We start from the raw sequence: 56733 nt of genomic DNA on the forward strand, positions 1-56733 counted from the left end.
GAAGACGACGCCCGGGGCGTCGAGGTTCTTCTCGGCCCACTCGGCCGAAACGAGTGCGGTGTCGCGACTCATCGAATCACTCCCTGGTGAGGATGGATGGTGAGCCAACGCGCGAGATCGATGGATGCAACTGTCGCACCACGCGCGGGACCCAACGGAAGGACGGGATCACGGGTTCGTGCGACGGCGCCGCTGCCGGGCTTTCGGTGGGATCACCGGAGGGTACGAGGACCCTGCGTGCCGGTGGCCGCCGTCAGGCGGCCGGAAACAGCCCCGCCGTCAGATGACGGGGCGACACAGGCAGGTGGCCACGCGGCACAGGTCGACCGCGCGCCGTTTGGTGAGGTGGGTCCCCATGGCCAGGGAGCCTACCAGCCGGTGACCGGGCTGCCACCAGGTCGACCAGCATCCGGGAATCGCCCGAGCGGCCGGCAGGGCCGGCATCCGACCGCTGCTCAGCCCGCGGAGTTGATCGGCACGTTCTTCGCGTCGGCGGTGACCGCCAGCCCCTCCGGCAGCGGCCGGACCTCCCGGACGGCAAGCTGGAACGGCAGGTCGGGCAGGGGCACGTCGACGGAGATGCCCTTGGCGTAGTTGTTTAGCAGGGCGCGGGCCAGCGGCAGGTTCGGCAGGCCCGCGGCGTCCAGATCGTTGAAACGCAGGGCGACGGCGCCGCTCTCGGCGACGGTGACGTCGGCGGTGCCGCTGACGGTGAGCTTCTGGCCGAGGATGTCGACCGGGGCGGTGACGGCGAGCTTGCCGCCCTGCTCGCCGAGGGTGAGCCCGGGCCGGTCCAGCAACGCGGCGAGACTCTCGTAGCTGATCGTGCCGGTGCCGTTGACGGTGTCCGCCACAACGTCGCCCTGGCCGCTGCGCAGGGTGTCCAGCGACGCCCGCACGTTACGGGCGTCCACATCCAACACCGGCAGCCGCACGGCGTCGCCCTCCACCGAGGCCTGCACGTCCCGCAGCTTGATGGAGATCCGCTGGTAGCGGCCGTCGAGCACCTGGGTGAGGAACGGAATCCCGCCGACCTGGACGTCGGGCTCGGCGGACTGCGCGCCCTGCTTGGTGACCTCCTGGCGGACCCGGTCCGCGATGGCCCGCTCGGCCACCCCGACCGCCACCCGGTCGGCGACCACCAGCAGCCCTGCCACCAGAAGGAGCAGAACGACCAGGCCGATGAGCAGCTTGCGACCGCGCCGTCGGGGACGGGGCTCGCCCGCCGGATACTCCTGGGCCACGCCGCCTCCTGTCTCCGCCCACCGCGGTGCGGCGGGTCGTCCATACCGGTTGCCGCAGGGCGGCGCACCCGTAGGTACCCGACCGGCTCCTGACTCAACCGTGGCTCAGAGGAAGAGCATGCACATGGCGTACGCGGCCGGGGCGGCCAGGGCGAAGCCGCCGAGCGGACCCTGCATGTGCCGGGCGACCCACATGGTGGGTGGTTCGCCGGCCATCAGCCGGCCCGCCTCGGCGTACCCGACGGCGAGGTCCGAGAGCACGGCGGTGACCGCCGCGACCAGGCCGATCACCGCGGCCCGCGTGGGCGTGAAGGGCGCCACCAGGTAGCTGCCGAGGACCGCGCTGATCAGCGTGCCGACCATCGCGCCGACGACCACGCCGGCGGCGCCCCGGGGCACCTGCGGGGCCAGCCGTGGCCAGGGCAGCACCGCGTCCGTGAGTCGGGCGACGGTCAACGCGGCTCCGCTCGCGGTGAGGCAGACCGTGATGGCCTGGGTGCCGGCCGGGATCCGGCTGAGCACGATCAGGGTGCCGAAGGCCACCACTCCGACCACGATGAGCAGCGTGGCGCCGAGCGAGTCGGTGACCCGGACCCGGTCGACCCGGCGGACCAGCTGACCGAGCACCGCGGCGAGGAACCCGCCGGCGGCCAGGTAGCCCAGCGGCGCCAGGCCGGCGATGTCGGTCTGCACCGCGGCGATGTCGGCGACCGCGGCGACCGCGGCGCTGATCCCGGCGACCAGCAGCAGCGCGGGTGGGCGCATGGCCATCGTCCAGGCGAGCACGAACAGCAACTGGACGCCGAAGATGATGAAGGCGAACGGCAGCCGGTGACCGGGGCCCGAGGTCTGCGCGCCGAGCACCAGGCCGACACCGAGCAGCGCCGCGAAGCCGGCGATCGTCAGCGCCAGCGGGCGACGCACCTCGACCGGGGGTACGACCTCCTCCTCCGGCTCGTCGATCTCGTCCTCGGAGCGGCGGGCCGGCTCCCCGGCTCGGCGGGCACGGCGAGGCCCACCCCGTTCACGGCGTTCGCCGCCGGTGACGGGTGGCCCGGTGCGCGGCGCGGGCGGGTGGCCACGGGTCGGGGCGGCCGGGCCCGGGCGGGGCCCGTCGGGCCACGATTCGCGGCCGGCGTCGGGCGAGGTGGAGGGAAACACGCCCCGATCGTGCCAGACCGACCGCCCAACGCGGTGGTCACGGGTTTCAGCAGCGTTAAAACCTGTGCCACGATCAGGGGCAAGGTGGACAAACGGGAAACGGCCTGAAGGCGCAACCGAGGCAATCGGTTACGCTCAACCCCGTTACCCGCCCGTCAGCGACGCCGGGACCACGCAATTTCTCAGCGCACTTTCGGCAAGTGTGTCTGGTCGCGTGCGGCCAACGTGCCGCCGGGACGGAGGTGAACGTGGAGATCCTGCTGCTGGTGACCGCACGCGCAGGGGAACCGTCCGCTGTGCTGCCGGCACTCGACCTGCTGCCGCACTCGGTCCGCACCGCGCCGCGCGACGTCCGCACCTTGGTCGCCGGCCCCAGCCCGGACGCGGTCCTGGTGGACGCACGGTCGGAGCTGAGCGAGGCCCGCGCGACCTGCCGGATGCTGCACGCCACCGGGCTCGGGGTGCCGCTGGTCGCGGTGGTGACCGAGGCCGGTCTGATCGCGTTGAACGCCGACTGGGGGGTCGACGACGTCATCCTCGCGTCTGCCGGCCCCGCCGAGGTGGAGGCGCGGCTGCGGCTGGCGGTGGGTCGGCTGAGCAACGCGACCGCCGGCGCCGGCGGCTCGATCCGGGCGGGCGAGCTGACCATCGACCCGGACACCTACGCCGCGAAGTTGAAGGGGCGGCCGCTCGACCTCACCTACAAGGAGTTCGAGCTGCTGAAGTTCCTGGCGCAGCACCCGGGCCGGGTGTTCACCCGCGACCAGCTGCTGCGCGAGGTCTGGGGGTACGACTACTTCGGCGGCACCCGGACGGTGGACGTGCACGTCCGGCGGCTGCGCGCCAAGCTCGGGTCGGAGTACGAGTCGATGATCGGCACCGTCCGCCAGGTGGGTTACAAGTTCGTCGTTCCGCCGTCGCGGTCGCTGCCCGAGGCGGAGCACGCGCCGCTGTCCGTCTGACCTCAGGTCACCCCGGGGACGATTCCCCGTATGCCCTTTTTGCGCAGCTCGTCAGTTCTATTCTGACTGCCGGGTTTGTCGGAGAAAGGGGCGACGGTGCGCGCAGTGACCACGGGGGCGACGGGTCGGCGTGACCGGCCAGCCGGGCGGAAGCCGTGACGCGGGTCAACCCGACCGCCCGGGCAGCGGGAATCGTGACGTTGGTGACGGCAGCCCTGCTCGGCTCGGCGTACGTGCTGGGCCGCAGTCTCATCCCCGACCAGCCCCAGCCGCAGGCCACCGGGGTCACCACGAACGCCGACGGGCCGCACTACGCCGACCAACCCACCGGCGATGAGCCCAGCGAAAGCCCGACCGCGGGTCCCAGCGGCGGCCCCACCGAGGGCGGTCAGGACGGATCGAGGCGGGATGCCCAGGGTGACAAGCTGTTCGGCGCGCACTCCACCACCGGCAACACGCGGCTCGCGCTGACCTTCGACGACGGGCCGGACCCGCGCTACACCCCGCAGGTCCTCGCCACGCTGCGCGAGTTCGACGTGAAAGCCACCTTCTGCGTGGTGGGCGAGAACGCCCAGTACCATCCCGACCTGATTCAGGCGATCGTGGCCGACGGGCACACCCTGTGCAACCACTCCTGGAATCACGACGTCACGCTGGGCAACCGGTCGGCGGACGTGATCCGTGCCGACCTGTTGCGGACCAACGAGGCGATCCGGGCAGCGGTGCCGGACGCGCCGATCGTCTGGTACCGCCAGCCCGGCGGCGCCTGGACCTACCCCGTGGTGTCGGTGGCGCAGCAGCTCGGCATGACTCCGCTGCACTGGTCGGTGGACCCCTCGGACTGGGAGGCCCCCGGTGCCGGCAAGATCGCGGCGTCGGTCGTCAAGCAGGTCGAACCGGGCTCGGTGGTGCTGCTGCACGACGCTGGTGGAGAACGGCAGGGCACGGTGGACGCACTGCGCCGAATCCTGCCCGATCTGACCCAGCGGTTCGAGCTGGAGGCGCTGCCCGCCGATCCGACGTGAGCCGGCCCCGCACCGCGGCCCGGGATCTCGGCGGCCCGCCGTTCCCTGCGGCTACGGTGACGGGATGAGCAGCGCCGAGCCGACCAGCGACCAGGTGACCCGGACCGACCGACTGACTTCGGCGGAGATCGCCGATGTGTTGGCTCTGGCCCGCTCCGCGGGCGACACCGACGGCGCCGACCCGCTCGACGAGCACGTCCTGCTCCGGCTGCGCGACCCGGACGCCCCGGCCGTGCACCTGATCGCCCGTGGCGACGACGGCGTTCTCACCGGGTATGCGCACCTGGACACCACCGACCCGGTGGGCGGAATCGGGGTGGAGTTGGTGGTACACCCCGCGTACCGGCGGCGGGGCACCGGACGGGCCCTGGCCCGGGGCGTGCTCGCCTCGGCCACCGGGCCCCTGCGGGCCTGGGCGCACGGTGACCACCCCTCGGCCGCCGCGCTCGCGGTCGACCTCGGGTTCACCCGCGCCCGGGTGCTCTGGCAACTGCGCCGGCCACTGGCCGCCCCGCTGGCGGACCCGCGACTGCCCGACGGGGTGGTGCTGCGTCCGTTCCAGCCGGGGGTCGACGACGCCGCCTGGCTGACCCTCAACGCGCGGGCCTTCGCCGAGCACCCCGAGCAGGGTCGGTGGACCTCGGACGACCTGCGGGTCCGCCTCGCGGAGCCGTGGTTCGACCCGGCCGGCTTCCTGGTCGCCGAGGAGACCGCCACCGGCCGGCTGCTCGGCTTCCACTGGACCAAGGTGCACGAGCGCCCGGGATCGGCCCGGATCGGCGAGGTGTACGTGCTCGGCGTGGAGCCGACCGCGCACGGCGGTGGGCTCGGCCGGGCGCTGACCACCGCCGGGCTGGCGTACCTGCGGGACCGGCGCGGGCTGGACCGGGTGATGCTCTACGTGGACGACTCGAACACCGGCGCGGTGGCGCTCTACGAGCGGCTCGGCTTCGCCCGCTGGTCCGCGCACATCAACTACCACCTCGGCTGACCGGCGGTCGCCGCCGCGACCGGGTCACCGGCGGGTAACGGGCGCGCGTCGGCGGGATAACGCCGTACCGGAAATATGTCCATACTTCCGACAGGCGTACCCGGGTTCATTTAACGGACAACTCACCCTCGGCAAGCGGTCACCTCGGGGGCCGTACGTGTTCACCTCGCGTTCACTTGCGACCGGCGAACCGGCTACCTGGCACTTCTAACTTTCGTATCAGCCGGTCAGTGCCGGTTCTCGGCCCCCGGGTTCGGGGCGCCAAGTCAGACGCGAAGGGAAACCCCTCAGGTGAAGCTCCAGCGGTACGGCACTCTTGCCTGCCTCGCTCTCGCCGCGACGCTCGGCCTCAGTGCATGCGGCTCGGACAACAACGAGCCCGCCTCCGGCGCCAGCGCTTCGGGCTCGGCCGCCGCGGTCGACTGCGCTACCGGAACGCTGAACGCCCAGGGCTCGTCGGCGCAGAAGAACGCCATGGCCGAGTGGATCAAGGCGTACCAGCAGAAGTGCCAGGGCACCACGATCAACTACGAGCCGACCGGCTCGGGTGCCGGCATCCAGGCGTTCATCGCCGGGACCGCCGACTTCGCCGGCTCCGACTCCGCGCTCAAGCCGGAGGAGCAGCCGCAGGCGGACGCCAAGTGCGTCGGTGGCAAGGCCATCCACCTGCCGATGGTGATCGGCCCGGTGGCCATCGCCTACAACGTCAGCGGCGTGGACAACCTCCAGCTCAAGCCGGCCACCCTGGCGAAGATCTTCGCCGGCAAGGTGACCAAGTGGGACGACGCGGCGATCAAGGCCGACAACCCGGGTGCCACGCTCCCGGCGACCACCATCCAGACCGTCCACCGTTCGGACGAGTCGGGCACCACCGACAACTTCACCAACTTCCTCTCCAAGACCGCCGAGGCCGACTGGACCCTCGGCAAGGCCAAGGCGTGGAAGGCCCCGGGCGGCACCGGCGCCAAGGGCTCGGACGGCGTGGCCAGCTCGGTCAAGGGCGCCGACGGCTCCATCGGCTACATGGAGTGGTCGTTCGCTGAGAACGCCGGCCTGAAGATGTCCAAGATCGGTAACGGCAACGGTGAGTTCGCCGCGCTGACCGCCGAGGCGGCTGGCAAGACCATCGCCGGCGCCGAGGTCGAGGGCCAGGGCGACGACCTCAAGCTGTCGATCGACTACAACACCAAGGAGGCCGGGGCCTACCCGATCGTCCTGGCGACGTACGAGATCGTCTGCAGCAAGGGCCTCGCGGCCGACAAGCTGAAGCTGGTCAAGGGTCTGCTGGGCTACGCCGCCAGCGCCGAGGGCCAGAACTCGCTGACCGACCTGGGCTACGCCCCGCTGCCGGAGACGGTCCGCACCAAGGTCGAGACCGCGGTCAAGAACCTCTCCTGACCCGACCACCTCCGCAACCGAATCGAGCGAGCAGATGGGTGAAACCCCTCACCGCTCGGCCGACGCCGGCACCGGCGGGACGCGCGTGACCCAGAGTCACGAGTGGCCCGCCGGTGCCTCGGCGCGTGTGGCCGAGGCACCAGTCAGCACCCGTTCCCCGGGCGGCGCCGGGCTGGGCGGCGGCGGCGCGCTGCCGCGCAGCCGGAAATTCGGCGCCGAGCGGGCCTTCCGCGGTCTCACCCTGGCCGCCGGCACCGCCGTTCTGGTCATCATCGCCGCCATAGCGATCTTCCTGATCGCCAAGGCGGTGCCGGCCCTGCGCGCCAACACCGAGAACTTCTGGTCCTACGAGGGCTGGTCCCCCAACGAGACGCAGCCCAAGTTCGGCATCGGCACGCTCGCCTTCGGCACCGTGCTCAGCTCGGCGCTGGCGCTGCTCATGGCAGTGCCGGTGGCGCTGGGCATCGCGCTCTACCTCTCGCACTACGCACCGCGCCGGCTGGGCACCGCGCTCGGCTTCCTGGTCGACCTGCTCGCCGCCGTGCCGAGTGTGGTCTTCGGTCTCTGGGGGCGGGACATCTTCATCAACCCGGTCCGGGACTTCTCGGTCTGGCTGAACGAGTACTTCGGCTGGATCCCGATCTTCGGCGGTGACGGCCCGTTCGGTAAGTCGATCATGCTGGGCGCCCTGGTGCTCGCGATCATGGTGCTGCCGATCATCACCTCGCTCTCCCGCGAGGTGTTCCTCCAGACGCCGACCGCGAACGAGGAGGCCGCCCTCGCCCTGGGCGCCACCCGCTGGGAGATGCTCCGCACCGCGGTGCTCCCCTACGGCCGCCCAGGCATCATCGCCGCGGTGATGCTCGGCCTCGGCCGGGCGCTCGGCGAGACCATCGCCCTGGCGCTGACCCTCGGCATCACCTTCGGTATCTCGTTCAACCTGATCCAGAACGGCGGCAACACCATCGCCGCCAACATCGCCAACGCGTTCGGCGAGGCGAACGAGACCGGCCGCGGCGCGCTCATCGCCTCCGGCCTGGTGCTGTTCACCATCACGCTGATCGTCAACATCACGGCGCGGGCGATCATCTACCGCCGCCGGGAGTTCACGGAGTCGGCCGCATGACCACAACCGTCACCTCCCACCGCACCCGCCCGCCGGCCCAGCCCGCCTCGCTGCGGGCCCGGCGGCTGCCCTGGTACGCCGCACCGGCAATCGCCGTGACGGCTCTGGCGCTCTCCGCCGCGGTCGTCTACGGCACCGACATCGGCGGCCCGGTCCTCATGGTCGTCCTCGGCGCGGCGCTCTACCTGATCGGGCTCTTCGCCGCGGCCAACGCGGTCGAGGGGCGCCGCTCGGCCCGCAACCGCACCTGGAGCGCGCTGATCCACTCCGCGTTCGTGCTGGCGGTCCTGCCGCTCGTGTCCGTGGTGTGGACGCTGGTCAGCAAGGGCGCCGAGCGGCTGGACGGGAACTTCTTCCAGACCTCGATGAACAACATCGGGGCCCGCGACGCCAACGGCGGCGCCTACCACGCGATCGTCGGCACGCTGGAGCAGGTCGGCATCGCCACTCTGATCACCGTGCCGCTCGGCATCCTCTGCGCCATCTACATCGTCGAGTACGGCCGGGGCAAGTTCGCCTTCGCGATCCGGTTCTTCGTGGACGTCATGACCGGCATCCCGTCGATCGTCTCCGGCCTCTTCGTGCTGGCGTTCTGGGTGCTGGTCGTGTCGCCATGGTTCAACGACGGTCGGCCGAGCTTCTCCGGCTTCGCCGCCGCGCTCGCGCTGAGCGTGCTGATGCTGCCCACCATCGTCCGGTCCACCGAGGAGATGCTCCGCCTCGTCCCGGCGCCGCTGCGCGAGGGTGCCTACGCGCTCGGCGTACCCAAGTGGAAGACCATCCTGCGGGTGGTGCTGCCGACGGCGCTGCCAGGCATCGTCACCGGCGTCATGCTCGCCATCGCCCGTGCGGCCGGCGAGACCGCGCCGGTGCTGCTGGTCGCCGGCGGTGGCGCCGCCATCAACACCAACCCCTTCGAGAACAGCCAGTCGTCGCTGTCCCTCTTCGTCTACCAGCAGGCCGGTGATGCGTCAAGGTACGCGCCGGCACGGGCGTGGACCGCGGCACTCACCCTGGTCGCCCTCGTGCTCATCCTGACGATCGCGGCGAAGCTGCTGGCCCGCCGTAACCGGCTCAGCCGATGAACCCCGGAGGTACCACCATGGCCAAGCGCATCGAAGCCTCGAACGTCACCGCCTACTACGGTGCCTTCAAGGCCATCGAGAACATCAACCTGACCGTCGAGCCGAAGACGGTCACCGCCCTGATCGGCCCGTCCGGTTGCGGCAAGTCCACCTTCCTGCGGTCGATCAACCGCATGCACGAGGTGCTGCCGGGGGCCCGGGTCGAGGGCAGCCTCACCATCGACGACCAGGACATCTACGACCGGGACGTCGACGTCACCGCGGTCCGGCGCATGATCGGCATGGTCTTCCAGCGGCCGAACCCGTTCCCCACCATGAGCATCTTCGAAAACGTGGTGGCCGGGCTGAAGCTCAACGGCGTACGGCGCAAGTCGATCCTGGAGGAGGCGGCCGAGAAGGCGCTGCGCTCGGCGAACCTGTGGGACGAGGTCAAGGACCGGCTGGGCAAGCCCGGCGCGGGCCTCTCCGGCGGTCAGCAGCAGCGGCTCTGCATCGCCCGGACCATCGCGGTCGAGCCTCAGGTGGTGCTGATGGACGAGCCCTGCTCGGCCCTGGACCCGATCTCGACGCTGGCCATCGAGGACCTGATGTTCCAGCTCAAGGACAAGTTCACGATCATCATCGTGACGCACAACATGCAGCAGGCCGCGCGTGTGTCCGACCGGACCGCCTTCTTCTCCATCGAGAAGACCGGCGACCCGGGCCGGCTGATCGAGTACGACAACACCCAGAAGATCTTCAGCAACCCGAGCGTGAAGAAGACCGAGGACTACATCACCGGCCGCTTCGGCTGAGCCAACCCGGGAGGGCGCCGCACGGTGTCCCTCCCGCACACCCCCCCGCCCCGTCGATCTAGGGCACGTTGCTGTGGACAGAGATCGACTCACAGCAACGTGCCCTAGATCGACGCGTGGGGAGAGCGGCGGGCGCGGCGGGGGGCGGCGGGTGCGGCGGGGGGGCGGCGGGTGCGGCGGCGGCGTTGCGTCAGCGGAGGACAAAGCGGGGCTCGCCGTTGGGCGGGAGGTCCAGGCGGGGGGTGACGGGGGTGGCCGCGTCCCGGTCGGCCGCCGCCTGTGCCACCCCGGCGAGGGTGCCGGCCGCCGCCACCTGGGCCAGCGTGACGAGGGTCGGCGGCAGCATGGTCAGCTCGCCCGCCTCGGCCCGGGCCAGCGCGTCCGCCGGGCGGATCCACAGGGTGTGGTCGGCTTCGCCGGAGACGTCCCGGGTCCGCTGGCCCGCTGGCAGCAGGGCGATGAAGAAGTACGTGTCGAAGCGGCGCGGCTCGAACTCCGGGGTGATCCACCGGCTCCACGGCAGCAGCAGGTCCGATCGCAGCGTCAGCCCCCGGCCGGCGAGCAGGGCCGCGAAGCCGAGCCGGCGCCCCTCCAGATCCTGCCGGGCCGCCTCCCAGTCGTCGCCGCTCACGTCGCCCACCACGGTCGTCCGGTCCGGGCCGGCGAGCAGTACGCCGGCCTCCTCGAAGACCTCCCGGGCGGCGGCGCAGACCACCGCCTGGGCGGCGTCCGGGGCCACCCCGAGCCGCTCCGCCCACTCACTCGGTTTCGGGCCGGCCCAGTCCAGGTGTGCGGCGGAGTCGGAGCGGTCCACGCCGCCGCCGGGGAAGGCGTACATCCCGCCGAAGGTCATCGCGGCGACCCGGCGGATGACGTACACCTCGAAGTCGGCGCCGGTTGGGCGGAGCAGCAGCACGGTGGCCGCGACCCGCGGCACCGCCGGCGGGCCGCCCTCTTCCCGGAACCGGCGGGCGTGCTCGACCAGGGCGGCCGGGGCGGCGAAGCCGTCGCTGTCGATCGTCATGCCGCGAGCCTAGTTCCCGGGCCGGCGGCGGTGTCCCGGCGGATGGACCGGCCGGTGGACCGGGCACGGGGCGGTTCACCTGGCTCGGCTAGCGTGCCGACATGACTCGTTGGGGCATCCTGGCCACCGGCCACATCGCCAGCCGTTTCGCCGAAGACCTCCGGCTGGTGCCGGACGCTGAACTGGTCGCGGTCGGCTCCCGCGCCGCGGACAGCGCGCAGCGCTTCGCCGACAAGCACGGCGCGAAGCGCGCCTACGGCTCGTGGGTGGAGCTGGCCGCCGACCCGGACGTCGACGTGATCTACGTGGCCACGCCGCACGCCGCGCACTACGAGGCGGCGATGACCTGCCTGACGGCCGGTAGGGCGGTGCTGCTGGAGAAGCCGTTCACCCTCGACCTGGCCACCAGCACCGAGCTGGTGGACACCGCCCGCGCCGCCGGGGTCTTCCTGATGGAGGCCATGTGGATGCGGACCAACCCGTTGATCATGCGGGCGGCCGAGCTGATCGCGGAGGGCGCGATCGGCACGGTGAGCAGCGTCCGGGCCGACTTCGGGGTGCCCGGGCCCTTCCCGCCGGAGCACCGGATGCGGGCCCTGGCGCTGGGCGGAGGCGCCCTGCTCGACCTGGGTGTCTACCCGGTCAGCCTTGCCCACCTGCTGCTCGGCATGCCGCAGCACATCCGGTCCTGGGCGCAGCTCGGCCCGGAGGGCGTGGACGAGAACACCGGCATCCTGTTCGGCTACGACACCGGCGCGCTGGCCACCCTGAGCTGCGGCATGGTCGGCTCGAGCGGGCTGTCCGCCTCGATCACCGGCAGCACCGGCCGGATCGACCTGCCGGAGCCGTTCTACCGGCCGGGTTCGCTGACCCTGCACCGGGACGGCGCCGAGCCGGAGACGATCGCCGCCGACACGGCCGGCAACGGCTACCAGTACGAGGCGATCGAGGTGCAGCGCTGCCTGGCGGCCGGGCTGACCGAGAGCCCGCTGGTGCCGCACACCGTCACCCTCGAGGTCATGGCCCTGCTGGACGCCGTACGCGAGCAGATCGGCGTGCGGTACATCTGAAAGAAGGGCCCCTTGTTGACGCGAGGCGTCAACAAGGGGCCCTTCTTTTCCGGAGGTGCGCCGTGTCCGGGTCAGCCGAAGAGCGGCCGGACCAGCAGGTACGAGACGCAGGCGATGAGCGCGGCGGCGGGGAACGTGATGATCCAGGCGATCACGATGTTGCCGGCGACGTTCCAGCGGACCGCGGAGAGCCGCTTGGTCGCGCCCACGCCCATGATCGCCGAGGTGATCGTGTGGGTGGTGGAGATCGGGGCCTTCAGCACCAGGGCGTTGAAGTAGAGCACCGCGCTGGCCACCGTCTCGGCGGCGAAGCCCTCCGGCGGCCCGAGGTCAATGATCTTGCGACCGAGGGTGCGGATGATCCGCCAACCGCCGGCGTACGTGCCCAGGGCCAGCATTGTCGCCGAGGTCCAGAACACCCAGCCGGGGATGTGCGTCTTGTCGTCCTGGAAGCCGCCGGTGTAGAGCGCCAGCACCACGATGCCCATGGTCTTCGCGGCGTCCTGCATGCCGTGGCCAACCGACATGGCCGCCGCCGAGGCGGTCTGCGCCCACCGGAAGCCCCGGTTGAGCTTGCCCGGCTGCCCCTTCCGGAACAGCCAGAGGATGGCCAGCATCAGCAGGTAGCCGAGGGTGAGGCCGACGATCGGCGACAGCACCATCGGCAGGAGGATCTTCTCGCCGATGGTGACCCACTGCACGACACCGCCGGTGGACAGCAGGGTCGCGCCGACCAGGCCACCGAAGAGCGCGTGCGAGGACGACGAGGGCAGGCCGAAGTACCAGGTGATCAGGTTCCAGGCGATCGCGCCGAGAACCCCGGCGAAGACCACCCCGAGGCTGGTCACCCCGGTCGGCAGTGTGACCAGGCCGTCGCCGACGGTCTTGGCCACCCCGGCGCCGAAGTGGGCGCCGACGAAGTTGCCGACAGCGGCGAGCAACAGGGCGATCCGGGGTGTCAGCGCCCGGGTGGAGACGCTGGTCGCGATCGCGTTGGCGGCGTCGTGGAAGCCGTTGGTGTAGTCGAACGCCAGGGCCACCGCGATCACCGCCAGCACGGCGATGAGCTCGGGTGTCAGAGTCACTGGTTCAGGACTCCTTGACCGCGATGGTCTCGACGGTGTTGGCCACGTGCTCGAAGGCGTCGCAGGCGGCCTCCAGCTCGTCGGCCACCTCCTTCATCTTCAGCACCGTCAACGCGTCGTACTCACCGGAGAAGAGGCGGACGAGCAGCTGCCGGTTGATCCGGTCGCCCTCGTTCTCGAGCCGGTTGCACTCGATCCAGTAGTCCTCGAGGTCCTTCATTGACTTCAGCCGGGGCATCGCCTCGGCGGTCAACTTGGCCTGCTGGTCAAGCACGTTCACCATCTCGTGCAGCTCGCGGGGCAGCGCCGGAAGCTCGGTCAGCCCGTACAGGTAGAGCAGGTCGCCGACCGCCTCCAGGTGGTCCATGACGTCGTCGAGCAGCGAGCCGAGCCGGTAGATGTCCTCCCGGTCGAACGGCGTGATGAAGGTCGAGTTGATCTTCTTGTACAGCTCGTGGGTGATCTGGTCACTGTCGTGCTCGACCTCGGTCAGCCGCTCGCTGACCGACTGCACGTCGACGCCGGGCAGGGCCAGCTCGTTCAGCAGCTCGGTGCCCCGGACCAGGTTCTGCGCGGCCCTGGTGAAGAGCTCGTAGAAGGCGCCCTCGGTGGGGCGGAAGGAAAACTTCACAGCACAGACCTCGTCGCGTCGGTGGAAGGGTTGCGGCCACCCTTCGGGTGCCCGCTCGGTGAATGCTAGGAAACGCCAGAACGGCGAATTCGTCGGCCCACCCCTGGCCAGGCCTCATTCACCGATCGTTCACCTGCCGTTCATCTCGGCCGTCTCATGCGCCACCGCTCCCCCAGCACGTAACCGTTCGCGCTCGCGGGACACGTCGAAATCGGCAGGCGGATACCCCAGATCGAGAGTGTCGAACGTCTCCCGCAGCAGGTGGGCCACCGCCCAGTCCCGGTACCACTTCCGGTTCGCCGGCACCACGAACCACGGCGCGGCGTCCGTGCCGCACCGGCTCAGCGCCTCGGCGTACGCGGCCTGGTAGTCGTCCCAGCGGGCCCGGGAGTCGACGTCCGAGGGGTTGTACTTCCAGTGCTTGCGGGGGGTCGGTGAGCCGCTCCAGCAGCCGCTCGCCCTGCTCGGCGTACGAGATGTGCAGCATCACCTTGACCAGGGTCACGCCGCCGTCGGCCAGCTCCCGCTCGAAGGAGTTGATCTCGTCGTAGCGGGCCCGCCAGGTCGCCTCCGGCACCAGCGAGCCGACCCGGGCGATCAGCACGTCCTCGTAGTGCGACCGGTTGAACATCCCGACGTACCCCGGCGGCGGTAGTGCCCGGCGGATCCGCCACAGGAAGTCGTGCCGCAGCTCCTGGGGGGTGGGCGGCCCGAACGAGCGGATGTGCAGGCCCAGCGGGTTCATCGCGCCGGCCACCCGCTTGATCGTGCCGTCCTTGCCACCACCGTCCATCGCCTGGAGCACCAGCAGCACCCGGTGCGCCGGCCGGTCCGAGCCGGCCTTGGCCATCGCGAAGAGCATCTCCTGCTGTTGGCCGAGTTCACCGCCGACCAGCTCCACCTGCCCACGGGCCCAGGCCTTGCGGTGCTCTCCGGTCACCTCCGTGCCCGGCAGGCCGGGCGTGGACCGGGGGTCGATCTCCCCGAGATCCACCGGTGCGGTGACCCGCAGCAACTCCCGCATCGGGCCGCCGTCGGGCGCCACGATCTGCGCTTCCTGGGATGCGCTCATCCTCGGATCATCGCCCACCCGCCGACCAACCGCCCGCCGAGCGCCGCCCGGCCCCGGCGGGCTGTCACGTTCAGGGCTGCCGGCGCGTCCTGTTGGCGGGAGGATGTACGCCGGGAAGGCGCCGGCCGGGGAGGGGTGGGTCATGCGGGACCTGGCGACGGAGTTCGAGGCCGAACGGGGCCGGCTGCTCGCGGTGGCCCACCGGATGCTGGGCAGCCGCAGCGAGGCCGAGGACGCGGTGCAGGAGACGTGGCTGCGCTACGCCGGGGCGCTCGCCGACCCGGCGGCCCGCGCCGAGATCCGCGAGCTGTCCGCGTGGCTGACCACCACCTGCGCCCGGATCTGCCTGGACGTGCTTCGCTCGGCCCGGGTCCGCCGGGAGGCGTACCACGGGCAGTGGCTGCCCGAGCCGGTGGTGAGCCCGGTGGGCGACGCGGCGCCGACCAACGGGTACGCCCCCGACCCGGCGGAGCGGGCGGTCCGCACCGACCAGGTCGGCACGGCGCTGATGGTGGTGCTGGAGCGGCTCGCGCCGGAGCAGCGGGTCGCTCTCCTGCTGCACGACGTGTTCGCGGTGCCGTTCGCCCGGGTCGCCGACGTGCTCGGCACCACCGAGGTGGCCGCCCGGCAGCTCGCCTCCCGGGCCCGACGGGCGGTCACCGCACCGGACGTGCCCCGGCACACCGCCGACCCGGCCGAGCAGCGGCGCGTGCTCGAAGCGTTCGTCGCCGCCACCGAGTCCGGCGAACTGGACCCGCTGCTCCGCTTGCTCGCACCGGACGTGGTCTTCATCGGCGACTCGGGCGGGCACTTCCCGGCGGCCCGTCGGCCGGTGGTCGGCGCGGACGCGGTGGGTCGCTTCGCGCTCGGCCTGTTCGGCCGGGCCGGCCGGTACACCCACCGGGTGCTGGCGCGGCCGGTGCTGGTCGACGGTGTGCTCGGCCTCCAGTTGGAGACGGTGCACCCCGACGGCCGACCGATCCGCATGGTCACCGCGCTCGCCGTGCACGAGGGCCGGATCACCGGCGTGTTCAACCAGCTCAACCCGGAGAAGCTGACCGGCCTGCCGCCGTTGGGCGACGACGACCGGTGGCCGCCGCGCTGGTGAGCCGGCCCGGTCGGGCGCCCGTGCGGGCTCAGACCACCAGGGCCAGCCACTTGCGGTACGAGGTGGCGAACGGCTCCGTGCCGTCGCCGAGCGCGCCGAACAGCCAGCGGGCCGCCGCCTCGGCCTCGACCACCACGTCCTCCGGGTAGCCGTACCGGGCCCGGTGCTCAGCGAACTCGTCCTCGTCGAGCAGCTCCACCAGGCCGGTGGCCCGGCGCCGGACGACGTCCAGGTCCAGGTCGATCAGGTGGACGATGTCGTCGGACTCCCAGTGGGCCGGTGTGGCGATGTCGCAGTAGACCTCGCTGGTCCGCGGCGGCGGGTTGAACATGCACGTCCACCACGCGTGGTGCGGCACCAGGAGGACGAACGGGATCTTCTCCACGGACGGGCGGCCGTGGTAGACCGACTCGGTGCCGGCCGGCACGCCGAGCCAGATGCCGAGGTCGTCCTCGGCGAGCCGGCGGGCCGGGTAGTCACGGTGGGCGCTGCCGTCGTACTTGCGGTAGATCACTCGGACCACGTCGCTCGGCATGATTCGCACCCTAACCGATACTGCCCACGCGTCGTAGCGCGGCCGTAACCGGACGCTGCCGCATGCACCGGCGGACCGACGGGCACCACGCCACGCGGACGGATGGGCGCAGCCCGTGTCGGCCGCGGCGGGTACCGTCGCACGGTGACTCCGCCCCGCACCGCCACCGGTTCCGCCACCCCGTCGGCCCGTGGCGGGAGCCGGCGACGGGGCGCCCGGCCCAGCGGAGCGGAACTGCTCGCTGCGGCGGTCGGCGCGGTGCCCGGCGGCGCGGCGCGCCCCGGCCAGCAGGAGATGACCACGGCGATCGAGGAGTGCGTGACCAGCGGCGAGCACCTGCTCGTCCAGGCGGGCACCGGCACCGGCAAATCGCTGGCCTACCTGGCGCCGGCGCTCACCGTGGACGGCCCGGTGGTGGTCTCCACCGCCACCCTGGCGTTGCAGTCCCAGCTGGTCGACCACGACCTGCCCCGGATGGCCGACGCGGTCGAGCCGCTTCTCGGCCGCCGGCCCACCTTCGCGGTGCTCAAGGGCCGCCACCACTACCTCTGCCTGGCCCGGCTGGACAACTCGACCGCCGAAGAGCCGGAGGACACTCTCTTCGACGCCCCGGCCACCCGCCCGGGCGGCGGGACGAGGTGGCTCGGCGAGGCGGGCCGGATGGGCAAGCAGATCGAGCGGCTGCGCGACTGGGCCGAACGGACCGCCACCGGCGACCGGGACGAACTGGACCCGGGGGTCGACGATCAGGCCTGGCGGTTGGTGTCGATGCCGGCCCGGGAGTGCGTCGGGGCGACCCGCTGCCCGTTCGGGGCGGAGTGCTTCGCCGAGGCGTCCCGGGCCCGGGCCCGCGAGGCCGACATCGTGGTGACCAACCACAGCCTGCTCGCCGTCGACATGCTGGCCGACCGCCACATCGTGCCGCCGCACAAGCTGCTGATCGTGGACGAGGCGCACGAACTGGCCGACCGGGTCTCCTCGGCGGCCCAGGCGGAGCTGGTGCCGGAGCTGATCGACCGGTCCACCCGGCGGGCCCGCCCGCTGCTGCGGCCGGAGACCGCCGACGCGCTCACCGCGGCCGGCGACGCTCTCGCGGTCGGGCTGGCCGAAGCGCCGGCCGGGCGCCTCACCGCCGGGCTGCCGACGCCGCTGCGGGAGGCGTGCACGCTGCTCGACGCGGCCACCCGGGCCGCGCTGGACGCGATCGGCGAGGTCAAGTCCGACGATCCCGACCCGGTCCGCAAGCAGCAGGCCAAGGCGGCGCTGGACGAGCTCTCCACGACCGCCCAGCGGCTGCTGGAGGAGGCCGACCACGACGTGGCCTGGGTGGAGAAGAACGACAGCGGCAACCGGCGGGCGCTGGTGGTCGCGCCGCTGTCGGTGGCCGGCACCCTCGCCACCCACCTGTACGACGAGCGCACCGTGGTCGCCACGTCCGCCACCCTGGCGCTGGGTGGCCGGTTCGACACGGTGGCCCGCGCTCTCGGGCTGGACGCGCCGCCGCCCGCCCCGCCGTCCCCGGCCGCCGCCGCGCTGGCCGCCCGCACCGGCCCGGGCCGCCCGGCGGCCGAGATGCCGGGCCGCCGGTTGGCCGGCGACGCCGCACCCGCCGCCGTCGTGCCGGCGACCGAGGGTCCGGGCTGGCGGTCGCTGGATGTGGGGTCGCCGTTCGACTACGCCCGGCAGGGCATCCTGTACGTCGCGGCGCACCTGCCCCGGCCCAGCGTCTCCGGGCTTCCCGAGGCGGCCGGGGAGGAGCTGCTCGCGCTGGTCGAGGCGCTCGGTGGTCGTACTCTCGGGCTCTTCTCCTCCCGCCGAGCCGCGCAGCAGGCGGCGGAGCTGCTGCGCGCGCGGACCGACCTGCCGGTGCTGCTGCAGGGCGAGGAGGCGCTGCCACTGCTGGTCCGCCGGTTCCGCGAGGAGCGCTCCAGCTGCCTGTTCGGGGTGATGTCGCTCTGGCAGGGGGTGGACGTGCCGGGCGACGCCTGTCAGCTCGTGGTCATCGACCGGCTGCCCTTTCCGCGGCCGGACGAGCCGCTCGCGGCGGCACGGGCGGCAGCCGTGGACGCGGGCGGCGGATCCGGTTTCGCGGCGGTCAGCGTGCCGATCGCGGCGGTCCGGCTGGCGCAGGGCGTGGGCCGGTTGATCCGGGCCACCGGTGACCGGGGGGTGGTCGCGGTGCTCGACTCCCGGCTGGAGACCGCCCGCGGCTACGGGCCCTTCCTGCGTCGCTCGCTGCCGCCGTTCTGGTACACCACCCGTCCAGAGGTGGCCCGCGGCGCGCTGCAACGCCTCGCCGGCTCCTGACCTCTTCAGGACACTGCGCGGATCCTGCCGTGGTGCGCCGGGGTCAGGGAGCCTGCGCGGCGACCACCACGGCGTCGGGCGGGGTGTCCGGGACCGTCCGGGCGGCCAGCCGGCGGACCGCGGTGTTCAGCACCGCGATCAGCGGCACCGACACCAGCGCGCCGGTGATCCCGGCGAGCACCACCCCGGCGGCGATACCGATGATCACCGCGAGCGGGTGGATGGCCACCGCCCGGCCCATGATCAGCGGCTGGAGCACGTGCCCCTCCACCTGCTGCACCCCGATCACCGCGCCCAGGATGATCAACGCGGTGACCGGGCCGCTGTCGACGAGCGCCACCAGCACCGCCACGCCACCGGAGAGCGCCGCACCGACGATCGGGATGAACGCGCCGAGGAACACCAGCGCGGCCAGCGGGAAGGCGAACGGGACGTCGAAGATGACCAGGAAGATGCCGATGCCCACCGCGTCGATGAAGGCCACCAGCACGGTCGCCCGGACGTAGGCGCCGAGCGTGTGCCAGGAGGCGCGGCCGGCGTCGTCGACCTTCCACCGGGCGGCCACCGGCAGCAGCCGGACCAGGAAGCGCCAGATCCGGTTGCCGTCCCGCAGGAAGAAGAACGTCGCGAAGAGCACCAGCAGCGTGCCGGTCAGCACCTCGGCCAGCGTCGCCGCGGTGCTCAGTGCGCCGCTGGTGAGATCCGAGGTGTTGGAGTTGATCCAACCCTGCGCCTCGTCGATGTACCGGTCGAGCTGGGTGTCGGAGAGGTGCAGCGGGCCCGTCTTCAGCCAGTTCTGGATCTGCCGGACGCCCTCCGAGGACTTCTGGCTCAGCTCCGGCGCTCCCCGGATGAACTCGTTGACCACCAGGGTCAGCGTGCCGATCACGCCGGCCAGGCCGCCGACCAGCACCACCGCCGTCGCCAGCGACCGGGGCAGCCGGGCCCGCAGCAGCCAGCCCACCGCCGGCGCGAGCAGCGCCGAGAGCAGCAGGGCGATGGCCAACGGGATGATCACGATCTTGACGGTGCCGACGATCCGGAGCAGCGCCCAGGCCACCACGCCGATGACGATCAGCCGCCAGCACCAGGCGGCGGCGATCCGCAGCCCGTGCGGAACGTCGGCGTCGTCCCGGCTGGCGGTCGAGGTGTGCAGGTCCACCGGGGGTTCCGTGCCGACGACCGTGGCCGACGGCGGCGCGGTCGGACCCGGCGCCACGGGCGAGGCCACCCGGGCCGGCTCCGGGGTGTCGCTCGAAGCGTTCCGATCGGCGCGTACCGACTCCCGTGACGACTGGTAGGCGCGGCGGAGCCGCCCGCGTACCCGCTCGAAGCGGCTCAAGCGCACCTCCTGGCAGAGAACCGGTCCGCCCACAGCGACAGGTCGGACAGCCTACGTCCGTTCCCGACACCATAGGGCAGTTCCGCCACACATTGCCCCGGCCGCCTCCGCCGCAACCACCGTCGGGCCGGCCGTCGCCGACACGGTAGCGTCTGCGGCGTGACCGCCGACCAGGATCTCGACGCCGGCCTGCCGATCCGCCTGCTGCACGACCGTGTGCTGGTGCGGATGGAGGGCAGCGAGGGCGAGCGCCGCTCCACCGCCGGCATCGTCATCCCGGCGACCGCCGCGGTCGGCAAGCGCCTCGCCTGGGCCACCGCCGTCGGAGTGGGGCCGAACGTCCGCGCCATCGTCTCCGGCGACCGGGTGCTCTTCGACCCGGACGAACGCTCCGAGGTCGAGCTGCACGGCCGCGGGTACGTGCTGCTGCGGGAGCGGGACGTCCACGCCGTGGCCGCCGAGCGGATCGAGAACGACTCCACCGGCCTCTACCTCTGACGCGCCTCCCCCGGCCACCGGGCCCCGCCGCGCGCCGTTTGCCAGCCCGCACGAAGGGAAGCCATCCGGCGACCGTGGCCCTGGGGAGGGACGATGCCGGTATTCGTGAAGAAGCTGCTGGCCTGGGGCAGCGTCGCGTTCCTGATCTACTTCATGGCGTTCCGGCCGGACGGCGCCGCGGAGATGTTCAAGGCGATCGGGGCCGGGCTGATGGCGATGGCCCAGGGCCTCGGTGACTTCCTCACCACCCTGATGACCTGAGCCGCCGCGGCCGTCACTGGTGACCGGACGGCCAGGGCGCCGCCGGCGGAGGGCCGTACCAGCCGGGCGGGGCATGTCCCACCGGGGGCGGCGGCGCGGCCAGCACCACCGGAATCGGCACCACCGGCTCCTCCGGCGCGGCCACCGGACGCTGCGAGCCGTCCGGAAAGCGCAGGTGGTAGCGACTGCCGTCCCAGACCCCGGCCGGAGCCTGCGGGTCCCGCCCGACGAAGAACGACCGGTACGCGGTGATCGCCTCCAGCAGCTCCCGCTCCTCGGTGGCCGTCCGTTCCAGGTCGGCGGGCTTGCGATCCAGGCCGCGCAGCGACCCGTCGCGCAGCAGGGCCAGCCGGGTGGCGGCGAACTGGTACCCGCGCATCGCCCGCACCCCGGCGTCCCCGGCCACCCGCCGCGCCCAGCTGCGGGCCGCGTGCCGGCGACCGAGGCTGCTCAGCGCGGCCACCTCGGGCGGGCTCAGCCAGCCGGCGTGCACGTAGTCCGGCAACGTCCGCTCGGTGAGCCGTCCCTCCCACGCGCGCAGCCACACCGCCAGCCCCACCATGCCGAAGAAGATCGGCACCATCAGGCCCAGGAAGCCGTACAGCATGATCAGCGCCTCGCCGGTGGCCTGGGTGAGCGTCGGCAGCAGGTTCCAGGTGCCGTGCAGCATCATCGCCAGCAGCAGACCGGCGACCGGGGCGAGCACCCGCACGCGCCGGTCGGCGGTACGGGCCGCGACACCGAGCCCCACACCGGTCATCGAGGTGAACAGCGGATGGGCGAACCCGAACAGCAGGATCCGGACGATGAAGATGGCGATGACCTGCTGGGTCCCCGTCGCCGGGCCGTACCGGTCGGCGCCGGTCGCGTAGCCGTACCCGCCCAGGTAGAGGATGTTCTCCACCATGGCGAAGCCGACCGCGGAGAGGCCGCAGTAGACCAGGCCGTCGGTGATGCCGGACCACTCCCGGCGGCGGAACACCAGCAGCAGGATCGGGCCGAGGGCCTTGGTCAGCTCCTCGATGAACGGCGCCACCAGCACCCCGGTGAGCGCGGCCGGCAGCCCCCAGTCAGCGAACCGGGCGGCGGCGAACTCGTTCACGGTGAGCGAGGCGGCGGTGGAGACGAACGCGCCCCAGGCGAAACAGAAGATCAGATACTTCAGCGGCTCCGGCTCGTACCGGTCCAGCCAGAGGAAGCAGGCGACCAGCACCGGCACCGGCAGGATGGCGGCGACCACCCCGATCAGCAACGCCCGAACGCCGAGCGACTGGCCGAGCGTGAAGACCATGAACACCGCGCACCCGGCGATGAACAGCACCACCCCGGCCAGCACCAGGAAGCGCCGCCAGCCCAGGCGGCGCAGCGGCATCCGGGGCGCCTCGCCGGAGGACGGGGCTGCGGGCGCGGGCGGCGACGGCAGGGGTGCACCGGGCGGGGTGTCGGCCATGCGGTCAGCGTAGCCATCCGTCGCCGGCTGGTCCGGGCCCATCGGCAGCCGGTATGCTGCCGACAGGTCACGAGCGCCAGCGTCAAGCCCCGGCTTGCTGGCCGGCAACCCTCGTCGAGTTCGCGGTGGGGTGCCCCGGGTGATGACCGGGCCCAGCCCGATCGGCGTGCTGGGCAAGCGCGGACCCCGTCCCGACATCGCACCCGGGGTCCCTGACCCCGGAGGTTCCGGCGTGTCCGTCACTCTCGTACCCTCGCTGCCCACCCGGTCCGGCACCACGCCCGCGCCGGCCCCGTCGCGGCCGCTCGACGTCCTCGGCGTACCGGGTGAGATCAACCTGGACTACGCGGCCAGCGCGCCGTGCGCGCGGGCCGCCGCCGACGCGGTGGCCGAACTGCTCCCCTGGTACGCGAGCGTGCACCGCGGTGCGGGAGCGCTGTCCCGGCGCTGCACGCTGGCCTACGAGCGGGCCCGGCAGACGGTGGGCGACTTTTTCGGCGCCCGCGCCGACGACCACGTGATCTTCACCCGCAACACCACGGACGCGCTCAACCTGCTGGCGCGGGCGGTGCCCGCAGGCACGACGGTGGTCACCTTCGCCGGCGAGCACCACGCCAACCTGCTGCCCTGGCCGCGTGGCTCGGTGCGACTGCCGGTGCCCACCGATCCCGCCGGGGCGGTACGCGCCCTCGCCGCCGCCCTCACCGAGCTGCGCCGGGACAGCAACGCGGCGCTGCCGGTGCTGGTCGCGGTGACCGGGGCGAGCAACGTGACCGGTGAGCGCTGGCCGGTCGCCGAACTGGCCCGGGTGGCCCACCGGCACGGGGCCCGGATCGTCCTCGACGCCGCGCAGCTCGCCCCGCACGCCCCGGTCGACCTGCTCGCGCTCGACGTGGACTACCTGGCCGTCTCCGGTCACAAGCTGTACGCGCCGTTCGGCGCGGGCGTGCTGGTCGGCCGGGCGGACTGGCTGGACGCCGCACCGCCGTACCTGGCCGGGGGCGGAGCCACCAGCCACGTCGGGCCGGCCACGCACGACGTGACCTGGGCGACCGGCCCGGCACGGCACGAGGGCGGCACGCCGAACCTGCTCGGCGCGGTGGCGCTGGCCGCGGTGTGCGCGGCGCTGGCCGGGGCGGACCGGGCCGCGCTGGCCGCCGGTGAGCAGGCGTTGCTGGCTCGACTGCGGACCGGCATCGCCGCCCTGCCGCACGTGGTGGAGCTGCGCACCTTCGGCCCGGACACGCCCCGCGTCGGCATCGTCTCGTTCGTGGTCGCCGGGCGGGACTCGGCCGAGGTGGCCGCCCGGCTGGCCGCCGACCACCGGATCGGCGTACGGGACGGGCTGTTCTGCGCCCATCCGCTGGCTCGGCGGCTGCTCACCGAGGCGGCGGGGCGCACCGGCCGGCGGGACCTGCCGCCCACCGCGCTGCGCGCCAGCGTCGGCCTGGGCAGCACCCCCGCCCAGGTGGACCGGCTGCTCGCCGCGCTCGCCACGCTGGGCTGAGCCGGCGGCGCGGCGACCCGGTCAGCCGACCGGTGGGGCGGTGGGGGGTTTCGGCGTCGCGCCTGGCTCGGCGGTTTCACCGACCGGCCGCTCCTGCTCCCCGAAGGCGGTGCGGATGCACCGGTTCGCCTCCTCCTGCTCGATTCCGGAGGCCACCAGCAGGTCACTCGCCGTGGTGCGGATCTGGGCGACCACCACGCTGCCCGAGAAGCCGACCCCGGCGCCGTACGCCCGACCGGCCTCGCTGACCGCCCGCAGCGACCGCTCTCGGGCCTTCTCCGGCTCCTCGCCCACGGCGAACTCGTGCTTGAGCAACCGGACCGACTCGGCGAGGTGCTTGATCGCGTCGGGCATCGTGTCCGGCACCGGTTCCTCGTCCTCGATCAGCGTCACGGACCGGCGGACCAACGTGCCGCTGTTGCGCATCGCCCGGTCGATCGGGTCCGCCGCCTCCGCGTAGTGGGTCAGCTCGTCGCGCCGGTGCCAGCGGGCCGGGGAGAGGGTGGCGGTCTCCTTCGCACCCTCGATCGCCTCGCCCAACGTGGCCAGCTCCTCCTTGTTGTTCCGCAGCCGCTCCAGCGCCTGCTGGACGGTTGCGCGGTCCCGGTTGCGCAACCCCTCGGCGGTGGCGTCGAGCTGGCCGGCCAGCAGGTCCAGCGCCGGCCGGGCGGCGCGATTGATCACCCGGAGTGGGTTCAACGGCAGCAGGACCGCCGTCACCAGCAGCGCGACCCCACCGCCGAGGAACGCGTCGACGAACCGCGGAATCTCCAGGTTCTGGGTCGACGGGCTCAGCGTGACGATCAGCACCGCCGTGGCCGCCGCCTGGATGACGATGGCCACGCTGGCCCCGGCGAAGATGGTGAGCAGGATCGCCACCGTGACCACCAGGCCGAGCTGCCACGCCCCGGTGCCGAGCAGGTAGATCAGGAAGTCGCCGATGGCCACCCCGATCCCCACCCCGACGATCAGCTCCACGGTCCGGCGGAACCGCTGGCCGACCGACGCGGCCAGGGTGCCGACCGCGGAGATCGGCGCGAAGACCGGCTGCGGGTTGCCGAGCAACCGGTGCGAGATGAAGTACGCCAGCCCGGCGGCGAGCCCGGCCTGCAGGGCCAGTCCGCCGGCCATCCGCACCCGGTGCAGCCGGTCGTGCAGGTTGGCCCGGCTGCGATGCCGCAACTCCTCGGTGGCCTCGGCGATCCGCGCGCCGTCGACATCCACCAACCCTTCACGCAGCGCGGTCCGCCGCACCAACGGAGGTCGCTTGTCCCGGGCCACGGCCATGGGCGCGACTACCCGTGGCGGGCCCGCTGAATCCTCCCGCCCCGCAGGTGGCGGCCGGATGCGGCAGACTCGGGCGGTGGCCGATCTACTGGACCGGTGGCGGGCGGCGGCCCGGGGCGCCGGGGCAGATCCTGGCGCGGGTTCGACGCGGGCCGGGGAGCAGTTGCTCGCCCGCTGGCGGGAACCGCACCGGCGCTACCACACGGTGGCCCACCTGACCGCCGTGCTCGACGTGGTGGACCGGCACGCCGGGCTGGCCGACCGGGCCGACCTGGTCCGGCTGGCGGCCTGGTGCCACGACGCGATCTACGACCCACGGGCCGCCGGCGACGCCAACGAACGGGACAGCGCCACGCTGGCCGGGAGCATCCTCGCCGGGCTCGGTGTGCCGGCGCCCGCGGTGGCCGAGGTGCGCCGGCTGGTGCTGCTCACCGCCGGGCACGTGGTGGAGCCGGGCGACCGGGACGGCGCCCTGCTCTGCGACGCGGACCTCGCCGTGCTGGCCGCGCCGCCGGCCGCGTACGACCGCTACGCGGCCGCCGTCCGGCAGGAGTACGCACACGTGCCGGAGCCGGCCTTCCGAGCCGGACGGGCCGGGGTGCTCACCGGGCTGCTGGCGCTGCCGACGCTGTTCCGGCTGCCGCCGCTGGCGAGCCGGTGGGAGCAGCCGGCCCGGGCCAACCTGCGCCGCGAGCTGGCCACGCTCACCGGGCGGCCGGTGGGCGCGGGCTGACCAGGTGCTTCGGGCGACGCAGGCCGGCGTCGCGGAGCAACCGGACCAGCTCCCGGCTCGGCACCACCCGGGCCCCGAGCCACACCGCCGCCGCGAACCGGTCGGCCGGGATGTCGTAGTGGTCGCGGTCGAAACCGCGCCGGGGCGCGCCCAGCGCCTCCGCGAAGGCGTGCAGTTCGGCGTACGAGACGTCGCTGATCAGGTGTGACCAGAGCCGACCGCGCCACGGCCAGGCAGGCCGGTCCAGGTAGAGCATGGTGCCCAAGCTAGCCCGCGCAGTCGATCATGTGTTGATGATCGGCGGCCGGCGACCTAGCCTCTGCTGCATGGCCCCCACCCCACTCCTCGACGAGCTGCGCGCCGCGCTGGGCGAGAACGCCGTGCTCACCGACCCGGACCTGCTGCGCATGCACGAGCGGGACGAGGCCGACCTCTGCGCGGCCGGCACCCCCCTCGTGGTGACCCGTCCGCGCAGCACCGAGCAGGTGGTCGCGGTGGTCCGGGCGGCGGCGCGCCACGGCGTACCCGTGGTGCCGCAGGGCGCGCGGACCGGGCTGGCCGGCGCGGCGAACGCGGTGGACGGCGCGGTGGTGCTGAGCACCGTCGCGATGGACGAGATCCGGGAGATCGACCCGGTGAGCCGGATCGCGGTGGTCCAGCCCGGGGTGGTCAACGCAACGCTGGCCGCGGCGGTCGCCAGGCAGGGCCTCTGGTACCCGCCGGACCCCGGTTCCTGGGAGTCCTCCACCATCGGTGGCAACGTGGCCACCAACGCCGGCGGGATGTGCTGCGTCAAGTACGGCGTGACCACCGAGTACGTGCTCGGCCTGGAGGTGGTGCTCGCCTCCGGCGAGGTGCTGCGCACCGGCCGGCGTACCGCCAAGGGAGTGGCCGGCTACGACCTGACCCGGCTCTTTGTCGGCTCGGAGGGCACCCTCGGGGTGATCACCGAGGTGACCGTGGCGCTGCGGCCCGCACCGGCCGACTCGCTGACCCTGGTGGCGGTCTTCCCGTCCACCGCGGCGGCCGGCGCGGCGGTGGCCGCGATCGCCGCCCAGGGGCTCACTCCCAGCCTGCTGGAACTACTCGACCAGACCCACCTGCGGGCCATCGAGGCGTACCAGCCGATGGGGCTGCGGACGGACGCGCAGGCCCTGCTGCTGGCCGCCGCGGACACCGGCAGCCGGGCCGCCGACGACCTGGCCGGCCTGGCTGAGGTGTGCGAGGCGGCCGGCGCCGACGAGGTCTACGCGGCCACCGACGCGGTGGAGGCGGCGGCGCTGCTGCAGGCCCGGCGGCTCGCCCACCCGGCCATGGAGAAGTTCGCCGCCGACGCGTACCCGGAGGGCAACGGCGGCCTGGTGATCGACGACGTGGCGGTGCCGCGCGGTTCGCTCGCCGCGCTGCTGGACGGGGTGGCCCGGATCGCGGCGGAGTGCGAGGTGCCGATCGGCGTGGTGGGGCACGCCGGGGACGGCAACATGCACCCGAACATCGTGGTCGACCGCGCCGACCCGGCGAGCGTGGAGCGGGGTCGGCGGGCGTTCGACGAGATCATGCGGCTCGGCCTGGATCTGGGCGGTACGTGCACCGGCGAGCACGGGGTGGGGCTGCTCAAGCGGGACTGGCTGGCCCGGGAGATCGGCCCGGTCGGGGTCCGGGTGCACCAGGCGATCAAGTCGGCGCTGGACCCGGCCGGCCTGCTCAACCCCGGCAAGGTGCTCTGACCCGGTCGGGGTGCGACTCGGCGCCCCCGGCGCGCGATCAGCCGACGACCTCGGCCGGGGTCGCCTGGGTGAGCAGCAGCAGGATCTCCCCTGCGACCGGCGGGCGCTCCTCGCCCGGGCAGTCCTGTGAGGTGATCAGCCCGGCGGAGGTGAGCAGGCTGGAGGTCAGCGCGTCGATGCAGGTGATCCGGTACTGCCGGACCTGATCGGTCTCCTTCGCCAGCTTCGGGTCGGCCAGCAGCACCTGGAGCCGTTCGGTCTGCTCCGGGCCGAGCGTGCCCCGGGAGGTGACGCCGTCACCGGCGCAGTCGAGGCACTGCCACGTACCGTCCCGCTCGACGCTCAGCGTGCGTATCGGGCCGTCCGCACCGAGCCGCTGCAGGAGGCTGACCTGACCCGCGGCGACCGTCGTCGGGATCTCGGGCACCGGTCCACCGGCTGCCGTACCGACCGGCGGTTGCGCGGTCGGAGTGTCCCGGGTGTCCCGGTCGAGCAGCGAACACCCGGTGAGGGCGCCGGCGAGCGCCGTGGCGAGAAGCGGAATGAGCAGGCGGGAGCGCGCGCGGGAAAGCACCGCGGAAACCTACCCCACCGTAGATAGCAGCCGAAACCACCATCCGGGCCGGTATCGATGGTTACCCTTCGGTAACATTTCTTTTCGTCACCGAGCGGACGTGCGCAACTCGGCCTGATCGTCGTCGCCACCCCGGTCGGCCGCGTAGCCCCGTACATCCGGGGCGCCCAGCCGGGCCGCGTCCGCCGCAGCGTCGTCCGGCATCAGCTGGGACTGCCGTTCCGCCTCCACCCGGGCGCGGTAGTGCTCGATTTCGCGGGCCCGGGTGGCCGCGTCCCACCCGAGCACCGCGCCCATCAGCTCGGCGGTGTGCTCCGCCGACTCGAGCCCCCGGTGGCTGGTCTCGAAGGAGATCCGGGTCCGCCGGGTCAGCACGTCCTCCAGGTGCAACGCACCCTCGGCCCGCGCCGCGTAGGCGACCTCCGCGGCCAGATATTCCGGTGCGCCGGCCAGCGGGGAGGCGAGCAGTGGATCGGCGTCGATCAGCGCGAGCAGATCCAGGGTGAGGGTGCCGTACCGCTCCAGCAGGTGTTCCACCACGCCCACCGGTACGCCGTGCCGCCGGGCCAGGTCGGCCCGGTCCCGCCACATGGCCGGGTACCCGTCGGCGCCGAGCAGCGGCAGGTCGGCGGTGCGCGACGGACGGGCGCCGCCCAGCCGGCGGGCGGCCCGGTCCACCACGTCGGAGGCCATGACCCGGTACGTCGTGTACTTGCCACCGGCGACCAGCAGCAGCCCGAGCATCGGCTCGAAGACCGCGTGCTCGCGGGAGAGCTTCGAGGTGGAGTCGGCCTCACCGGCCAGCAGCGGCCGCAGCCCGGCGTAGACGCCCTCGATGTCGGCGGTGGTCAGCGGCCGGTCCAGCACGGCGTTGACCTGCTGCAACAGGTAGTCGATGTCGCGGGCCGACGCTGCCGGGTGGGACCGGTCCAGTCGCCAGTCGGTGTCCGTGGTGCCGATGATCCAGTGCCCGCCCCACGGAATGACGAAGAGCACCGAACTCGCCGTACGCAGGATGAGCCCGGTCTCGCCGGTGATCGCCGAGCGGGGCACCACCAGGTGCACCCCCTTGGAGGCGCGCACCCGGACGCCGGGCCGCAGGCCCACGTCGTTGAGCATCCGGGACATGTCGTCGCTCCACACGCCGGTGGCGGCGATGACGGTGCGGGCCTGCACCTCGAACTCGGCGTCCGGAGAGCCGGCCGGCGCCTCCAGGTCGCGGACCCGGACGCCGGTAACCTCGCGCGCCTGCCGGATCAGCCCGACCGCGCGGGCGCTGCTCACCACCGTGGCGCCGAGGCTGGCCGCGGTGCGGGCCAGGGTGACCACCAGCCGGGCGTCGTCGACCTGCCCGTCGTAGTAGCGGATCGCTCCGGCCAGCACGTCGGCCCGCAGGCTCGGGAAGATCCGCCGGGCCCCCTCCCGGGTCAGGTGCCGGTGCAGCGGCATGCCGCGGCCACCGCCGAAGACTCCGGCGAAGGCGTCGTAGGTGGCCACGCCGGCGCCGTAGTACGAGCGGCGGAAGATGCGGGCGGGCAGGTCCCGCAGGCCTTGGCCGGCCGGCAGCGGCACCAGGAACGGCACCGGGCGGACCAGGTGCGGCGCGAGTCGGGTGGCCAGCAGGCCCCGCTCGGTGAGCGCCTCGTGGACCAGATGGAACTCCAACTGCTCCAGGTAGCGAAGGCCGCCGTGGATGAGCTTGCTGGACCGGCTGGAGGTGCCCGCGGCGAGGTCGCGCGCCTCGACCAGGGCGACCTTCAGGCCCCGGGACGCCGCGTCCAGGGCGGCGCCGGCACCGGTCACCCCGCCCCCGATGACCAGCACGTCGAAGCGCTCCGCGCGGAGTCGGCGCAGGTCGGCGGCCCGGCGCACCGGCGAGAGCTGCCCGGCCACGGAGCGGGAGATGTTGGGGTCGCGCACCTGTCCACCGTAACCGCCGTGGCCAGCGTGTCGACATGCCCCGCCCGCCCCGTACTGTGCGAGTCATGCAGGTCGGCCCTCCGTCAGCCGCTGGTCAACCGCCGCCCTACCAGCCGTCACTCCCGGGCCGGCCCAATCCGTGGCCGGTGGTCGCGGCCGTGCTGGCCGGTGGCTGGACAGTGGCGGTGACCGTGGCCACCCAGGCGGGTGGCTGGCTCACCGACCAGGTGCTGCTGGGCTTCGGGCGGGACCGGGTGGGCTGGCTCTGGCCGGTGCTGGGCCTGACCAGCGTCGTACTGGTGGGCACGCCGGCGCTGCTGCTGGCCATGCTGCCCCGGTCGGCCGCGGTCCGGGCAACCGGGCGGGCCTGGCTGGCCGCGGCGCTCGTGCTCGGGCTGCTCACGCTGCTGCGGGTCGTGCCGCCGGTGCACCACGAGGCGTACCTGGCCGCGCTGGCCGGTACGGCGGCACTCACCGCGCTCGTCCTGCGCTGGTCGGCACGCCGGTCGGCGTCCGCCGGGCCGGCCGGCCCAGGGGTCCGCGCGACGACCGGCCCGGTGCCGCTGCTCGCGGTCGCCGCCGGGCTGGCGCTGCTGCTGCCCTGGGTCTGGCTGGGCGCGCTCGGTGGGCTGCTGGAGACCGCGCTCGCCCTGCTGGCGGCGGCCGCGCTGGGGGTGCTCGCCGCGACGCTGCTGGACGCCTCCTTCTGGTCCCGCTTCGCGGTCGGCCAGCCGCCCCGGCCGGCCCGGTTGGTGCTGGTCGGCGGCCTGGTCGCCGGGGTGGCGCTGCTGCTGCTCGGTGCCGGCGCCGGCCAGTCCGGTGCGCAGCTACCCGCGCTGCTGACCCTGCCGCCGGTGAGTTTCGCGCTGGCCGCCCTGTGGGCCGCGATCTGGCGTCCGGCCGCCCACGGAGCGGCGAACGTGCCCGACCGCGCGGCGGACGCCGTGCACGCCGGCCGGGCCGCGACCGGCTGGCTGGTGGGTCTGGCCACGCTCGGCCCGCTGGCCTTCGCCGACCCGGAAGAGATCACCCTGCTGTTGATCGGCACCCGCGACGTGCCGTTCTGGGTGGCGGCCGCCGCCGGCGCCGGGCTGGCCGTCGCGGCCCTGGTCGCCATCGGGTACGCGGTGTTGCTGGCCCGGCCGGCGGCCCGCACGCCGAACCGGCGGGTGGCCGCGTTCACCGCGGTGGTGCTGCTGCTGACGGTGGGCGTGGTCGACCTCGGGCCCGGTCAGCCGGCCCTGCACGGCGAGCGGCTGCTCGTGGTGCTGCGCGAGCAGGCCGACCTGACCGGGCTGCCGACGGGCGTGCCGGGCCGGGCCGGACGGGACGCCCGCGCGGCGGAGGTGTACCGGCGGCTCGTGACCACCGCCGATCGGAGCCAGACCGACCTGCGCCGGGAGCTGACCCGGCTGCGGCTCGATCCGGTGTCGTACTACCTGGTGAACGCGGTCGAGGTGGACGGCGGTCCGGCGGTGCGGGCCTGGCTCGCGCGCCGTCCGGAGGTGGCCCGGGTGCTGGTCAGCCAGCGACTGCGGCCACTGCCGGCACCGGCCGGGCAGAACCGGGGTACCGCGGCCGCCCCCACCGGCCCGGAGTGGAACATCCGCCAACTCGGTGCCGACCGCGTCTGGTCCCAGCTCGGCGTCACCGGCGCGGGCATGGTGGTGGGCAGCTCGGACTCGGGTGTGGACGGCAACCATCCGGCGCTGCGGGCCGCGTTCCGGGGCGGGGACGACTCCTGGTACGACCCGTGGGACGGCACCCGGACCCCGACCGACCAGGGCGGGCACGGCACCCACACGGTGGGCAGCGCGGTCGGCCGGGGCGGCATCGGGGTGGCGCCGGACGCCCAGTGGGTGGGCTGCGTCAACCTGGACCGCAACTTGGGCAGCCCGGGCCACTACCTCGACTGCCTCCAGTTCATGCTGGCACCCTTCCCGGCTGGTGGCGACCCGTTCCGCGACGGCCGGCCGGAGCGCGCCCCGCAGGTGCTGACCAACTCGTGGGGCTGCCCGCCCATCGAGGGCTGCGACCGGAACGTGCTGCGGCCGGCCACCGCCGCACTGGACGCCGCCGGGATCTTCGTGGTCGCCGCCGCCGGCAACACCGGCCCGTGGTGCGCGTCGATCGACGACCCGCCGGCGCCGTATTCGGACGTGCTGACCGTGGGCGCGGTCGACGCACAGCGGCGGGTGGCCCAGTTCTCCTCGCGCGGGCCGGTGCCGGGCGGCCCGGGCAAGCCGGACGTGCTGGCACCGGGCGTGGGCGTGGTGTCGGCCATGCCGGGCGGCGGGTACGCCGCACTCGATGGCACCTCGATGGCGACCCCGCAGGTGGCCGGGGTGGTCGCCCTGATGTGGTCGGCCAACCCGGCGCTGGTCGGCGACCTGGCCCGGACCCGACAGATCCTGCGGGACACCGCGACGCCGGCCGAGCCGACCTACCGCTCCGGCAACCCGGCCGACGCCTGTGGCGGCCCGGCGAACGTCACGGGCGCCGGCCAGGTCGACGCGTACGCCGCCGTCCGCGCCGCCCAGCGGTAAGGAAGGGCACCTTGTTGACGCCTGCGGTGGTAGCGGGGCCCCTTGTTGACACGACGGGCGGGAGGATGAACCAACTCCCGGTGATCTAGGGTCGGCGACCATGGACGCCGAGATCACCATTACCGAGCTGACCCCCGACCTGGCTGCCGCCGCGGTGCGGGTCTGTACGCAGGCGCTCGACCTGCCCGAGGACGCCGTCGAGGCGGCCGCCATCGTGGACGCGCTCTGGCCGCGGGCCGCCGCCGACCGGCTGGTGGTCGGGCTGGGCGCGTACCGGGGCGCGGACCTGGTCGGGGTGCTGCTCTGTTCGGTGTCGTCGGCCGACCCGGCTCTCGGGCACGTGGACCTGGTCGCGGTGCTCCCGGATCAGCGCCGTCGGGGCATCGGACGGGCACTGCTGGAGCGCGCCGAACGGGTGCTCGCCGAGCACGGGGTGACCGAGGTGCTGCTGGCCGGGAACCCGCCGTACTACGCCTGGCCGGGCATCGACGTGCGCTACACGCCGGCCGTCTGCACCGCCCTGGCGCTCGGCTACGAGCAGGACCGGACCGCCTGGAACATGACCGCCGACCTGTCGTACGACGGCTCGCCGGCGTTGCGGTCCACCGAGGCGGCGGAGCAGCGGCTGGCCGGGCAGGGGATCACGGTACGTCGGGCGGAACCGACAGACCTGCCGGCGCTGGCGGCATTCGCCCGGTCCACCTTCGGTGGCGCGTGGGACGGCGAGTTGGCCGGGTCGGTGGGTCGCGACGGCGCCGGTTGCCACCTGGCGGAGCGGGCGGGCGAGCTGCTCGGCTTCGCCGCCTACGGGTCGTCCCGGCCGAGTTGGTTCGGGCCGATGGGCACCGCGCCGGCCGCCGAAGGTTCGGGCATCGGCGGGGTGCTGCTGCGTCGCTGTCTGCGGGATCAGCAGGAAGCGGGGCTGGACCGGGCGCAGATCGGCTGGGTGGGGCCGGTGCCGTTCTACTCCGGCAGCGCCGGCGCCCGGATCGAGCGGGTCTTCTTCCTGTACCGGCGGACGCTGAACGCCAAATAAGGGCGAATAGGATATAGACTCAGATAGCGCCATTCGCCCCGCGTCGGGCATCGACGCCCCCTACCGTTTTGGTAAAGGAGGCAGCCATGACGACGGACGACGACCAGACCGAGGACGGCCCGCCCGTCACCTGGAAACCGGTCGGCGAACTCCCCGGCCAACTGCCGTTCGACCGGCTCGACTACGGCGACGCCGAGCAGTTGGCGGAGATGACCACCAACGGGGAGCCGGTGGCCGAGGAGCCGCAGGAGATGGTGGACGCACCGATCCAACTGCCGCCGCCGTACGACCGGGCGCAGAAGCGGCGCAATCAGCGCCCGCTACCCACCTGACGACGAACGGGGCGGACCGCGTCAGCGGCCCGCCCCGTTCCGTGTCGGAACTGGACTCAGAAGTCCATGTCCCCGCCACCCGGGCCAGCCGGGGCAGCCGGGGTCTTCTCCGGCTTGTCCGCGACGACGGCCTCGGTGGTGAGGAAGAGCGCCGCGATGGAAGCGGCGTTCTGCAGCGCCGACCGGGTCACCTTGGCCGGGTCGATGATGCCCGCGGCCAGCAGGTCGACGTACTCACCGTTGGCGGCGTTGAGGCCGTGACCCGCTTCGAGGTTACGAACCTTCTCCACCACGACGCCGCCCTCGAGGCCGGCGTTGACGGCGATCTGCCGCAGCGGGGCGTCCAGCGCGACCTTGACGATGTTGGCACCGGTCGCCTCGTCGCCGACCAGGTCCAGCTTGTCGAAGGCGGTCTTGCCGGCCTGCACCAGCGCGACGCCACCACCCGGGACGATGCCCTCCTCGACGGCAGCCTTCGCGTTGCGAACGGCGTCCTCGATGCGGTGCTTGCGCTCCTTGAGCTCGACCTCAGTGGCCGCGCCGACCTTGATCACCGCAACGCCGCCGGCCAGCTTGGCCAGCCGCTCCTGCAGCTTCTCCCGGTCGTAGTCGGAGTCGCTCTTGTCGATCTCGGCCCGGATCTGGTTGACCCGGCCCTGGATCTGCTCGGCGTCGCCGGCACCGTCGACGATGGTGGTCTCGTCCTTGGTCACCACGACCTTGCGGGCGCGGCCCAGCATGTCGACGCTGGCGGCGTCGAGCTTGAGGCCGACCTCCTCGCTGATGACCTGGCCACCGGCGAGGATGGCGATGTCGGTCAGCATGGCCTTGCGGCGGTCACCGAAGCCCGGCGCCTTGACGGCGACCGACTTGAAGGTGCCCCGGACCTTGTTGACCACCAGGGTGGCCAGGGCCTCGCCCTCCAGGTCCTCGGCGATGATCAGCAGCGGCTTGCCCGACTGCATGACCTTCTCCAGGATCGGGAGCAGGTCCTTCACCGACGAGATCTTGCTGTTGGCGATCAGGATGTACGGGTCGTCGAAGACGGCCTCCATACGCTCCGGGTCGGTCATGAAGTAGGCCGAGATGTAGCCCTTGTCGAAGCGCATACCCTCGGTGAGCTCCAGCTCCAGCCCGAAGGTGTTGCTCTCCTCGACGGTGATGACGCCTTCCTTGCCGACCTTGTCCATCGCCTCGGCGATGATCTCGCCGACGGTGCTGTCGCCAGCGGAGATGGAGGCGGTGGAGGCGATCTGCTCCTTGGTCTCGACGTCCTTGGCGAGCTTGGACAGCTCCTCCGAGACGCTCGCGACCGCAGCCTCGATGCCCCGCTTCAGGGCCATCGGGTTGGCGCCAGCGGCCACGTTGCGCAGGCCCTCGCGAACCAGGGCCTGGGCCAGGACGGTCGCCGTCGTCGTGCCGTCACCGGCAACGTCGTCGGTCTTCTTGGCGACCTCCTTGACCAGCTCAGCGCCGATCTTCTCGTACGGGTCCTCGAGCTCGATCTCCTTGGCGATGCTCACACCATCGTTGGTGATGGTGGGGGCACCCCACTTCTTCTCGAGCACGACGTTGCGGCCCTTGGGGCCGAGGGTCACCTTTACGGCGTCGGCGAGCTGGTTCATGCCCCGCTCGAGGCCGCGGCGCGCCTCTTCGTCGAACGCGATCATCTTGGCCATACGGCGTTGTCCTCCTGGACACTCACGGGCCACCCGAGATGAATGCCCCGGATGGGCCGCCTGGTGTACGCACCTTGGGACGTCGCCACCTGGCGACGACGACGTCCTTCGGCCGGGCCGGATAGCCCGCGACGACCGGCCATGTGTCACCCCGGCGTCTCCGCGCCGGCGCGACAGTGGCCCCACCGTCCCGACCATTGGCACTCACGGTATGCGAGTGCCAATGACTTGTTTAGCACTCTCCCCTGCCGAGTGCAAGCACGACTGCCTCGGTCAGCCGAGTTCGGCAGCTAGTCCGGCGCCGTTCACCGGCCTCTCATGGGCCCGCTGCTCGGCGTACGTCACCAGCAGCCCCACCAGTTGCACGAGATGGGCGGGGAGGGCCAGCACCGCGCTGACGGCGATCACCAGCACCACGCCGATCGTGGAACCCGGGGTGGCGAGCGGATCGACCCCGAACGGGGCGCTGCCGACCCCCTCCAGCACGCTGGCGACCAGAGTGCCGACGATCACTGCCGCCGCCACCAGCGCCACCCGCCCCAGCAGCAACCCCAGCCGCTCGTGGAACATCCGGAACGACCGGCCGATCGGGTTCTGCCGCTCGAAGAGATAGACCGGCCCGGCCATGCTGAGCGCGAACGCGAGGTAGATGCCCGGGAGGACGCAGAAGCAGATGCCCAGGCCGACGATCACGCCGATCAGCAGCGTCCAGCCCCAGAGCCCGAGCGCGCGGCGCAGGCCGTAGCGCAGCGCCTCACCCAGGCTGACCGGCTCACCGACCGCCTGACGGGTGATCACCCAGGTGCCGGCCGCCCAGCCCACGGCCTGCACGAACCCGATCAGCAGGCTGCCGCCGATGAGCACCAGGAACACGGTGGCCAGGTCGGTGAAGAAGGTGTCCGGCAACGAGGTCGACCCGTCGGCGGCGGTCGTCTCCCACCTCGCGGTCGGGTCCAGCCCCAGCGAGAGCACCGACAGCACCGCCGCCGGCAGCACCTGCGTGAGCAGCAGGATCGGCAGCAGCAGCCTCCAGCCGCGCCGGACCGCGCCCACGCACCGGTCGAACCAACCGCTCAGGCCAGCCCCGGGTGGGGTGACGAGCCGGTCGGCCGGATCGAACCCGGGCGGATACCACCCGGCGGTCGGCGGTCCCGGGTACCAGGGCTGCCCACCGTACGGCCCGGCGCCGACCGGGTAGCCGCCGGTCGGCGGGAACACCCAGCCCTGCGGCGGCGCGCCCGGTGGCGGCCCCCAGGCGGGCGTCATGCTCGGATCCCAGCCGGGAGGGGTGCCCGGCGGCGGGCCCCAGGGGGACGGCGCGGTCGGGTCACCAGCGGGAGGCGGACCCGTCGGACCAGGATCGTCCGGGTGCGGGCCGGACGGGTTGACGCCACCGGAATGCGGACCGGACGGGTCGGGCTGGCCCGGGGGTGGGGCGGCCGGGGGCGGCTGGTCGGACATGAACCCTCCTCAGCGAGCTGGAATGGTTCACGATCTTCCAGGGTCCGGCCGCGTGACGCAGCCCCGGCCCCTCAGGCCTCGCTGGCGCTGCCCCGGTCAGGCGATGACGCGCACCCGCTCCGCCTGCGGGCCCTTCTGGCCCTGCGCGATCTCGAACTCCACCCGCTGACCGTCGTCCAGCGCCTTGTAGCCGTCCATCTCGATGGCGGAGAAGTGGACGAACACGTCCTGACCGCCGTCGACGGCGATGAAGCCGTAGCCCTTTTCGGAGTTGAACCACTTAACGGTGCCCTGTGCCACGGTGCACTTCCTCACTCTGCGCGGCGTTGCCTGCCCCGGCGCGCGGCACGACCGGGCGCCTCCGGGCCACCGCTCCGGCGATCGATGACGGCCGCTGAAACGGGTGACCGAAATCGCACGCTACACGAGGAGTGACGGCCGCGCACGACCATAAATCGGCATATTCCGATCGCGCCGACGCCATTCCGGGCGGCGGTGGTCGGCCCGGTTTCCGATCAACCCGATTCACGGCGATGATTGTGCCGGCCGACGGTGGCCGGCACGGCCGGAGTCGCCGTCCGCCGCTGTGGTAGGCATGCGGGCATGACCACCGATCTACGCGGGGCCGCCCCACGACAGGCGGAGATTCGCCGGGTCCGGCCGGCGGACGCCGCACGGATGCGCGCGCTGCGCCTGGAGATGCTCGCCGACGCGCCGCTGGCCTTCCTGGAGACCGTGGCCGACGCGGCGGCCCGACCGCACGCCGACTACGCCGCCCGGATCGCGTACACCTCGGTCGGATCCGACACCGCGCAGTTCATCGCCGACCCGGGCGGCCGGCTCGTCGGGCACGCCGGAGGCACGGTCAGCCCCACCGAGCCCGGCCTCACCGTCATCTACGCGGTCTACGTGACCCCCGGCTGGCGGGGCGGCGGGCTGCTCGGGGAGCTGATCGACGCCGTGGCGGCCTGGTCCCGGGAGTGCGGGCGGCCCGAGCTGATGCTGGAGGTGGTGGTCGGCAACGACCGGGCCTACCGGGCGTACCAGCGGATCGGCTTCGTCGACACCGGCGTGCGGGTGCCGCACCCCACCATCCCGGCGCTGACCGAACTCCAGATGCGCCGACCCGCCTAACCCCAAACCCAAACCCAAACCCAAAGAACCATCCCAAAGGCAAGACCCCGCTGATGCCCCGGAGCCGGGCAGCCTCCCGACCAGCGTGCCCGGAAGGGTTTCCGGGGCAGCCCGCCCCGCGCAGGGATCAAGCCTGACCGCCCGGAGCGGAGCGGGCTGCCCCGGAAACCCCAACCGCAACCAAAAACAAGATCAAACGTGCCGACGCGACTGCACGATCCGGAACCGGTTGGCCACGTACGCCCCGTCGGTCAGCGCCGAGTTGGCCGCCGGGTTGGCGCCGCTGCCGTGGAAGTCGGAGAAGGCCGCCGACTGGTTCACGAAGACCCCGCCGGTCAGGTTGCAGGACAGGTGCACCCCGACCCCGACCGCCACCGCCTCGGTCGCGTCCAGCACCGACTCGTCGGTGGAGTAGACACCCGCGGTGAGCGCGCCCTTCTCGCCGACCGTCCGGCGCAGCAGTTCCAGACTGTGCGCCGTGGAATCGGTGGCGATGGCGAACGAGATCGGCCCGAACCACTCGCGGCCGTAGGTCTCCGCGTCGTCCGCGGCCAGCTTCACGATGGTCGGGGTACGCACCACCGCGTCGGCGTACGCCGGGTGCGCCACGGCCCGGGACTCCAGCACCGGCTCGCCGACCTTGGTCACCTCGGCCAGCCGCTCCAGCACCCCGTCGTTGACGATGGCGCCGGTCAGCTCCACGCCCCGGGCCGGGTCGGCGGTCAGCTTGCCGACCGCCGCGGCGATCCCGCCGGCCACCTCGTCGAAGCTCTTGTGCCCCTGGTCGGTCTCGATGCCGGCGGCCGGGATGAGGATGTTCTGCGAGGTGGTGCACATCTGGCCGCTGTAGAGGGTCAGCGTGAAGCCGAGGTTGCGGCACATGCCGGCGAAGTCGTCGGTGGAGTCGATCACCACCGTGTTCAGTCCGGCCTTCTCGGTGTAGACCGCCGCCTGCCGGGCGTGCGTCTCCAGCCAGTCGCCGTACTCGGTGGAACCGGTGAAGTCGACAATCTTGACGGACCGGTGCAGGGCCAGATCGCTGGCGAGCTTCTCGCCGGGCGCCTCGGCGGCCAGCATGATCAGGTTCGGGTCGAAGCCTGCCTCGGCGAGCACCTCCCGGGCGTACTTCACGGTGATGGCCAGCGGCAGCACCGCGCGCGGGTGCGGCTTGACGATCACCGGGTTGCCGGTGACCAGCGAGGCGAACAGCCCCGGGTACGAGTTCCAGGTCGGGAAGGTGTTGCAGCCGATCACCAGCGCCACCCCGCGCGGCACCACGTGGAACGTCTTGCTCATCCGCAGCGGGTCGCCCTTGCCGGCCGCCTTCTCCCAACCGGCCGTCCCCGGGTGCCGGGTCATCTCGGCGTACGCGTACGCCAGCGCCTCCAGCGCCCGGTCCAGCGCGTGAGCGCCGCCGGCCTGGAAGGCCATCACGAACGCCTGCCCGCTGGTGAACTGCACCGCGTTGGCCAGCTCGAAGATGTGCTTGTGCAGCCGGTCGAGGATCTCCAGGCAGACGCCCACCCGGGCCTGCGGGCCGGCGTCGCGCCAGGCTGGCAGCGCGGCGATGGCGGCGGTGACCAGCTCGTCGGTGCCGGCGTGCGGGTAGCGCACCGCCAGTTCCACCCCGAACGGGCTCGCCTCGGTGGCGACCCGGTCGCCGGTGCCCGGCTGGTCGAGCGGGAAGTCGCCACCCAGGTACGCCTCGAAGGCGGCCTTACCGTCGGCGGCGGCGGTCTCGCCGTACACGCGAGGGCTGGGGGATTCGGGATAGGCGGACCAGTAGCCCCGCTCCGTGATCGCGGTCAGCGCACGGTTGAGGGTGTCGGCGTGCCTGTCGTACAGGGGATGCGGGGTCTCCGTCATGTCCGCCATCATGCCGCAGCCGTGTCCGGGAGCAGAAGCGCCAATGCCCGACAGCGCGGCAGCCGGCATCGCGGGCCAGCGCGGTGACGGTGCTTCAACTCCCAAATGACTGCCGGCGGCGGGTCGCGCTGCTCACGTACGCCTCCCCCTGGGGAATCGGTACTGCCGGGTCTTCCCGGCGTACGTCAACGGCGAGGTGTTGCGGAAGCTGGGCGACCGGCTGTCCTGGCGGTGGATCAACCTTTGGCGGCACACCGACCCGGTGGGCGGGCGGATGTTCGCTCCGACGCCCGCCACGCCCGACGACCCGGCGGCCCGGGTCGACCGCCGGGGTACGGGATCCCAAAGGGTTGCTCATCCCGCCGACCGACACCGTGCCGCCGCCGGTGCACGGGCACCGGTTCATCCCCGACGAGGACTTCCACGCCGCGATCCGCGACCTGACCGGACAGTTGGACGGGCCGGACGGGTGACCACCCGGATCAGAGGGTGAGCTGCCAGTCGGTCCAGGAGTCCACCGGACGGAAACCGAGCCGCTCGTTGATCGCCACCATGTAGCTGTTGCTGGCCGCGTTGAAGGTGTCGATCACGCGCACCGCGGGCTCGTGAGTGAGCAGGTGGTGCAGGTTTTCGACCTTCGCGAGCAGGCCGAGGCGGTGCCCGCGGTGGTCCGGGTCGACGATGGTGATCTGCTGGAACGCGTGCCAGTCCGCGGACGCGCCCACGTCCAGCAGGGTCCAGGCGACCAGCCGGCCGGACGCCTCGTGCCGCACCCCGAGGTGGTAGCGCCGCCGGCCCCGGGCGTCCAACGCCCGCTCGGTGCCCCGGACCCGCTCGGCGTCCACCCGCTCCGGCTCCCACTGCACGTCCCCCATGGGCGCGTCCATGAGCAGCCGGCCGTCCAGGTAGGCGACGTCCGCGACGTACTCCTGCGGGGTCGCGCCCTGCCAGCAGACCGACTGGTAGCCCCGGGCCAGGGTGTGGGCCTCGGCCAGCGCCGCCCTCAGCGCGGCCCGGTCGATGTTGTCGACCTCGAGCCGGCGGCGCACCTCGGCCAGCGCCGGCTCGGCGCCGGCCGCGGCGGCGAACGCGCCGCCGGCCGCCGACCGCGCCGGGCCGCCGGGCAGCGCGGAGACCGCCATGCCGAGCACCCGCTTGCGACCGCGCTGGCGCAGCAGGCGTACGCCGTGCGCCAGCAGCTCCCGGCCGACGCCCCGCCGCCGCAGTGCCGGGTCCACCACCACCTCGGCCGTGGCGTTGTCGGTGTTGTCGAGCTGCGGCAGCTCGAGCTGGAGGTAGCCGGCCGGCACGCCGTCCAGCCGGGCCAGCGCCCAGAGGGTGTCGGTGCCGGGCATCGGCGTGTGGAAGAGCGCGTCGAAACGTCGCCGGCAGAAGGGCGGGAAGTCCGGCAGGTCGGCGTCGTTGGCCGCCGCGCCGATCCGGTACGCCTCGTCGACCGCGGCCCGGTCGGCGCCGTCGAACGACGCGATGGTGATGGTCATGCCGCTGAGCGTGCACCCCGGAAAAGCGATCGGGCCAGCGAATTTAATCGCTGGCCCGATCGGACGTGGTCGGGAGGGACACTCGCACAACGCCTCCGGCGTTGGGTCGCAAGAACTTCAAAAGTCTCCGGCGAAATGCCCTCCCGCACGGAGCATCTTGCGCCGTCCGGTTCCTGCCGTCAAGTCCAGAGCGGCGGGTTTTCCACACTCACAGCTAAAAGCCAGTTACCCGGCGGATCGGCCCGATCCCCCGTCCGGGCGATCCCCCATCCCCCGCCCGCCCACCCGGCAAACCACCCGCCGCGGTCGATCATGAAGTTGGCGACGCCGACACCGGCGTGTCGCGCCGCCAACTTCATGATCAACGGGTGCGGCGGTGGGGTGGGTCAGCCGAGGAGGCCTGCGTCTCGGGCGGCGCGGAGGGACGGCTTGATGTGGTGGGTCGGACCGACCTGGTTGGCCACCGCGTCGATGGTCTTGAGGCCCTCGCCGGTGTTGAACACGACGGTCTCCGCCGTGGGGTCGAGCCGGCCGGACTCGACCAGCTTGCGCAGCACCGCCACGGTGACCCCGCCCGCGGTCTCGGCGAAGACCCCGGTGGTACGCGCCAACAGTCGGATGCCGGCGCGGATCTCGTCGTCGTCGGCGTACTCCATCCAGCCGTCGGTGCGACGGACGGCCTCGATGGCGTAGAGGCCGGCGGCCGGGTCGCCGATGTTGAGCGACTTGGCGATGCCGGTGGGCTTGACCGGGGTGATCGTGTCGGTCTCGGCGTGCAGGGCGGTGGCGATCGGGTTGCAGCCGGCGGACTGGGCGCCGAAGACCTTCCAGCCCTCGGCCGGCGCCTCGACCAGACCGATCTCGACCAGTTCGGAGAACGCCTTGTCAATCTTGGTGAGCAGCTCACCGCTGGCCATCGGGATGACCACCTGGGCCGGGATCCGCCAGCCGAGCTGCTCGGCCACCTCGTACCCGAGCGTCTTGGAGCCCTCCGCGTAGTACGGCCGGACGTTGACGTTGACGAACGCGGTGTCCTCAAAGTCGTCGGTCTCCACCAGCTCGCCGCAGAGCCGGTTCACGTCGTCGTACGAGCCGTCGATCGCGACCAGCTCACCGCCGTAGACCGCGGTGGTGACGACCTTGCCCTGCTCCAGGTCGCTGGGAATGAAGACCACCGACGGCACCCCGGCGCGGGCGGCGTGCGCGGCCACCGAGTTGGCCAGGTTGCCGGTGGATGCACAGGCGAACCGGGTGAAGCCGAGCGCCCGGGCGGCGGTGAGCGCCACCGAGACGACCCGGTCCTTGAACGAGTGGGTCGGGTTGGCGCTGTCGTCCTTGACCCAGAGCGGCGCGGTGATGCCCAGCTCGGCGGCGAGGTGCGGGGCCGCCACCAGCGGGGTGAGCCCCGGGTCGAGGGTGACCCGGGTGGCCGGGTCCTGACCGGCGGGCAGCAGCGCGGCGTACCGCCAGATGTTGTTGGGGCCGGCCTCGATCTGCTCACGGGTGACGGTGGCCAGGGCTGCGGCGTCGTAGTCGACCTCCAGCGGGCCGAAACACTCGTAGCAGGCGTGCTGGGCGGCGAGCGGGTAGCGGGCCGAACATGCGCGGCAGACCAGGGCGCGGGCGGGGCTGGCGGAGGTGTCGATGCCGGAGGCGGCGAGCGTCGACGTCATGTCGAGGGTCCTCTCATCTTTCCCCGCATCGCACGGTGCGGCGGGGACGGAATTGGCACCTGCCCCGCGGGTCGCTCAGCGGTGAGCGCGCGGGGTGGTTGCCGGGGCGTCGTCGGGCCGTATCCCTCAGCCCCTCTGGATGAGGTATGCAGTTGTGCCATCGAGTCTAGGCAACGCCGGGCGTCGCCTCCACCGCAGATCCCACGCTGTGAGCCGGCAGGACCGGACGGGTGGGGTCAGCGGGCGGCCACCGCCACCGGGTCGACCACCGCGACCGGGTCCGTCACCGCGGCCGGCCCGGGCTGGGACGCCACCCGGGCCCGGGTGGCAAGGTTCGCGGCGACCAGGGCGGCGATGGTGATCGCGGCCCCGACCAGCTCGACCGGCTCCGGCCGGTAGCCGCGGGCGATCTGCACCGCGAAGGTGGTCACCGGGACCACGTTCATGAACAGGGCGGCGTTGGCGGCGCCGAGCCGCTGCACGCCGGTGTTCCAGGCCAGCACCGCGACCACGGCGCCCAGGATCACGGCGTACGCCAACTGCGGGGCGACCGCCACGAGGTCGGCGGCGGCCGGCGCGTGCTGCCAGCCGATGCCGTCGGCGAGCACGCTCGCGGCGAGCATGGCGACTGTGCCGGCGAGCGCGGTGAGGGTGGTGTAACGCAGCGGCGACCAATCGCCGAACCGGCTGGCGCCGTGGGTGTAGATGGCCCAGCCGAGCACCGCGCCGATCATCATCAGACCGCCGAGGCCGAACTGACCGAGCCCGGCCAGGCTCCCGCGCGTGATCACCAGACCGACGCCGAGAAGCGCCACCAGGGAGAGGGCCAGCAGGAGCGGCTTCGGGCGTACGCCGTCCCGAGCCCAGCGGACCAGCTGGGTGATGACCGGGGTGGTCGCCACGAAGAGGGCGATCTGCTGCGGTGCGGCGTGCTCGAGCGCCAGGTTGGTGAGCACGTTGAAGCCGGCGAAGCCGACCACGCCGAGCACCACCACCTCGGCCGCTCGGCCCCCGAGCCGCAGCGCGCCGGCGCCCTCGCGGAGCAGCAGGATGCCGACCAGGATGACGGTGGCCAGCAGGTAGCGGGCGGTGGTCAGGTTGAGCGCGTCGACCCGGGTCAGCGCACTGGCCAGGATCGGGAACATCACTCCCCAGCTGAGCACGGCGAGTAACGGGTAGGCGGCGGCGCGGGATCGCATCGGCAGCTCCAATGTTCGAGTATCTTCGAACCAACGACACCGACCCTAGGGGGATGTTCGACAATTGTCGAACAACGGTTACACTGGTCACATGGAGCCGCACGAACCCGACCTGGCCGCCGTACCGGTCACCGCCGTGCTGGCCGCACTCGCCGACGACGTGCGGCTACAGATCGTGCGGGCACTCGCCGAGGGCGGCGAGCGCGCCTGCGGCACCTTCGAGTTCGGCGTCTCCAAGGCGACCCGCAGCCACCACCTGAAGGTGCTGCGCGAGGCCGGCCTGACCCGCACCCGCGCCGCCGGCACCAGCCGCTACGTCCGCCTCCGCCGCGACGAACTGGACCGCCTCTACCCCGGCCTGTTGAACGCGGTCCTCGCTCAGCCCAGCCAAGGCTGACGTCGACCGGGGGCGCCGGCCGACCGGCGGGGGCAGTGACGCCCGGCCGGGGCCGTGACGCCCGGCCGGGGCAGTCACGCCGGTCCAGATTTGGGGCAGCTCGACAGGGACGAACGACAGTTGACGCCGGGTCGACACGAGGGCGGGAGCTGTCGAGATCGAGGGGCCGGGCGGCGGTGCGAGGCCCACGTGGGCAAGGATCGGTGAATGATCTACCGCGACGCGGCAGCACCGCGACGGGCCAGCGTGGCGATCGCGATGGTGCTCGCGCTCGCCGCCTGCGCCCCCGCCGACCATCGCGGCCAGGCCGGGGACGGACCGAGCACAGCGCCCCAGCTCACGAGCATGCCCGGCCCGACGCCCTCGGCGTACGTCAGCCCGCCGTTCTGGTGCCCGGAGTCGGGCGTCCGGATCCGGTCGAGGGGGTCGGACGCCGCGATGGGGCTGCGCGCCCTCGGCCTGGAGCTGGTCAACTGCGGCGACCGTCCCTACCGGATCAAGGGATACCCGGCGCTGCGCGTGCTGGACGAGGACCGCAAGCCGATCATCCTGCGCGTGCTGCCCGGGGCGAAGGAGATCACGCCGGGCTTCGACCAGCCGCCCCTGCAGATCACGCTGCAAGCCGGTGAGCGGGCCGTCGCCACCGTGCTCTGGCGCAACCTCGTCACCGACGCGACCGTGCCCGCCACCAACGGGGAATACCTGCGGGTCGCACCCGCCGCCGGGCAGCCGGCCGAGGACGTCGACCCGGACGGCCCGGTTGACGTGGGCAACACCGGCCGGATCGGCGTCAGCGCCTGGAAGAAGGCAGAGCAGCCGTCCGCGCCGGTGCCGACGCGACCCGCCCCGCTGCCGGTGAGCCCACCGGACAGTCGGCTATGACGTGATGTCCTTGCGGGTGAAGCGCCAGAAGGCCAGCCCCCAGAACAGCGTCGCGTAGCTGATCGCCGAGATGCAGCCGCGCACCACGTCGTCGGTCTGCACCGGGGTCGAGAGCAGCCCCAGCCAGGCGGTGCTGAAGTGGGTGGGCAGGAAGTCGCGCAGCGCGCCGAGGGCGGTGATCTGGTCCAGGATGCTGGACAGGATCCAGAGCAGCACCGCGCCACCCACCGCGCCCAGCGCGGCGTCCGTGGTCACCGACAGCAGGAACGCCAGCCCGGCCACCACCAGCAGGACGACCGCCAGGTAGCCGAGCACGGCCAGCAGCCGGAGCAGCCCCTCGCCCGGCTCAAGCTCGGCGGCGACCGTGCTGCGCAGCGGCGACCAGCCGTAGCGCAGGGTGCCCGCGGCGAGTGCGGTGCCGGCCAGCAGCAGCAGAGCCAGCCCGGAGTACGCGAGCGCGACCACCAGCTTCACGGTGAGCAGCCGGGCCCGGGGCACCGGAATCGCCAGCAGGTAGCGCAGGCTGCCCCAGCTCGCCTCGCTGGCCACCGTGTCGCCACAGAACAGCGCGACGACGACCACCAGCAGGAACGACGCCGACACGAAGATCGAGAACAGGGTGAAGTTGAGCCCGCCGGACGTGGCCAGGTCGACCAGGCTGGCGAACTCGTTGTTGCCGTTGTCGTCGTCGCCCCCGGAGTTGAACTGGAAGGCGACCAGGATGATCAGCGGCAGCAGCACCATGAACCCGAGCGCCAGCTGGGTCCGCCGCCGGGACGCCTGCCGGCGGAACTCCGCGCCGAACGGCATCGTCGCCGACGGCCGGTAGCCCCGGGCCGCACCGGCCGGGTCGGTGACGCCCATCGGCGTCTCGACGGAAGAGCCAGCCATCACCGGTCACCGCTTCCCCGAGAGTTCTCGCCCACCAGGGCGAGGAACGCGTCCTCCAGGCGACGCCGGGGCACCACCCGGTCCACCCCGATGCCGGCGCGCACCAACTCGGCCACCACGTCGCTGCGAGCCGTGCCGTTGGTGTCGACCACCAGCTGACCGTCGCTCTCCGGCAGCACCCGGACCCCGTGCAGCCGGTCCAGCACCGCCCGCGCCGCCACTGGGTCGGTGACGTCGAAGAGGACGCTCGGCGACTCGCCCACTATCTCCTCCACCGGCCCGGACGCCACGATCCGGCCCTTGTTCACCACCACCGCGTGCGTGCAGGTCTGCTCCACCTCGGCCAGCAGGTGGCTGGAGACCAGCACCGCCCGGCCGTCCGTGGCGTACCGCTGGAGCACCCGGCGCATCTCGGCGATCTGCGGCGGGTCGAGCCCGTCGGTCGGCTCGTCCAACACCAGCAGCTCCGGCAGGCCGAGCATGGCCTGGGCGATGGCCAGCCGCTGGCGCATCCCGTGGCTGTAGTTCTTGATTTTCCGGTGCACCGAGTCGCCCAGTCCGGCGATCTCCAGCGCCGTGTCGAAGTGGGCGTCCGCCGCCGGCCGCCCGGTCGCCCGCCAGTACGCCCTGAGGTTCTCCAGGCCGGACAGGTGCGGCAGGAACCCGGGCCCCTCCACCAGCGCGCCGATCCGGGAGAGCACCGGCGAGCCGGGCACCAGCCGGCGGCCGAAGACGTAGATCTCGCCAGCGGTCGGCTGGGTCAGCCCCATCAGCACCCGCAGCGTGGTGGTCTTGCCGGCGCCGTTCGGCCCGAGCAGGCCCACCACCTGACCCGGATGCACCTCGAAGTCCACGTTCGACACCGCGACGAAGCCGTCCGCGTACTCCTTGCGCAGCCGGCGCACGGCCAGCGGCGTGCCCGCGTACTCCGGGTGCACCGAGCGGTCCTGCCGGCGGTGCCGGCGGCGGACCACGGCCACGACCACGACGAGGCCGATCGCGATGGCGGCGAGCAGGCCGGCGAGCACCCAGCGCCAGATCGTCGCCGTGGTGGGGATCGGCTCCCCGCCGACCGTGGGCAGGCTGACCGCGCCGTCCGCCGCCACCGTGTAGACGGTGGGCTGGGCCGGCGTCGTGTACGCCTGATCGGAGCTGGCCACCACCAGCCGCAGCCGGTGCCCGGCCTCGACCCGGCGGACGATCCCGGGCAGCGTCACGGTGACCGGGCGGGCGTCCTGCACCCGCTGCGGCAGGCCGGTGAGCCGGACCGGGGCGACCAGCCCGTTCGGCAGCGTGGCCGCGCCCTCCGGATCGACGTCGTAGAGCTTGACGAAGAGCACCGCCTCGCCGGTCGGTGAGGCAGCCCGCAGGGTGACGGTTGGCGCGCCCGCCACGTCGACCGCATCGGTCAGCGGCGCCGACTCGAACCGGGCGTGCTGGCCGGGCACGTCGCCGGCCACCCCGTCCAGCAGCGAGGCGAGCCCGCCTGCGAACGGCACCGAGGAGATGGCGGCCGGGCTGCCGTTCGGCGGGTTCGCGATCGGCTGGGCCGGGCCGGCGACGGCGACCTCCCGTCGGGCGTCGCCGGCCAGGCCCGGGTAGTCGGTCGCGCGGAAGCCGGTGGCGACCAGGCCCCGGTCGAGGGCGTCGAAGCCGGCGATCCGCGACCAGGTGAAGTCGTCGCCGGGCGCCTCACCCTCGCCCTTGACGTAGTGGTCGAGCCACTGGACCGTCAGGAACTTCACCCGGTCCGAGTCCGAACGGGGGCCCGCACCGCCGTCGTGCCCGCCGGTGAACCAGGCGACCCGCACCGGGGTGCCGGCGGCGGCGATGCCCCGCGCGTTGGCGTCCGCCTCGCCGAGGGGGAAGAGGGTGTCCGCCTCGCCCTGCACCAGCAGGGTGGGCGCCGAGATCCGGTCCAGTACGCCCGCCGGGCTGGACCGGCGCAGCAGGTCCACAGCGGCCTGATCGGCTCGACCGGTGGTGGCGATCCGGAGGTACGCGGCGCACACGTCGGCGGCGAACCGGCCGCACGACGGGTCGGCGGCACCCGCCGGAGCGCCACCGGGACCGGTACCCGGGCCGGCGCCCGGCCCCGGGCTGGGTGGGCCGGCGGAGGCCGGTGCGCCCTGCGGCTGGGCGGCGGTCCCGCCGGAGAGCCCGGCCGGGCCGCTGCCCACGTTGCCGCCCCCACCGAAGAAGAGACCGGCCCAGCCCTTCTTGAACACGCCCTCGGTCGGCGCCCCGCCGGTGCTCTCCGGCAGGAACGCCCGGGACAGGTCGTTCCAGGTGATCATGGGGACGATGGCGTCCACACGGCGGTCCTGGGCGGCCAGCAGCAGCGCCAACCCACCACCGTACGAGCCGCCGACCACGCCGACCTTCGGGTCGCCGGCACCGTCGGTGCGCACCTCCGGCCGGGCGGCGAGCCAGTCCAGCAGCCGTTGCGCGTCGCGTACCTCGTAGTCCGGGCCGTCCAGGTGGATCTCGCCGCCGCTGCGGCCGAAGCCCCGCGCGGTCCAGGTGAGCACCGCGTAGCCGCGCCCGACGAACTCCTCCGCGTCGGAGCGCACCGACTCCTTGGTGCCGCCGAACCCGTGCGCCAGCAGCACCGCCGGCACCTTCCGACCGGACGAGGCGTCGGTCGGCAGGTAGAAGGTCGTGTCCAGGTCCACCGGCTGGTCACCGGCCGGTCCGGAACGGACCGTGAGCATCGCGCTCTCGGTGCGTACGCCCGATCCCTGCGGCCACACCGCCCAGGTCACGGCGGCCGCCAGGAGCACGACGACCACCGCTGCGGCGATCGCTCGGCGGCGGGTGGGCAGGGCACGCCGGAACCACGCGGCCGGCGACGGCGATCTCATGCGGCACACGGTACGGGCCGCAGGCTGAGCGTTGCCTGAGATCCGCCGTGCGTCCGTCCGGTTGCCCCGATCGGCGGTCCGGGGAGGTGCGACCGCGCACCGTCGAAGGCGGCACAGTGAGTTGAGTTCGGATCACGTGAATTCCGATCTTCGGCGAATATCCACCTCGATCCCTTCATGTCACACCCGCCGATGGGACACAGCGTGCCGGCAACACGGACGAACGGTGACATCGCTCGAACTGACGCAAACCTGACTCACCGGCAACCGGTTCGCCCACGGACGATTCGGCTAGTTTTCCGGTCCGGTGCATGGGACTCGTCGGCGAACCCGACACCGCGCCGAGCCCCAGCCCGACGCCGGAGGAGACACAGATGACAGTCCCTGCGCCACGGGCCCGCCGACGGCCGTCCATGTGGGGCCGACTGCTGCCGCTGCTGCTCGTCGCGGCGCTGCTGGCGCCGGTGGGTCTACTCCTGACGCAGACCTGGCGGCAGACCGGTGACAACCGCGACCTGGCCGCCCGGGAACGACTCGGCGTGCAGTACCTCCGCGCCCTCGCCCCGGTCACCGACGCCCTGGTCGAGGCCCAGTCCGCCGCGGTCAACGGCCGCCCCGCCCCCGGCGACGCGCTGATCCGCGCGGTCGAGGACGCCGCCGCGGTGGACGCCCGGACCGGCACCGAGCTGCGCAGCCAGGAACGCTGGGCCGGGCTGCGGGCCAAACTGGAGGCGCTGCGTGACCGCAGCCCCACCGACGCCGAGTCCGCCTACACCGCGTACGGCGAGGTCACCGATCTGCTGCTGGCCCTGCACCGCAAGGTCCGGGAAAGCTCCGGGCTGGTACGCGACCCGGGGGCCGACTCCTTCTTCCTGCAGAACAGCGCCGGCCAGGAGCTGCCCGAGGCGGTGGTGGCCGCCGGCCGGCTCGCCGACCTGGGCACGCTCGCCCCTCGCCGGCCGGCCGCCGAGCAGACCCGCAGCCTGATGGAGCTGACCGGCCTGCGGGTGGCCGCCCTGACGCCCGCCACCGACCTGGTCGACAACCTGCGTTCCGCGGTGGACAGCTCGGAGAGCACCGACCTGGGCGCGAACGTGCTGACCCCGCTGGACACCTACCAGCGCTCGGTGGAGGCGCTGGCCGCGTACTCCGCCCCGGCCCCCGGCACGGGCGCGGTGGACCCGGTCCGGCTGGCGGCCGCCCGGCTCGACACGCACACGGCCGCCCTCCAGCTCCAGCCGGTCATCCTCAGCGAGCTGGACGCCCTGCTGGTCGAGCGGATCGACGGGCTGGACCGGGACCGCTGGCTGGCCGCCGGCGCCGGGGCCGCCGCCGTGCTGCTGCTGGTTTGGCTCGCCGCGTTGCTGATCGCCGCTGGCCGTCGGGCCCGTCGCCGGGCCGCGATGCCCGCACCGCGCGCGGACAGCCCCGACATCCCGCCATCGGGCGACCCCTGGCACCCGGCGGTCCACACCGGCCGACCAGGTGACCCGCGGCCGCTGCAAACGGTCGGCGCGACCCGCGACCCGGAATCCGCCCAGTGGGGGCCGTCCGATGCTGCTCGGTAGGCTCCGGATCCGCGGCAAACTCGCCCTGCTCGTGGTGATCCCCCTGCTCAGCATGGTCGGCCTCGCCGTGCCCGTGGTGCTGGACCGGGTGGCCGCGGCGCAACGCGCCAGCGACATCGCCGAGCGGGTGCGGCTCGCCAGCCGGGTCGGCAGCCTCGTGCAGGACCTCCAGCAGGAACGCATCCTCTCGGTCGGTTTCCTGCTCGGCCGGGTGGAACGCGCCGAACTGGTCCGCAAGACCGCGGACGTGGACGACCGGGTCGCCGACCTGCGGGCCGGGGGGAGCGACGCGCTGACCGACCAGGTCGACCACGCCCTGTACGGGGTGTCCAGCCTCATCGACATGCGGACCGCCGTCCTCGCCCGGGCCGCGAGCCCGACGCAGGTGATGGACGCGTTCGGCCCGGTCAACCGAGGAATGATCGAGTCGCTGCGGCTGTCGTTCAGCGTGGACACCGACACCCGGCCGGGCCGCCAGGTGCTCGCCCTGGACGGGCTGCTGCGCGCCGACGAGGGGCTGGGCGCCTGCGCCACCCTGATCGTGCTGGTCAAGGCGACCGGCAGCGCGCAGGCCAGCGCCGGGTACGTGGCGTGCATGGCCGCCCTCCAGGTGGACAACCAGCGCTTCCGCAGTCTGATCACGCCCGAGCAGTTCGCGGTCGCCCGGCTCAACGACGTGGCCGTGGCCGCCCGTACCAGCGCGGACTTCCAGGTCACCAGCGCCCAGGACCCGGCCGGTGCGATCCGCCACGTTCCACTTGACGTGCTCTTCCCGTCCGTCCGCTCGATGATCCGGCTCGGCCAGTTCGTGGAGAAGAAGCTGGTCGCCGACGTACTCGCCGAGGTGACCGCCGAGCAGCGGCGGGCGCTGACCGCCGCGTACCTCGTCGGAGGCGCCGCGGCGCTGATCCTGGCGGTGGTGGTGCTGCTCAGCACGGCCGTCGCCCGTACGGTGGCCCGGCCGCTGACCCGGCTCACCCGCTCCGCCGACCGGGTCGCCCGGGTCGCCGAGGCGGAGCTGGTCCGGGTCACCGACGACGAGGCGGAGAGCGCCCAGCCGGTCCGGCTGGATCCGGTGGACATCCGGGCCAACGACGAGATCGGCGACCTGGCCCGGGCCTTCGACCGGGTACAGAGCACCGCGGCCCGGCTGGTCGAGCGGCAGGTCGCCGGTCGGCGCAACGTGGCGCAGATGTTCGGTCACGTCGGGCGGCGCACCCAGAACCTGGTGGGCCGGCAGCTCGCGCTGATCGACCGGCTGGAGCAGCAGGAGGTCGACCCGAGCCGGCTGGAGCACCTGTACCGGCTCGACCACATCTCCAGCCGGCTGCGGCGCAACGCCGGCAGCCTGGTGGTGCTCTCCGGGTCGGCCGGGTCGGACGCGCACACCGCGCCGGTGCCGCTGGCCGACGTGGTCCGGCTGGCCCTCGGCGAGATCGAGGATTACACCCGGGTTGAGGTGCGGGTGCCGGCAGGCATCTCGGCCGCGCCGGCCGTGGTCGGCGACCTCGTCCTGGCGCTGGCCGAGCTGATGGAGAACGCCACCATCTTCTCCCCGCCGCACACCCGGGTGCTGGTGGCCGGTGAGGCGTCCGGGCTCGGTGCCCGGATCACGGTGGTGGACCGCGGCATCGGGATGGCCGAGCAACGGCTGGCCGAGGAGAACGCACGGCTCACCCGCCGGGAGCGGCTCGACCTGGCACCGACCGAGGTGCTCGGGCTCTTCGTGGTGGGCCGGTTGGCCCGCCGCCACGGCTGGGGGGTGAGCCTGGCCGCCACCGACGGCGGCGGGGTGACCGCCCAGTTGGAGATCCCACCGGCAGCGCTGGTGCTACGCCGGGCCGACCGGGCCGGGGCCACCGTCGCCCGGGCCACCGTGCCGGACCGTGATCGGCGCTCGCCGGCCGCGCTCGATCACAGCCGGGGCGCACGATCGCTCACGGCCACCGCGGCGCCCGCCGGCTTCGCCTCGGACCTGCTCAGCCGGGCCACCCGCAGCCTGGAGTCCGGTGCGTCCTGGGACGCGTTCGGCACCGGGGACCCGGCCGGCACCGGTGCCACCACGACGGCGCCCGCACCGGTCGACCTCCCGGTCACCGACGCGGGCCTGCCCCGACGACCGGGGCGCGGGGCGAACGGTGGCGGCCCGGGCATCGCCGGCGCCGGCGTCGGCCACCCGGACCGCACCGTGCCGGGGCCTGCCCCGGGAAGCCCGGGACCATCGGGTACGCCGACCGGCCCCCGGGTCCGGCAGAGGGTGCCCGGCGCCAGCCTGCCCGCCGCTTCCGCGCCGGTCGGGCCGGTGGACGCCACCGGCGCCGACCCGGCCGCCGCCCGCGCGCTCGTCGAGGCGTTCCAGTCCGGCGTACGACGGGCCGAGCTGAGTGCCGCCCCGGGTACCGGTCACGCCGTCGGGCACTGGTCGGTGCGGACCGTCGCCGACCCGACAGCCGGTGCCGGGCCTGCGGCGGCGGACCCGAGCGTGACGGTCGACCTGCCCGCCACTCCGGGTGGTCTCGGCCCCACGGTGGCCGACACCGCCGGCCCGGCCGGGGCGACGCCGGGCCGGCCCCGGCTGAGCCGGCGGGTCCCCGGGACGAACATCACCGCCGCCCCGCCCCCTCAGCCGCCCAGCCCACATCTCGGCGACCCGGCCGAGGTCCGCGATCTCATCACCGAATTCGAGGCGGGCGTCGCCCGCGCCCTCCGCGAAGTCAGCCCAGACCGCCGGAACGAAGAAGGATCATCACGGTGACCAGCCCCTTTCTGCACGACAACGTCGACCACCAGAGCCAGTCCGGCGCCGCCGGGGACCTCAGCCCGGAGGCCCGCACGTTCAACTGGCTGCTGGACTCCTTCACCTCCAGCACGGCCGGGGTGCTGGAGGCGATAGCGGTCTCCTCGGACGGCCTGCTGATGGCCATGTCGGCGATCAAGGACCGGTCCAACGCGGAGCGGCTGGCCGCCGTGGTCTCCGGCATGACCAGCCTCGCCGGCGGGGCGGCCAGTTGGTACGCCCTCGGCGGCCTCAACCGGGTCATCGTCGACATGGCCGACGGTTACCTGCTGATCAGCGCGATCAGCAGCGGATCCGTGCTCGGCGTGGTCGCGGACCGGTCGGCGAACCTGGGCACCGTCGCGTACGAGATGACGCTCTTCGCCGGGCGGGCCGGTGGCGCCCTCACGCCGCGGCTGATCGTCGAGCTGAAGAACGCCGTCCAGCAATGACCCGCGACGTCGCCGGCGGGGATCCGGATCCGAGGCCCGGGGCCCGGATCCGTCCCTACCTGCGTACGGCGCCCTCGACCGAGGTCGGGGGGTCGGCGGTACCGGCGCCGGACGCGGGTGATGGCTGGCCCGCCGGTCCCCGGCCGTTCGTGCTCACCTCCGGAAGGGTGGCGGGCGCGGACCCGGCGATCGGGCTGGAGACGCAGGTGACCGTCCGTCCGGACAACGGCCCGTGGACCGCTCCGCCGGCCGTTCCGCTGGCACCGGAGCTCCAGGCGATCATCGCGCTCTGCGCCGAGCCGATCTCGGTGGCCGAGCTCTCGGCCCGTTCCCGGCTGCACTTCGGCGTGACCCGGGTCCTGGTCGGCGACCTGCGTGCCGCCGGGCACCTGGATGTGCACGTCACCGACGCCGACCACGCCTTCGACCCCGACCTCATCCTCCGAGTGATTGATGGACTCCGTGCGATCTCCTGAATGGCCGGTCGCCCCGCTCGGGGGACTCGCCGGCAACAGCGCCACCGCCCGCTACGGCACCTCGCCGGGCATCGGCGGCCCCGCGCTCGGGCGCACCGGCCCGCCACCGACCGCGCCACCTCCGCCGTACGGGCTGCCGACCGGCACCGGGTCGACGCCACCACCGGCCCACCGGCCGCCGGCCGCGCCACCCGTCCCGGTCAAGATCCTGATTGCCGGCGGGTTCGGGGTGGGCAAGACCACCACGGTCGGGGCGATCTCCGAGATCGCGCCATTGACCACCGAGGCCGAGATGACCAGCGCCGGAATCGGCGTGGACGACCCGGGCGCCCGGTCGACCAAGACCACCACCACGGTGGCAATGGACTTCGGTTGCGTGACCATCGAACGAAGCCTGAAGCTGTACCTGTTCGGCACTCCGGGGCAGGCCCGGTTCGGCTTCATGTGGGAGGACCTCGCGCGGGGCGCGCTCGGCGCGCTGGTCGTGGTCGACAGCGCCCGGCTGGACGACTGCTTCCCGGCGATCGACTTCTTCGAGCGGGCCGGTCTGCCGTTCGTGGTCGGGGTCAACGCCTTCGACGGGCGGCTGGCCCTGGAGCTGGGTGAGATCCGGTGGGCGCTGGCCATCGGGGACCATGTACCCCTGGTGCAGTTCGACGCCCGGGACCGGCTCTCGGTGCGGGACGCCCTGCTGGTCGTCCTGGATCGTGCGCTGGACCGGGCCACCCGGGACAGGAGGGCCTGAGCCGACCGGCTCCGGCCGTGGCGGGAAGGGGTGATCTGGTGAGGGGCGACCTGGACGAGACGCTGGCCCGGCTGGCACGGCGCGAGGAAGCGCTGCGCCGGCGGGCCAACGACCGTGACGAGACCGCGACACCGCCGGGTCCGGCCGGTGGACCGGCCGACCCCGCAGGCGGCCGCACCGACGCCCGCAACGCCGGGCCGGACACCTACGGCGAGGTGGGCGGCTGGGGCCCGGTCGAGGAGGTGGCCGAGGCGGTACGCCAGGTCGTCGGTGCCCACCCGGGGCTGGCGGTGACCGTCCGCGTCGAGCACGCCGGACGGACGTACCCGCTGCTGATCTCCTGGGACGGCCCGCACGTCACGGTCGGTCCGGAGCCCTTGGCGGCCCCGGTGGAACCCCCACCGGCGTGGCCGCTGTCCGGCCGGACGGTGCCGGCCTGGGCACCCGGCCCGAACGGGTTGACCCCGGACCCGGCCGCCCGGCTGGCCGAGCTGATCCGGCGGGACCCGTCGCTGCTGGACGAGCTGGATCCCCGGCGCTGACCCGCGGGACCGGCTGACGGCGGCTACGGTCGGGCGATGGCGCAACCCGACCTGACCCTCACGGCCAGCCTGCGGCCGGCGGCGCTGGACGCCCGGCGGGGCGTCGTCCGGCTGCACCCGGAGGTGCTGACCGCGCTGGGGCTGCGGCCCGGCGACCCGGTCCGGCTGGCCGGCCGACGGGAGACGGCCGGAATCGTGGCGGCGGCCAAGCCGGGCGCGAGCCCCGCCCTGCTGTACGCCGACGACCTGACGCTGGGCAACCTCGGCCTGCACGACGGCGGTCAGGTGCGGGTGACTCCGGTGCCGCTGACCCCGGCGAGCCGGGTCACTCTCGCCGGGCCGGTGGAGGTGGTGGCGGCGGTCAGCCCGGAGATGCTCCGGCTCGCCCTGCTGGGCAAGGTGGTCACCGCCGACGACGACGTCTCGCTGTTGCCGCAGGACGTGTTGCCGGACGCCTCGGTGCGCAGCCTGATCGAGGCGGCCCGACGCAGCCTCGCCAACACGGTCGGGTTCGCCTGGACCAGCACCCTGCTCACCGTGGTCGCGGTCGAGCCGGCCGCTGGCGCGCTGGTCACCATGGACACGCTGGTCGGCTGGGAGCACGGCCGGGCGACCCACGGCGCCGTCCCCGGTCGGCTCGCCCCGGCGGAGGGGTCCTTCGGGGGGCCCGGCGGTCGCCGGCCGGCTGAGGCTCCGGGCGGTGCCGCGGTGGGTCCGCTGGAGGAGGACGACGCGCCCGACGTCGACGAGCTGCCGGGGCTGCGGGCCCAGGCCGAGGAGCTGACCGAGCTGCTC

At 73.2% G+C, this 56733-nt stretch carries 50 protein-coding genes, 5 pseudogenes and 2 riboswitches (2 of these 57 only partly in view); of the genes and pseudogenes, 31 read left to right on the plus strand and 24 right to left on the minus strand.

What is annotated here, in order from left to right:
* The 4 genes from BUS84_RS20835 to BUS84_RS20845 form a co-directional block, all read right to left on the minus strand.
* A protein-coding gene (locus BUS84_RS20835) for a sulfurtransferase (protein WP_074314899.1) crosses the window boundary here: on the minus strand, positions 1-72 show its beginning. It extends 777 nt beyond the left edge of the window; only the first 72 of its 849 coding nucleotides appear in the window; its start codon is at positions 70-72; the stop codon falls past the left edge of the window.
* A gap of 207 nt (positions 73-279) precedes the next feature.
* Entirely contained in the window at positions 280-444 is a 165-nt protein-coding gene (locus BUS84_RS40930) for an Ms5788A family Cys-rich leader peptide (protein ID WP_342198307.1), read from the minus strand.
* An 11-nt stretch (positions 445-455) separates the two neighbouring features.
* Entirely contained in the window at positions 456-1244 is a 789-nt protein-coding gene (locus tag BUS84_RS20840; RefSeq protein ID WP_074314900.1) for an LmeA family phospholipid-binding protein, read from the minus strand.
* A gap of 105 nt (positions 1245-1349) precedes the next feature.
* Entirely contained in the window at positions 1350-2405 is a 1056-nt protein-coding gene (locus BUS84_RS20845; protein ID WP_074314902.1) for a hypothetical protein, read from the minus strand.
* Between the two features lie 242 nt (positions 2406-2647).
* On the opposite strand from BUS84_RS20845, the gene BUS84_RS20850 reads away from it, so the two are divergent.
* The 7 genes from BUS84_RS20850 to pstB all read left to right on the plus strand — a co-directional run bounded on the left by BUS84_RS20850 (position 2648) and on the right by pstB (position 9786).
* Positions 2648-3367, plus strand: coding sequence for a winged helix-turn-helix transcriptional regulator (locus BUS84_RS20850; protein WP_208869705.1), 720 nt, complete (start codon positions 2648-2650; stop codon positions 3365-3367).
* A gap of 194 nt (positions 3368-3561) precedes the next feature.
* Entirely contained in the window at positions 3562-4392 is an 831-nt protein-coding gene (locus tag BUS84_RS20855) for a polysaccharide deacetylase family protein (protein WP_425293460.1), read from the plus strand.
* A 64-nt stretch (positions 4393-4456) separates the two neighbouring features.
* Positions 4457-5383 carry a mycothiol synthase gene (gene mshD, locus BUS84_RS20860; protein WP_074314906.1) on the plus strand — a complete coding sequence of 309 codons (927 nt, stop codon included), beginning with the start codon at positions 4457-4459 and terminating at the stop codon, positions 5381-5383.
* A 291-nt stretch (positions 5384-5674) separates the two neighbouring features.
* Positions 5675-6781 (plus strand): phosphate ABC transporter substrate-binding protein PstS, encoded by a 1107-nt coding sequence (pstS, locus tag BUS84_RS20865; protein WP_074314908.1) that lies wholly within the window; start codon positions 5675-5677, stop codon positions 6779-6781.
* A 34-nt stretch (positions 6782-6815) separates the two neighbouring features.
* Positions 6816-7907 carry a phosphate ABC transporter permease subunit PstC gene (gene pstC, locus BUS84_RS20870; RefSeq protein WP_074314909.1) on the plus strand — a complete coding sequence of 364 codons (1092 nt, stop codon included), beginning with the start codon at positions 6816-6818 and terminating at the stop codon, positions 7905-7907.
* On the plus strand, positions 7904-8992 hold the full coding sequence (gene pstA / locus BUS84_RS20875) for a phosphate ABC transporter permease PstA (RefSeq protein ID WP_074314911.1): 1089 nt from the start codon (positions 7904-7906) through the stop codon (positions 8990-8992). Before pstC ends, pstA begins: the two co-directional genes overlap by 4 nt.
* A gap of 17 nt (positions 8993-9009) precedes the next feature.
* Positions 9010-9786, plus strand: coding sequence for a phosphate ABC transporter ATP-binding protein PstB (pstB, locus tag BUS84_RS20880; protein ID WP_074314912.1), 777 nt, complete (start codon positions 9010-9012; stop codon positions 9784-9786).
* A gap of 190 nt (positions 9787-9976) precedes the next feature.
* Here the strand turns inward: pstB and BUS84_RS20885 are convergent, their stop codons facing one another.
* A complete protein-coding gene (locus BUS84_RS20885; RefSeq protein ID WP_074314914.1) occupies positions 9977-10810 on the minus strand; it encodes an NUDIX hydrolase in 834 nt (277 codons plus the stop codon).
* 101 nt (positions 10811-10911) lie between these two features.
* Between BUS84_RS20885 and BUS84_RS20890 the strand changes: the two genes are divergently transcribed.
* Entirely contained in the window at positions 10912-11880 is a 969-nt protein-coding gene (locus tag BUS84_RS20890; RefSeq protein WP_074314915.1) for a Gfo/Idh/MocA family protein, read from the plus strand.
* A gap of 71 nt (positions 11881-11951) precedes the next feature.
* On the opposite strand, the gene BUS84_RS20895 is transcribed toward BUS84_RS20890, so the two are convergent.
* From BUS84_RS20895 to BUS84_RS20905, 3 genes and pseudogenes are all read right to left on the minus strand, one after another.
* The gene (locus BUS84_RS20895; RefSeq protein ID WP_074318964.1) at positions 11952-12959 is read right to left on the minus strand and encodes an inorganic phosphate transporter; all 1008 of its coding nucleotides are present in this window, start codon (positions 12957-12959) and stop codon (positions 11952-11954) included.
* A gap of 10 nt (positions 12960-12969) precedes the next feature.
* Positions 12970-13596, minus strand: coding sequence for a DUF47 domain-containing protein (locus BUS84_RS20900; protein WP_074314917.1), 627 nt, complete (start codon positions 13594-13596; stop codon positions 12970-12972).
* Between the two features lie 129 nt (positions 13597-13725).
* Positions 13726-14620, minus strand: a pseudogene (locus BUS84_RS20905) (PPK2 family polyphosphate kinase).
* A 190-nt stretch (positions 14621-14810) separates the two neighbouring features.
* Between BUS84_RS20905 and sigJ the strand changes: the two are divergent.
* Positions 14811-15776, plus strand: a complete 966-nt coding sequence (gene sigJ / locus BUS84_RS20910) for an RNA polymerase sigma factor SigJ (RefSeq protein WP_074318965.1) — start codon at positions 14811-14813, stop codon at positions 15774-15776.
* Positions 15777-15804: 28 nt separating this feature from the next.
* Here the strand turns inward: sigJ and BUS84_RS20915 are convergent, their stop codons facing one another.
* The gene (locus tag BUS84_RS20915; protein ID WP_074314919.1) at positions 15805-16311 is read right to left on the minus strand and encodes a DUF402 domain-containing protein; all 507 of its coding nucleotides are present in this window, start codon (positions 16309-16311) and stop codon (positions 15805-15807) included.
* A 102-nt stretch (positions 16312-16413) separates the two neighbouring features.
* Here BUS84_RS20915 and BUS84_RS41290 point away from each other — a divergent pair.
* Both BUS84_RS41290 and BUS84_RS41295 read left to right on the plus strand, forming a co-directional pair.
* Positions 16414-17811, plus strand: a pseudogene (locus BUS84_RS41290) (ATP-dependent DNA helicase); the annotation flags it as partial.
* Positions 17812-17922: 111 nt separating this feature from the next.
* Positions 17923-18618: pseudogene (locus BUS84_RS41295) on the plus strand (ATP-dependent DNA helicase); the annotation flags it as partial.
* A gap of 43 nt (positions 18619-18661) precedes the next feature.
* Here the strand turns inward: BUS84_RS41295 and BUS84_RS20925 are convergent.
* A complete protein-coding gene (locus BUS84_RS20925; RefSeq protein WP_084757816.1) occupies positions 18662-19960 on the minus strand; it encodes an AI-2E family transporter in 1299 nt (432 codons plus the stop codon).
* 159 nt (positions 19961-20119) lie between these two features.
* Between BUS84_RS20925 and BUS84_RS20930 the strand changes: the two genes are divergently transcribed.
* Positions 20120-20458, plus strand: a complete 339-nt coding sequence (locus BUS84_RS20930) for a GroES family chaperonin (RefSeq protein ID WP_074314920.1) — start codon at positions 20120-20122, stop codon at positions 20456-20458.
* Between the two features lie 93 nt (positions 20459-20551).
* Positions 20552-20719 carry a hypothetical protein gene (locus BUS84_RS38680; protein ID WP_167627074.1) on the plus strand — a complete coding sequence of 56 codons (168 nt, stop codon included), beginning with the start codon at positions 20552-20554 and terminating at the stop codon, positions 20717-20719.
* 13 nt (positions 20720-20732) lie between these two features.
* Here BUS84_RS38680 and BUS84_RS20935 read toward each other — a convergent pair whose 3' ends face one another.
* Positions 20733-22211 (minus strand): PrsW family intramembrane metalloprotease, encoded by a 1479-nt coding sequence (locus BUS84_RS20935; RefSeq protein WP_074314922.1) that lies wholly within the window; start codon positions 22209-22211, stop codon positions 20733-20735.
* Positions 22212-22234: 23 nt separating this feature from the next.
* Positions 22235-22355: riboswitch (SAM riboswitch) on the plus strand.
* A 70-nt stretch (positions 22356-22425) separates the two neighbouring features.
* Here BUS84_RS20935 and BUS84_RS20940 point away from each other — a divergent pair.
* On the plus strand, positions 22426-23676 hold the full coding sequence (locus BUS84_RS20940; protein ID WP_425293495.1) for an aminotransferase class V-fold PLP-dependent enzyme: 1251 nt from the start codon (positions 22426-22428) through the stop codon (positions 23674-23676).
* 21 nt (positions 23677-23697) lie between these two features.
* Here BUS84_RS20940 and BUS84_RS20945 read toward each other — a convergent pair whose 3' ends face one another.
* Positions 23698-24957, minus strand: a complete 1260-nt coding sequence (locus tag BUS84_RS20945; protein ID WP_074318968.1) for an FUSC family protein — start codon at positions 24955-24957, stop codon at positions 23698-23700.
* 82 nt (positions 24958-25039) lie between these two features.
* On the opposite strand from BUS84_RS20945, the gene BUS84_RS20950 reads away from it, so the two are divergent.
* Positions 25040-25696: an HD domain-containing protein gene (locus tag BUS84_RS20950; RefSeq protein ID WP_244298658.1), complete on the plus strand. Its 657-nt coding sequence runs from the start codon at positions 25040-25042 to the stop codon at positions 25694-25696.
* On the opposite strand, the gene BUS84_RS20955 is transcribed toward BUS84_RS20950, so the two are convergent.
* Positions 25668-25952 carry a DUF4031 domain-containing protein gene (locus BUS84_RS20955; protein ID WP_074314926.1) on the minus strand — a complete coding sequence of 95 codons (285 nt, stop codon included), beginning with the start codon at positions 25950-25952 and terminating at the stop codon, positions 25668-25670. The genes BUS84_RS20950 and BUS84_RS20955 overlap by 29 nt on opposite strands.
* Positions 25953-26022: 70 nt before the next feature.
* Here BUS84_RS20955 and BUS84_RS20960 point away from each other — a divergent pair, with 70 nt between their 5' ends.
* Positions 26023-27423, plus strand: coding sequence for an FAD-binding oxidoreductase (locus tag BUS84_RS20960; RefSeq protein WP_074314928.1), 1401 nt, complete (start codon positions 26023-26025; stop codon positions 27421-27423).
* Between the two features lie 37 nt (positions 27424-27460).
* Here BUS84_RS20960 and BUS84_RS20965 read toward each other — a convergent pair whose 3' ends face one another.
* Both BUS84_RS20965 and BUS84_RS20970 read right to left on the minus strand, forming a co-directional pair.
* The gene (locus BUS84_RS20965; protein WP_074314930.1) at positions 27461-27997 is read right to left on the minus strand and encodes a hypothetical protein; all 537 of its coding nucleotides are present in this window, start codon (positions 27995-27997) and stop codon (positions 27461-27463) included.
* An 87-nt stretch (positions 27998-28084) separates the two neighbouring features.
* Positions 28085-29902, minus strand: coding sequence for a glycerol-3-phosphate dehydrogenase/oxidase (locus BUS84_RS20970; protein WP_074318969.1), 1818 nt, complete (start codon positions 29900-29902; stop codon positions 28085-28087).
* A gap of 80 nt (positions 29903-29982) precedes the next feature.
* Here BUS84_RS20970 and BUS84_RS20975 point away from each other — a divergent pair, with 80 nt between their 5' ends.
* The 3 genes from BUS84_RS20975 to BUS84_RS20985 all read left to right on the plus strand — a co-directional run bounded on the left by BUS84_RS20975 (position 29983) and on the right by BUS84_RS20985 (position 33831).
* On the plus strand, positions 29983-32463 hold the full coding sequence (locus tag BUS84_RS20975) for a S8 family serine peptidase (protein WP_074314931.1): 2481 nt from the start codon (positions 29983-29985) through the stop codon (positions 32461-32463).
* Between the two features lie 100 nt (positions 32464-32563).
* Positions 32564-33499, plus strand: coding sequence for a GNAT family N-acetyltransferase (locus BUS84_RS20980; protein WP_074314933.1), 936 nt, complete (start codon positions 32564-32566; stop codon positions 33497-33499).
* 86 nt (positions 33500-33585) lie between these two features.
* Positions 33586-33831, plus strand: a complete 246-nt coding sequence (locus BUS84_RS20985; protein WP_074314935.1) for a hypothetical protein — start codon at positions 33586-33588, stop codon at positions 33829-33831.
* Positions 33832-33887: 56 nt separating this feature from the next.
* Here BUS84_RS20985 and groL read toward each other — a convergent pair whose 3' ends face one another.
* From groL to BUS84_RS21000, 3 genes are all read right to left on the minus strand, one after another.
* Positions 33888-35510 (minus strand): chaperonin GroEL, encoded by a 1623-nt coding sequence (gene groL / locus BUS84_RS20990; RefSeq protein WP_074314936.1) that lies wholly within the window; start codon positions 35508-35510, stop codon positions 33888-33890.
* A 273-nt stretch (positions 35511-35783) separates the two neighbouring features.
* Entirely contained in the window at positions 35784-36776 is a 993-nt protein-coding gene (locus BUS84_RS20995; RefSeq protein ID WP_074314938.1) for a hypothetical protein, read from the minus strand.
* A 291-nt stretch (positions 36777-37067) separates the two neighbouring features.
* Complete coding sequence (locus BUS84_RS21000) at positions 37068-37271, minus strand: cold-shock protein (protein ID WP_067305333.1); 204 nt, start codon at positions 37269-37271, stop codon at positions 37068-37070.
* A gap of 303 nt (positions 37272-37574) precedes the next feature.
* Here BUS84_RS21000 and BUS84_RS21005 point away from each other — a divergent pair, with 303 nt between their 5' ends.
* The gene (locus BUS84_RS21005) at positions 37575-38105 is read left to right on the plus strand and encodes a GNAT family N-acetyltransferase (protein WP_074314940.1); all 531 of its coding nucleotides are present in this window, start codon (positions 37575-37577) and stop codon (positions 38103-38105) included.
* A 192-nt stretch (positions 38106-38297) separates the two neighbouring features.
* Here the strand turns inward: BUS84_RS21005 and paaN are convergent, their stop codons facing one another.
* Entirely contained in the window at positions 38298-39971 is a 1674-nt protein-coding gene (paaN, locus tag BUS84_RS21010) for a phenylacetic acid degradation protein PaaN (RefSeq protein WP_208869707.1), read from the minus strand.
* 350 nt (positions 39972-40321) lie between these two features.
* On the opposite strand from paaN, the gene BUS84_RS40725 reads away from it, so the two are divergent.
* The gene (locus tag BUS84_RS40725; RefSeq protein ID WP_280175146.1) at positions 40322-40444 is read left to right on the plus strand and encodes a hypothetical protein; all 123 of its coding nucleotides are present in this window, start codon (positions 40322-40324) and stop codon (positions 40442-40444) included.
* Positions 40445-40453: 9 nt separating this feature from the next.
* Here BUS84_RS40725 and BUS84_RS21015 read toward each other — a convergent pair whose 3' ends face one another.
* From BUS84_RS21015 to BUS84_RS21025, 3 genes are all read right to left on the minus strand, one after another.
* On the minus strand, positions 40454-41473 hold the full coding sequence (locus BUS84_RS21015) for a GNAT family N-acetyltransferase (RefSeq protein ID WP_074314943.1): 1020 nt from the start codon (positions 41471-41473) through the stop codon (positions 40454-40456).
* Positions 41474-41859: 386 nt separating this feature from the next.
* Positions 41860-43146, minus strand: a complete 1287-nt coding sequence (thrC, locus tag BUS84_RS21020; RefSeq protein ID WP_074314944.1) for a threonine synthase — start codon at positions 43144-43146, stop codon at positions 41860-41862.
* A 10-nt stretch (positions 43147-43156) separates the two neighbouring features.
* Positions 43157-43292: riboswitch (SAM riboswitch) on the minus strand.
* 90 nt (positions 43293-43382) lie between these two features.
* Positions 43383-44345, minus strand: a complete 963-nt coding sequence (locus BUS84_RS21025) for a DMT family transporter (RefSeq protein ID WP_143728468.1) — start codon at positions 44343-44345, stop codon at positions 43383-43385.
* Positions 44346-44436: 91 nt separating this feature from the next.
* Between BUS84_RS21025 and BUS84_RS21030 the strand changes: the two genes are divergently transcribed.
* Both BUS84_RS21030 and BUS84_RS21035 read left to right on the plus strand, forming a co-directional pair.
* Complete coding sequence (locus BUS84_RS21030) at positions 44437-44742, plus strand: ArsR/SmtB family transcription factor (RefSeq protein ID WP_074314947.1); 306 nt, start codon at positions 44437-44439, stop codon at positions 44740-44742.
* Between the two features lie 207 nt (positions 44743-44949).
* Positions 44950-45624 (plus strand): DUF4232 domain-containing protein, encoded by a 675-nt coding sequence (locus BUS84_RS21035; protein WP_074314949.1) that lies wholly within the window; start codon positions 44950-44952, stop codon positions 45622-45624.
* Here BUS84_RS21035 and BUS84_RS21040 read toward each other — a convergent pair.
* Entirely contained in the window at positions 45619-46515 is an 897-nt protein-coding gene (locus BUS84_RS21040; protein ID WP_074314951.1) for an ABC transporter permease, read from the minus strand. The two genes, BUS84_RS21035 and BUS84_RS21040, sit on opposite strands and share 6 nt — an antisense overlap.
* Entirely contained in the window at positions 46515-49379 is a 2865-nt protein-coding gene (locus tag BUS84_RS21045) for an alpha/beta fold hydrolase (protein WP_074314953.1), read from the minus strand. Before BUS84_RS21045 ends, BUS84_RS21040 begins: the two co-directional genes overlap by 1 nt.
* A gap of 374 nt (positions 49380-49753) precedes the next feature.
* On the opposite strand from BUS84_RS21045, the gene BUS84_RS21050 reads away from it, so the two are divergent.
* The 8 genes and pseudogenes from BUS84_RS21050 to BUS84_RS21080 form a co-directional block, all read left to right on the plus strand.
* Positions 49754-50947 (plus strand): hypothetical protein, encoded by a 1194-nt coding sequence (locus BUS84_RS21050; RefSeq protein WP_074318972.1) that lies wholly within the window; start codon positions 49754-49756, stop codon positions 50945-50947.
* Complete coding sequence (locus tag BUS84_RS21055) at positions 50934-53702, plus strand: nitrate- and nitrite sensing domain-containing protein (protein WP_074314955.1); 2769 nt, start codon at positions 50934-50936, stop codon at positions 53700-53702. The genes BUS84_RS21050 and BUS84_RS21055 overlap by 14 nt, the downstream gene beginning before the upstream one ends.
* Entirely contained in the window at positions 53699-54175 is a 477-nt protein-coding gene (locus BUS84_RS21060; protein WP_208869708.1) for a roadblock/LC7 domain-containing protein, read from the plus strand. Before BUS84_RS21055 ends, BUS84_RS21060 begins: the two co-directional genes overlap by 4 nt.
* Positions 54172-54651 carry a DUF742 domain-containing protein gene (locus BUS84_RS21065; protein WP_074314957.1) on the plus strand — a complete coding sequence of 160 codons (480 nt, stop codon included), beginning with the start codon at positions 54172-54174 and terminating at the stop codon, positions 54649-54651. The genes BUS84_RS21060 and BUS84_RS21065 overlap by 4 nt, the downstream gene beginning before the upstream one ends.
* On the plus strand, positions 54629-55396 hold the full coding sequence (locus BUS84_RS21070) for a GTP-binding protein (protein ID WP_208869709.1): 768 nt from the start codon (positions 54629-54631) through the stop codon (positions 55394-55396). The genes BUS84_RS21065 and BUS84_RS21070 overlap by 23 nt, the downstream gene beginning before the upstream one ends.
* 38 nt (positions 55397-55434) lie before the next feature.
* Positions 55435-55938, plus strand: a complete 504-nt coding sequence (locus BUS84_RS21075; RefSeq protein WP_074314959.1) for a hypothetical protein — start codon at positions 55435-55437, stop codon at positions 55936-55938.
* Positions 55939-55974: 36 nt separating this feature from the next.
* A pseudogene (locus BUS84_RS41300) lies at positions 55975-56566 on the plus strand (AAA family ATPase); the annotation flags it as partial.
* Between the two features lie 104 nt (positions 56567-56670).
* Positions 56671-56733: pseudogene (locus BUS84_RS21080) on the plus strand (AAA family ATPase) (its annotated part continues 1497 nt past the right edge of the window); the annotation flags it as partial.

It is taken from the genome of Micromonospora cremea (assembly GCF_900143515.1).
Taxonomy (GTDB): Bacteria; Actinomycetota; Actinomycetes; order Mycobacteriales; family Micromonosporaceae; genus Micromonospora; species Micromonospora cremea.

Excerpts from the sequence above, each read along its gene's own strand:
- BUS84_RS21015 (WP_074314943.1), bottom strand. The coding sequence starts at position 41,473 with ATGACCATCACCATCGCGTCGTTCGACGGCGCCGACCGGGCCGCGGTC.
- mshD (WP_074314906.1), top strand. The coding sequence starts at position 4,457 with ATGAGCAGCGCCGAGCCGACCAGCGACCAGGTGACCCGGACCGACCGA.
- BUS84_RS21025 (WP_143728468.1), bottom strand. The coding sequence starts at position 44,345 with ATGCGATCCCGCGCCGCCGCCTACCCGTTACTCGCCGTGCTCAGCTGG.
- BUS84_RS20935 (WP_074314922.1), bottom strand. The coding sequence starts at position 22,211 with ATGGGCCCGGACCAGCCGGCGACGGATGGCTACGCTGACCGCATGGCC.
- pstC (WP_074314909.1), top strand. The coding sequence starts at position 6,816 with ATGGGTGAAACCCCTCACCGCTCGGCCGACGCCGGCACCGGCGGGACG.
- BUS84_RS21055 (WP_074314955.1), top strand. The coding sequence starts at position 50,934 with ATGCTGCTCGGTAGGCTCCGGATCCGCGGCAAACTCGCCCTGCTCGTG.
- BUS84_RS21040 (WP_074314951.1), bottom strand. The coding sequence starts at position 46,515 with ATGGCTGGCTCTTCCGTCGAGACGCCGATGGGCGTCACCGACCCGGCC.
- BUS84_RS20915 (WP_074314919.1), bottom strand. The coding sequence starts at position 16,311 with ATGCCGAGCGACGTGGTCCGAGTGATCTACCGCAAGTACGACGGCAGC.
- BUS84_RS21050 (WP_074318972.1), top strand. The coding sequence starts at position 49,754 with ATGACAGTCCCTGCGCCACGGGCCCGCCGACGGCCGTCCATGTGGGGC.
- thrC (WP_074314944.1), bottom strand. The coding sequence starts at position 43,146 with ATGACGTCGACGCTCGCCGCCTCCGGCATCGACACCTCCGCCAGCCCC.
- groL (WP_074314936.1), bottom strand. The coding sequence starts at position 35,510 with ATGGCCAAGATGATCGCGTTCGACGAAGAGGCGCGCCGCGGCCTCGAG.
- BUS84_RS20890 (WP_074314915.1), top strand. The coding sequence starts at position 10,912 with ATGACTCGTTGGGGCATCCTGGCCACCGGCCACATCGCCAGCCGTTTC.
- BUS84_RS20985 (WP_074314935.1), top strand. The coding sequence starts at position 33,586 with ATGACGACGGACGACGACCAGACCGAGGACGGCCCGCCCGTCACCTGG.
- BUS84_RS21070 (WP_208869709.1), top strand. The coding sequence starts at position 54,629 with ATGGACTCCGTGCGATCTCCTGAATGGCCGGTCGCCCCGCTCGGGGGA.
- BUS84_RS20960 (WP_074314928.1), top strand. The coding sequence starts at position 26,023 with ATGGCCCCCACCCCACTCCTCGACGAGCTGCGCGCCGCGCTGGGCGAG.
- BUS84_RS21035 (WP_074314949.1), top strand. The coding sequence starts at position 44,950 with ATGATCTACCGCGACGCGGCAGCACCGCGACGGGCCAGCGTGGCGATC.
- BUS84_RS40930 (WP_342198307.1), bottom strand. The coding sequence starts at position 444 with ATGCCGGCCCTGCCGGCCGCTCGGGCGATTCCCGGATGCTGGTCGACC.
- BUS84_RS20955 (WP_074314926.1), bottom strand. The coding sequence starts at position 25,952 with ATGCTCTACCTGGACCGGCCTGCCTGGCCGTGGCGCGGTCGGCTCTGG.
- BUS84_RS21045 (WP_074314953.1), bottom strand. The coding sequence starts at position 49,379 with ATGAGATCGCCGTCGCCGGCCGCGTGGTTCCGGCGTGCCCTGCCCACC.
- BUS84_RS20885 (WP_074314914.1), bottom strand. The coding sequence starts at position 10,810 with ATGACGATCGACAGCGACGGCTTCGCCGCCCCGGCCGCCCTGGTCGAG.
- pstA (WP_074314911.1), top strand. The coding sequence starts at position 7,904 with ATGACCACAACCGTCACCTCCCACCGCACCCGCCCGCCGGCCCAGCCC.
- pstB (WP_074314912.1), top strand. The coding sequence starts at position 9,010 with ATGGCCAAGCGCATCGAAGCCTCGAACGTCACCGCCTACTACGGTGCC.
- BUS84_RS21030 (WP_074314947.1), top strand. The coding sequence starts at position 44,437 with ATGGAGCCGCACGAACCCGACCTGGCCGCCGTACCGGTCACCGCCGTG.
- BUS84_RS21005 (WP_074314940.1), top strand. The coding sequence starts at position 37,575 with ATGACCACCGATCTACGCGGGGCCGCCCCACGACAGGCGGAGATTCGC.
- BUS84_RS20980 (WP_074314933.1), top strand. The coding sequence starts at position 32,564 with ATGGACGCCGAGATCACCATTACCGAGCTGACCCCCGACCTGGCTGCC.
- sigJ (WP_074318965.1), top strand. The coding sequence starts at position 14,811 with ATGCGGGACCTGGCGACGGAGTTCGAGGCCGAACGGGGCCGGCTGCTC.
- BUS84_RS38680 (WP_167627074.1), top strand. The coding sequence starts at position 20,552 with ATGCCGGTATTCGTGAAGAAGCTGCTGGCCTGGGGCAGCGTCGCGTTC.
- BUS84_RS20975 (WP_074314931.1), top strand. The coding sequence starts at position 29,983 with ATGCAGGTCGGCCCTCCGTCAGCCGCTGGTCAACCGCCGCCCTACCAG.
- BUS84_RS21065 (WP_074314957.1), top strand. The coding sequence starts at position 54,172 with ATGACCCGCGACGTCGCCGGCGGGGATCCGGATCCGAGGCCCGGGGCC.
- paaN (WP_208869707.1), bottom strand. The coding sequence starts at position 39,971 with ATGACGGAGACCCCGCATCCCCTGTACGACAGGCACGCCGACACCCTC.
- BUS84_RS20995 (WP_074314938.1), bottom strand. The coding sequence starts at position 36,776 with ATGACGCCCGCCTGGGGGCCGCCACCGGGCGCGCCGCCGCAGGGCTGG.